General features: G+C 70.5%; 41 protein-coding genes and 1 pseudogene. 23 read left to right on the top strand and 19 right to left on the bottom strand.

Annotated elements, in window-relative coordinates; translation table 11 throughout:
- Window positions 1–283 (top strand): annotated as a pseudogene (locus IEZ00_RS36475) (hypothetical protein); the annotation flags it as partial.
- A 26-nt stretch (window positions 284–309) separates the two neighbouring features.
- On the opposite strand, the gene IEZ00_RS11650 reads toward IEZ00_RS36475, so the two are convergent.
- Window positions 310–1,602, bottom strand: coding sequence for a PI-PLC domain-containing protein (locus IEZ00_RS11650; protein ID WP_189223189.1), 1,293 nt, complete (start codon window positions 1,600–1,602; stop codon window positions 310–312).
- Window positions 1,603–1,707: 105 nt separating this feature from the next.
- Here IEZ00_RS11650 and IEZ00_RS11645 point away from each other — a divergent pair, with 105 nt between their 5' ends.
- Window positions 1,708–2,127 carry a CoA-binding protein gene (locus IEZ00_RS11645; protein WP_189223188.1) on the top strand — a complete coding sequence of 140 codons (420 nt, stop codon included), beginning with the start codon at window positions 1,708–1,710 and terminating at the stop codon, window positions 2,125–2,127.
- Window positions 2,128–2,172: 45 nt separating this feature from the next.
- On the opposite strand, the gene IEZ00_RS11640 is transcribed toward IEZ00_RS11645, so the two are convergent.
- On the bottom strand, window positions 2,173–2,571 hold the full coding sequence (locus IEZ00_RS11640; RefSeq protein ID WP_189223187.1) for a RidA family protein: 399 nt from the start codon (window positions 2,569–2,571) through the stop codon (window positions 2,173–2,175).
- A 33-nt stretch (window positions 2,572–2,604) separates the two neighbouring features.
- Window positions 2,605–3,432 carry a CPBP family intramembrane glutamic endopeptidase gene (locus tag IEZ00_RS11635; RefSeq protein ID WP_229795440.1) on the bottom strand — a complete coding sequence of 276 codons (828 nt, stop codon included), beginning with the start codon at window positions 3,430–3,432 and terminating at the stop codon, window positions 2,605–2,607.
- A gap of 46 nt (window positions 3,433–3,478) precedes the next feature.
- On the opposite strand from IEZ00_RS11635, the gene IEZ00_RS11630 reads away from it, so the two are divergent.
- Entirely contained in the window at window positions 3,479–4,096 is a 618-nt protein-coding gene (locus tag IEZ00_RS11630) for a TetR/AcrR family transcriptional regulator (protein WP_189223185.1), read from the top strand.
- Between the two features lie 44 nt (window positions 4,097–4,140).
- On the opposite strand, the gene IEZ00_RS11625 is transcribed toward IEZ00_RS11630, so the two are convergent.
- Window positions 4,141–5,463 carry an alpha/beta fold hydrolase gene (locus tag IEZ00_RS11625; protein ID WP_229795438.1) on the bottom strand — a complete coding sequence of 441 codons (1,323 nt, stop codon included), beginning with the start codon at window positions 5,461–5,463 and terminating at the stop codon, window positions 4,141–4,143.
- Between the two features lie 218 nt (window positions 5,464–5,681).
- On the opposite strand from IEZ00_RS11625, the gene IEZ00_RS11620 reads away from it, so the two are divergent.
- Window positions 5,682–6,485: an alpha/beta fold hydrolase gene (locus IEZ00_RS11620; RefSeq protein ID WP_189223184.1), complete on the top strand. Its 804-nt coding sequence runs from the start codon at window positions 5,682–5,684 to the stop codon at window positions 6,483–6,485.
- Window positions 6,486–6,603: 118 nt separating this feature from the next.
- Window positions 6,604–8,625 (top strand): NACHT domain-containing protein, encoded by a 2,022-nt coding sequence (locus IEZ00_RS36470; RefSeq protein ID WP_229795436.1) that lies wholly within the window; start codon window positions 6,604–6,606, stop codon window positions 8,623–8,625.
- Here the strand turns inward: IEZ00_RS36470 and IEZ00_RS11610 are convergent.
- The 3 genes from IEZ00_RS11610 to recQ are packed head-to-tail and all read right to left on the bottom strand — an operon-like array spanning window position 8,594 to window position 11,781.
- Complete coding sequence (locus IEZ00_RS11610; protein WP_189223183.1) at window positions 8,594–9,088, bottom strand: DUF2269 family protein; 495 nt, start codon at window positions 9,086–9,088, stop codon at window positions 8,594–8,596. The two genes, IEZ00_RS36470 and IEZ00_RS11610, sit on opposite strands and share 32 nt — an antisense overlap.
- Before the next feature lie 60 nt (window positions 9,089–9,148).
- Entirely contained in the window at window positions 9,149–9,970 is an 822-nt protein-coding gene (locus IEZ00_RS11605; RefSeq protein ID WP_189223182.1) for a pentapeptide repeat-containing protein, read from the bottom strand.
- Entirely contained in the window at window positions 9,967–11,781 is a 1,815-nt protein-coding gene (gene recQ / locus IEZ00_RS11600) for a DNA helicase RecQ (protein WP_189223181.1), read from the bottom strand. The genes IEZ00_RS11605 and recQ overlap by 4 nt, the downstream gene beginning before the upstream one ends.
- A 564-nt stretch (window positions 11,782–12,345) precedes the next feature.
- Between recQ and IEZ00_RS11595 the strand changes: the two genes are divergently transcribed.
- The 8 genes from IEZ00_RS11595 to IEZ00_RS11560 all read left to right on the top strand — a co-directional run bounded on the left by IEZ00_RS11595 (window position 12,346) and on the right by IEZ00_RS11560 (window position 22,406).
- Window positions 12,346–13,851, top strand: coding sequence for an ATP-binding protein (locus IEZ00_RS11595; protein ID WP_229795434.1), 1,506 nt, complete (start codon window positions 12,346–12,348; stop codon window positions 13,849–13,851).
- On the top strand, window positions 13,848–14,849 hold the full coding sequence (locus IEZ00_RS37725) for a PD-(D/E)XK motif protein (protein WP_189223179.1): 1,002 nt from the start codon (window positions 13,848–13,850) through the stop codon (window positions 14,847–14,849). Before IEZ00_RS11595 ends, IEZ00_RS37725 begins: the two co-directional genes overlap by 4 nt.
- Complete coding sequence (locus tag IEZ00_RS11585) at window positions 14,846–17,707, top strand: Z1 domain-containing protein (RefSeq protein ID WP_189223178.1); 2,862 nt, start codon at window positions 14,846–14,848, stop codon at window positions 17,705–17,707. Before IEZ00_RS37725 ends, IEZ00_RS11585 begins: the two co-directional genes overlap by 4 nt.
- 113 nt (window positions 17,708–17,820) lie before the next feature.
- The gene (locus IEZ00_RS11580; RefSeq protein ID WP_268248688.1) at window positions 17,821–19,101 is read left to right on the top strand and encodes a DNA cytosine methyltransferase; all 1,281 of its coding nucleotides are present in this window, start codon (window positions 17,821–17,823) and stop codon (window positions 19,099–19,101) included.
- Window positions 19,098–19,841: a very short patch repair endonuclease gene (locus tag IEZ00_RS37990; RefSeq protein WP_306344669.1), complete on the top strand. Its 744-nt coding sequence runs from the start codon at window positions 19,098–19,100 to the stop codon at window positions 19,839–19,841. Before IEZ00_RS11580 ends, IEZ00_RS37990 begins: the two co-directional genes overlap by 4 nt.
- A gap of 13 nt (window positions 19,842–19,854) precedes the next feature.
- Window positions 19,855–20,460, top strand: coding sequence for a hypothetical protein (locus tag IEZ00_RS11570; protein WP_189223176.1), 606 nt, complete (start codon window positions 19,855–19,857; stop codon window positions 20,458–20,460).
- 279 nt (window positions 20,461–20,739) lie between these two features.
- Complete coding sequence (locus IEZ00_RS11565; RefSeq protein WP_189223175.1) at window positions 20,740–21,840, top strand: NAD(P)/FAD-dependent oxidoreductase; 1,101 nt, start codon at window positions 20,740–20,742, stop codon at window positions 21,838–21,840.
- Between the two features lie 134 nt (window positions 21,841–21,974).
- A complete protein-coding gene (locus tag IEZ00_RS11560; protein ID WP_189223174.1) occupies window positions 21,975–22,406 on the top strand; it encodes a hypothetical protein in 432 nt (143 codons plus the stop codon).
- Here the strand turns inward: IEZ00_RS11560 and IEZ00_RS11555 are convergent, their stop codons facing one another.
- Window positions 22,407–23,189 carry an SDR family NAD(P)-dependent oxidoreductase gene (locus IEZ00_RS11555; RefSeq protein WP_189223173.1) on the bottom strand — a complete coding sequence of 261 codons (783 nt, stop codon included), beginning with the start codon at window positions 23,187–23,189 and terminating at the stop codon, window positions 22,407–22,409.
- An 86-nt stretch (window positions 23,190–23,275) separates the two neighbouring features.
- Between IEZ00_RS11555 and IEZ00_RS11550 the strand changes: the two genes are divergently transcribed.
- The gene (locus IEZ00_RS11550; protein ID WP_189223172.1) at window positions 23,276–24,127 is read left to right on the top strand and encodes a helix-turn-helix transcriptional regulator; all 852 of its coding nucleotides are present in this window, start codon (window positions 23,276–23,278) and stop codon (window positions 24,125–24,127) included.
- 94 nt (window positions 24,128–24,221) lie between these two features.
- Complete coding sequence (locus IEZ00_RS11545) at window positions 24,222–25,061, top strand: methyltransferase (RefSeq protein WP_189223171.1); 840 nt, start codon at window positions 24,222–24,224, stop codon at window positions 25,059–25,061.
- A 23-nt stretch (window positions 25,062–25,084) separates the two neighbouring features.
- On the opposite strand, the gene IEZ00_RS11540 is transcribed toward IEZ00_RS11545, so the two are convergent.
- The 3 genes from IEZ00_RS11540 to IEZ00_RS11530 are packed head-to-tail and all read right to left on the bottom strand — an operon-like array spanning window position 25,085 to window position 28,091.
- Complete coding sequence (locus IEZ00_RS11540; RefSeq protein WP_189223170.1) at window positions 25,085–25,987, bottom strand: serine hydrolase; 903 nt, start codon at window positions 25,985–25,987, stop codon at window positions 25,085–25,087.
- On the bottom strand, window positions 25,978–26,874 hold the full coding sequence (locus IEZ00_RS11535; protein ID WP_189223169.1) for a LysR family transcriptional regulator: 897 nt from the start codon (window positions 26,872–26,874) through the stop codon (window positions 25,978–25,980). The genes IEZ00_RS11540 and IEZ00_RS11535 overlap by 10 nt, the downstream gene beginning before the upstream one ends.
- Window positions 26,875–26,930: 56 nt before the next feature.
- Complete coding sequence (locus IEZ00_RS11530; protein WP_189223168.1) at window positions 26,931–28,091, bottom strand: MFS transporter; 1,161 nt, start codon at window positions 28,089–28,091, stop codon at window positions 26,931–26,933.
- A gap of 64 nt (window positions 28,092–28,155) precedes the next feature.
- Between IEZ00_RS11530 and IEZ00_RS11525 the strand changes: the two genes are divergently transcribed.
- Together IEZ00_RS11525 and bla are read left to right on the top strand one after the other, a co-directional pair.
- Window positions 28,156–28,752, top strand: coding sequence for a TetR/AcrR family transcriptional regulator (locus tag IEZ00_RS11525; RefSeq protein ID WP_189223167.1), 597 nt, complete (start codon window positions 28,156–28,158; stop codon window positions 28,750–28,752).
- Window positions 28,753–28,946: 194 nt separating this feature from the next.
- Window positions 28,947–29,861: a class A beta-lactamase gene (bla, locus tag IEZ00_RS11520; protein ID WP_189223166.1), complete on the top strand. Its 915-nt coding sequence runs from the start codon at window positions 28,947–28,949 to the stop codon at window positions 29,859–29,861.
- 8 nt (window positions 29,862–29,869) lie between these two features.
- Here the strand turns inward: bla and IEZ00_RS11515 are convergent, their stop codons facing one another.
- Window positions 29,870–31,990, bottom strand: a complete 2,121-nt coding sequence (locus IEZ00_RS11515; protein WP_189223165.1) for a putative bifunctional diguanylate cyclase/phosphodiesterase — start codon at window positions 31,988–31,990, stop codon at window positions 29,870–29,872.
- Window positions 31,991–32,009: 19 nt separating this feature from the next.
- Window positions 32,010–32,825, bottom strand: coding sequence for an SAM-dependent methyltransferase (locus IEZ00_RS11510; protein ID WP_268248686.1), 816 nt, complete (start codon window positions 32,823–32,825; stop codon window positions 32,010–32,012).
- A 159-nt stretch (window positions 32,826–32,984) separates the two neighbouring features.
- On the opposite strand from IEZ00_RS11510, the gene IEZ00_RS11505 reads away from it, so the two are divergent.
- Complete coding sequence (locus IEZ00_RS11505; RefSeq protein WP_189223164.1) at window positions 32,985–34,307, top strand: cytochrome P450; 1,323 nt, start codon at window positions 32,985–32,987, stop codon at window positions 34,305–34,307.
- 53 nt (window positions 34,308–34,360) lie between these two features.
- Window positions 34,361–35,368 carry an alpha/beta hydrolase gene (locus IEZ00_RS11500; RefSeq protein ID WP_229795430.1) on the top strand — a complete coding sequence of 336 codons (1,008 nt, stop codon included), beginning with the start codon at window positions 34,361–34,363 and terminating at the stop codon, window positions 35,366–35,368.
- Between the two features lie 9 nt (window positions 35,369–35,377).
- Here the strand turns inward: IEZ00_RS11500 and IEZ00_RS11495 are convergent, their stop codons facing one another.
- Both IEZ00_RS11495 and IEZ00_RS11490 read right to left on the bottom strand, forming a co-directional pair.
- Window positions 35,378–35,830 (bottom strand): iron chaperone, encoded by a 453-nt coding sequence (locus tag IEZ00_RS11495; RefSeq protein ID WP_189223163.1) that lies wholly within the window; start codon window positions 35,828–35,830, stop codon window positions 35,378–35,380.
- A 139-nt stretch (window positions 35,831–35,969) separates the two neighbouring features.
- Window positions 35,970–36,593, bottom strand: coding sequence for a VOC family protein (locus IEZ00_RS11490; protein WP_189223162.1), 624 nt, complete (start codon window positions 36,591–36,593; stop codon window positions 35,970–35,972).
- 252 nt (window positions 36,594–36,845) lie between these two features.
- Between IEZ00_RS11490 and IEZ00_RS11485 the strand changes: the two genes are divergently transcribed.
- From IEZ00_RS11485 to IEZ00_RS11475, 3 genes are all read left to right on the top strand, one after another.
- On the top strand, window positions 36,846–38,183 hold the full coding sequence (locus IEZ00_RS11485; protein ID WP_189223161.1) for an FAD-dependent oxidoreductase: 1,338 nt from the start codon (window positions 36,846–36,848) through the stop codon (window positions 38,181–38,183).
- Between the two features lie 106 nt (window positions 38,184–38,289).
- Window positions 38,290–39,333: an amidohydrolase family protein gene (locus IEZ00_RS11480; RefSeq protein WP_189223160.1), complete on the top strand. Its 1,044-nt coding sequence runs from the start codon at window positions 38,290–38,292 to the stop codon at window positions 39,331–39,333.
- An 84-nt stretch (window positions 39,334–39,417) separates the two neighbouring features.
- Window positions 39,418–39,816, top strand: coding sequence for a MerR family transcriptional regulator (locus IEZ00_RS11475; protein ID WP_189223159.1), 399 nt, complete (start codon window positions 39,418–39,420; stop codon window positions 39,814–39,816).
- A 145-nt stretch (window positions 39,817–39,961) separates the two neighbouring features.
- Here the strand turns inward: IEZ00_RS11475 and IEZ00_RS11470 are convergent, their stop codons facing one another.
- Together IEZ00_RS11470 and IEZ00_RS11465 are read right to left on the bottom strand one after the other, a co-directional pair.
- A complete protein-coding gene (locus tag IEZ00_RS11470; protein ID WP_189223158.1) occupies window positions 39,962–42,124 on the bottom strand; it encodes a LamG domain-containing protein in 2,163 nt (720 codons plus the stop codon).
- Between the two features lie 281 nt (window positions 42,125–42,405).
- Window positions 42,406–43,254, bottom strand: a complete 849-nt coding sequence (locus IEZ00_RS11465; protein WP_189223157.1) for a LysR family transcriptional regulator — start codon at window positions 43,252–43,254, stop codon at window positions 42,406–42,408.
- Between the two features lie 109 nt (window positions 43,255–43,363).
- Here IEZ00_RS11465 and IEZ00_RS11460 point away from each other — a divergent pair, with 109 nt between their 5' ends.
- Window positions 43,364–44,101, top strand: a complete 738-nt coding sequence (locus tag IEZ00_RS11460) for an NADPH-dependent F420 reductase (protein WP_229795428.1) — start codon at window positions 43,364–43,366, stop codon at window positions 44,099–44,101.
- 40 nt (window positions 44,102–44,141) lie between these two features.
- Here IEZ00_RS11460 and IEZ00_RS11455 read toward each other — a convergent pair whose 3' ends face one another.
- Both IEZ00_RS11455 and IEZ00_RS36460 read right to left on the bottom strand, forming a co-directional pair.
- Window positions 44,142–44,612, bottom strand: coding sequence for a YcxB family protein (locus IEZ00_RS11455; protein WP_189223155.1), 471 nt, complete (start codon window positions 44,610–44,612; stop codon window positions 44,142–44,144).
- A gap of 82 nt (window positions 44,613–44,694) precedes the next feature.
- The coding region (locus IEZ00_RS36460; RefSeq protein ID WP_229795427.1) for an amino acid permease at window positions 44,695–45,204 on the bottom strand (510 nt) is incomplete at its 5' end.

Genomic DNA, 45,204 nt, shown 5'->3' with positions numbered 1-45,204 from the left:
CACCGCCGCGTGTGACACCATCGGCGGCACCTCCGGCTCACCGGTGGTCCAGCTGTCCAGCGGCGAGGTCGTCGGGGTCAACAACACCGGCAACGAGAACGGCGAGCGCTGCACCCTGAACAACCCGTGCGAGGTCGACGAGGCGGGCGAGGTGACCGTGCGCCAGGGCATCTCCTACGGCCAGCAGACCTACCGGATCGTCCCGTGCATCGGGGCGGACGGCCGGGTGGACACGGGCTGCCCCGGGTCGCCGCACCGGTGGCGCGGCGACCCGGCCGCCTAGGCTCGGCCGCCTGGCGCGGTCCCCGGTCAGCCGGGGAAGCGCTCACCGGCCAGGGTGGCGACGGCGGCCATCGGGTTGCCCAGGTGGTAGTGGTCCACGGCCAGGTAGTTCGGCGTCTTGCGGGCGGCGGGCTCGCAGAAGCGCCGCGCCCGGTCGCCGAGCTTGCCGTTGTCGGTGGAGGCCGTGCCGGTGAGCGGCACGTCGCGGAAGTGGTTCATCACGAACAGCGGCCGGAAGCCCGGTTCGGTGCGGGTCAGCGGCGTGCCCCAGCGGCTGTAGCAGGACCAGTCGGAGGTGCCCGTGCCCGAGCCCATGGACCAGTAGTTCTCCACCGTCCAGTCCTGCTGGTACATCACGCCGTAGCCGTCCCTGGGCAGCGCCTGGTCGTCGGCCCGGTTGTGGTCGGTGAAGATGAGCAGGCGCTTGCCGCTGGAGCGCAGGGCGTCGAGGGTGGGCCAGCCGTTCTGCCGCACCCCCGCCTGGTCGGGGCGGAACAGCACGTCGGCCAGGCCGTTGACGCGGGCCAGCTCGGCGCGCAGCACCGAGGAGGAGACGTAGTCCTCCAGGAAGACGGTGACGAACTCGGTGGGGTTGCGGCGCAGGAAGTCCACGATGCGCTGCACGTCCACCCACAGCGCCACCGGCCTGCTGACCAGCGTGCAGCTGTTGTGGCACAGGATCGCGCCGTCGGAGGTCTGGTGGATGTCGAGCTGGAACCCGCGCACGCCGTCGGCGAGCTGCTGCTCGATGCCGCGCGCCTGGTTGGGAGCGAGGTTGATGAACGGCGGCGCGAACCCGCCGTCCACGCCGTTGGCGTAGGCGTTGTGCGCGGTGAGGAAGGTGACCTGGTCCAGCCGTCGCGCGCCGTCCGCCGGGACCGGCACCCGCTGGGGTGACACCGGGGTGAGGTACCACTGGTCCTGGGCGGTGCCGACGCGGACCTGGTCGCCGGGCGCGGTGAGGTAGCGGTCCGCGCCGGGGACCTTGAGCCGGTAGCGGTCGCCCGCGTCGGCCAGCACGTCCCACTGGGCGTCGGGGCTGTCGCAGGCCAGCACGACGGCCTGGTCACCGGATCGGCCAAGGCAGCGGCCGCCCTCCTGGAGGGTGCGGCCCGCGAGGGTCCACTGCTGGTGGTCCTCGTCGCCCTTGGGGCGGTGCTGGACCACGGTGGTGCCGGAGACGGCGGCGTTGAGGCCGGTGGCGGTGCTCTGCAGGTAGTAGGCACCGGGAGGCGGCGCGGCTTGGGCGGTGACGGGCGCGGCGGTGACGGGTGTGGCGGAGGCGAGCAGTGCGATCGCGACAGCAGGGATGACGCGCATCAAGGTTTCCTCTCGGGTGCTCCGCGGCGGCGGATGGCTCCAGGATCACCCGATCGAGAGTGGACGCGAAAGACCTTCATTAGTTCTCGTCCTACGCTGGACACCATGACCGAACCGTGGGGCGATTCCGAGAAGATCCGGCGCATCCTGGCGGAGTGCGACACGTGGGCCGTGGTCGGCCTGGCCAACAACCCGGGGCGGGCCGCGTTCGGCGTGGCGCGGTTCCTCCAGCAGCGCGGCAAGCGGATCGTGCCGGTGCACCCGGACGCGCCGACCGTCCTGGGCGAGCGGGGCTACGCGACGCTGTCGGAGATCCCCTTCCCGGTCGACTGCGTGGACGTGTTCCGCCGCTCCGAGGCCGCGGGCGCGTTCGCCGACGAGGCGGTGAAGATCGGCGCGAAGGCCGTGTGGTTCCAGCTCGACGTGGTCGACGAGGCCGCCTACCGCCGCACCACCGAAGCCGGTCTGGACATGGTCATGAACCGCTGCCCCGCCATCGAGTGGCCCGCCAACGGCCCCCGCTGACCACCTGCGAGCACCACCCGGCGCGCCCGCGCGGGCCGGTGACCGCTACCCGCCGTGGCCGGCGCGCGGGCGGCGACGGGCGGTGACCTCGATCTCGATGCGCATCCGGGGGTCCGCCAGACCGCACTCCAGCATGGTCGCGGCGGGCCGGTGCTCGGCGAAGGCCCGTCGCAGCACCGGCCAGCACGGTTCGAAGTCGGCGGCGTCGGGCAGGTAGTAGGTAACCCGCACCACGTCGGCCAGGGTGCAGTCCGCCTCGGCCAGCGCGGCGGTGATGTTGGCCAGGCACTGCTCGGCCTGCGCCACCACGCCGTCGGCGATGGTCATCGTCGAGTAGTCGAACCCGGTGGTGCCGGACACGTGCACCCAGTCGTCGTCGACCACCGCGCGGGCGTACCCGATCTGCTCCTCGAAGGTGGACCCGGACAAGATCGCTCGCCTCATGCGGCGAGTCTAGGAGCGCCGCGCGGCGGCGTCTCACAGGAACATCGGCAGTGCGTTGACCGCGCCGTGGACGACCAGGAGCGGCCACATCAGCCGGTACCGGCTCCACAGGTAGCCGAGGAAGAGGCCCTGGGCGCCCTGGTTCGCGAACGCCGAGGCCAAGTCCACCGGCAGGTCCCCGACGCCTTGGATGGCGGCGTGCCACCCGGCCCAGAGCAGTGACACGAGCACGATCGCGGGCCACCGGCCCAGGACGGCCTCCCACCGGGTCTGCGACCACCGCCGGTAGAACACCTCCTCCAGCAGGCTGTTCACCAGGAACACCACGACCACGGTGGCGATGAGCGTGACGGTGTCGACGGTGTCGGCGTAGTCGCTGGGCCGCAGGGCGAACGGGCCTGCGCAGCTCAGCAGCAGCCACACCGCGACGGGCACGACCGGAGCCACCCGCGGGCGGTCGCCGAGCGCGATCGCGGACGATCCGCGCCGAACCCGGAACAGCACGAGCGGCACCACCAGCAGGAGCAGCAGTTTCAACAGCACGTGCGCCGGTTCACCGCCACCCGTCAGGCGCAGCGCCACCGCGAACACCAGTGCGGCGGCCAGCAGGACCTCCGCCTCGACTCGGGTGCCCCTGGAGGCGAGCAGCGCGACGGGCGGCCTCGCGGGCACGAGCCGGATGGCCATGATGCCCGCCAGGGCGGGCGCCCACCTGGTCCACACCGGGACGGTGTCGCCGTGGTCCGCGGAGTACCGGACGGCGGTGTTCCCGGTCAGCACGAGCAGCGTCACGGAGCCCGCGAAGACCGCCACTCCGGCGACGAGCACGGCAACACCGGATTTGCCCGTCTTATTCAGCACACTTGTACGGTAAACGAAACCGCACAGGTGTGCTACAAAAACGGGCATGCCGAAGATCGTCGACCACGACCAGCGGCGCGCCGCGCTGGCGCGCGCGGTGTGGGCCGTGATCGACCAGGAGGGCATCGAGGGCGCCACGGTCCGCCGGGTGGCCGAGGAGGCGGGCGTGTCGGTCGGCGGGCTGCGCCACTACTTCGACAGCCAGCGCGGTCTCCTCCTGTTCGCCGCGCGGGAAGTGGCCTCCGCCGTGGGGGCCCGCGTCACCGCCCACCTGCGAGGCGACCTGCCCGGCCCTGAGCGGGCCCGGCGGCTGCTGGAGGAGCTGCTCCCCCTGGACGCCGAACGCCGCGTGGAGGTCGACGTCTGGTTGGCCTGCCTGATGCGCTCGCGCGTGGACCCGGCGCTGGCGGAGCTGCGCCGGGCCGGGTGGGAGGGCGAGCGCCACGTCTGCCGCCTGGCCGTCGCCCACCGCCGCGCCGCCGCTCCGCCCTCGGCCATCGGCGACGAACTCGGTGACCCGCTGCTGGAGCGGCTGGCGGAGCGGCTGCACGTCTTCATCGACGGCTTGACGTTGCAGGCGGCGGCTTACCAGGAGCGGCTCCCCCCGCGAGCCGTCCGCGCACTGCTCGCGGCCGAGCTGGACGCGATCGCGCGGCAGCGGTAGCGCCCACGCGGCACGACTACAGCGGATTCCCGGAGGCCGTCGCGTCAGGGCTGGGCGGGCGGGATCGGTTCGCCGGGGCAGGAGCCCTCGCTGGTCTTGCCCGTGTCGAAGAACTCCACCGCGATGGCGGCGCACGGCAGGTCGATCAGGGAACCGTGTTCGTCGTCCTCCACGGTGAGCAGGGCACCGCCGATCTGAGCGCGCATCTGGCGGGCCCAGGTGATCGGGGTGATCCTCTCGTAGAGGTGCCCGACCAGTTGCAGCGTGCTGGTGCCGCCGGTCAGCTGCCATGGCGTCGCGGGCAGCGGCCAGCCGACGCAGCGGTCGGCGTAAGCGCCGTAGCGGCCCGCGATCGGCAGCTCCTCGATCAGGTCGAGCCGGTGGCGCCAGATCTCGTCGAAGTCGCGGGTGCTGCCGGAGTCGTTGCACATCACCGCCGTCTGCTGGAACGGGCTGAACCCGAGGATCTCGCTGTCCCAGCCCAGCGCGCCCGGTTCGCTCACCGGGGCCGCGGACGCGCCGCGGTCGCGCACGTCGACCAGCCACCTGGCCGCTTCCGGCCAGTCGCGCCGCGAGTAGGTGATCATGCTGTCGAAGGCGCTGCGATCGCGCTCGCCGTTCTGCCTGGCGCGCAGGTCCAGCAGCGCGGTCGTCACCCCGGTCGTGGTGGCGCCGAAGCGGTAGACGTCGTCGTTGCGGGCCAGCCACGCGGCGAACTCGTGGAAAGCGTTCTCCCGCGCGGTCAGCTGCCCGCGGTCCATCTCCAGCATGCTCAACGTCGGCTGCATCACCGAGTCCAGCAGCATCTTGTCGACGTGCTGGTCGAACAGGGCCCGGTAGTGGGCTCCGAGCGCGGTGCCCCACGAGAAGCCGAGGTAGCTGATCTTCTGCTCGCCGAGCGCCTGGCGGATGCGGTCCATGTCGCGCGCGATCGTGGCCGTGGTCAGGTTGCGCGCGAACTCCGGGTCGGCGGCCACGCAGCGCTGGTGGTTGCGCCCGTCGCGTTCGGCGATGAAGCGCGCCCTCTCCTTCTCCGACAGCGAGGGGTCCGGCTGGGTCCGGTCGTCCTCGCACCACAGGCCGCCGCTGTAGGTGACTCCGCGGGGTGCGAAACCGATGAGGTCGTGGTGCACGCCGATCCCGGCGGCCTTCGAGTCCAGCACCTTCGTGGGCGTGCTCATGCCGGTGTAGCCGGGGCCGCCGGGGTTCAGCAGCACCACGCCGTCCTTGCGGCCGCTCGCCTTGATCCGGCTGATCGCGATGCCGATCGTGCGCCCGTCGGGCTTGGCGTAGTCGACGGGGACCTGCACCATGGCGCACTCGGTGCGCTCGTCGTTCTGCGACAGCGGTTGGCGACGTCCTTGCACAGCTGCCACCGCAGGGTGTCGGCCGCGGCGACTCCCGGCACGAGCGCCGTCGCCGTCAGCACGGCCATCAGCGGTCCGAGCACTTTTGCGATCTTCATCAGTTCATTATGTGAAGGACGCGGTGTGCCCTCTGGGCCGATCGCCTGCCGATATCACCCCCGAACGGCCTACGGCGGGCATGGATAGCGCCCGCGCGGGCGGGTGGTTAACCTGCGCCCATGCCGATCGCCTCGTTGAACGGGATCAACCTCAGCTACGACGTCCGGGGCGACGACGGAGATCTCGTGGTGCTGGTGATGGGCACCGGCAGTCCGGGCCGGGTGTGGCACGCCCACCAGGTGCCCGCGCTGCGCGCGGCGGGTTTCCGCGTGGCGACCGTGGACAACCGCGGCATCCCGCCCACCGACGAGTGCGCGGACGGCATGGTGATCGGGGACCTGGTCGGCGACGTGGCCGCGCTGATCGAGCACCTGGGTGGCCGCGCGGCGGTGGTCGGCACGTCGATGGGCGCGCGGGTGACCCAGGAACTGGCGCTGGCCCGCCCCGACCTGGTGACCCGCGCGGTGATGCTGGCGACCGCGGGCCGCAAGGACCCGGTCCAGTCGGCCCTGTCCAGGGGTGAGCGGGCGCTGCACGACAAGGGCATCACGCTGCCCGGCGAGTACCACGCGGCGGTCAGCGCGATCGTGAACCTCTCCCCCGCCACCCTGCGCGACCCGGTGGCGGTGCGGGACTGGCTCGACGTGTTCGAGTACACCGGGTCGGCGATCAGCGCGGGTGTGCGGGCGCAGATGGAGCTGAACGACTTCGACTCGCGGCTGGCCGCCTACGCGGCGATCACCGTGCCGTGCCTGGTGATCGGGTTCGCCGACGACCGCGTGCTGCCGCCGCACCTGGCCCGCGAGGTGGCCGAGGCGATCCCCGGCGCGCGCTACGAGGAGGTGGCCGACGCGGGCCACTACGGTTTCCTCGAACGCCCCGCCGAGGTCAACCGCCTGCTGGTGGACTTCCTGCGGGGGTGACGGCCGCGCGCCGCCGAACGGGGCAACGGCCGCCGTTCCGCGACGCGGGACGGGTCGGCTCCGCTACCACGGGCCCGCGATCGGCACTACCGTCGTCCGCGACCCGTGGAGGCGGCGCATGGACTCCGGACGGCTCGCCCGCAACGCCCGCATGGTCGCCCTGGCGGGCGTGGGCGGCGTGGTGTGCCTGGTCCTGCTGCCGATCGCGGTCAACATCGCGACCGGCGGGTCGGCCCCGAAGGTGCTCGGCCGCTACACCGCCTGGGTGTGGCCCGCGCTGATCGGGTGCTGCGCGGTCGGCGCGGCGCTGGCCGCCTGGGAGCCGTTGCGCGCGCGGCTGGTGCAGCACCTGCCTGCCCACCCGGCCAACCGGGTGGTCGCGCTGGACCGGGTCGAGCGGTTCGTGCGGGCGCGGGTCGCCGGGTCGCTGGCCGCCCAGGTGCGGCTCAAGCTGGGTGTCGCGCCGAGGGTCGGCCCACCGCTGCCCACCGACCCGCGGGTGCCGCTGGTGGTGGCGGGCGAGCCGGGTTCGGGCAAGACCACGCTGCTGCTGGAGCTGGCGGAGGCGCTGCTGGCCGCCGCGCGCGGCGACCCGGACCGCCCGCTGCCGGTGGTGGTCGACCTCGGCGCGTGGCGGCGCGAGGCGGACTTCGACCAGTGGCTGCTGCGGGAACTGGCCGCGCGCTACCGGATCGGCCCGCGACTGGGCCGGGCGTGGCTGCGGGAGCGGCGCTTGGCGCTGCTGCTCGACGGGCTGGACGAGGTGGCCGAGGCCGATCGCGTCGAGTGCCTGCGCCGGATCACCGCGCTGGAGCCGCCGCAGGTGGTGCTCTGCTGCGGCACCGACGACTGCGAACGCCTCCCCCGCTACGACGTGGTGCGCGTGCGACCGCTGCGCCGCGCCGAGGTCCTCGCGCTGATCAGCGCGTGCGGGCCGCGCCTGGACGGGTTGCGGGAGGAGCTGACCAAGAACCCCGAGCTGTGGCAGGAGGTGCGCACGCCGCTGGCGTTCGACCTGCTGGCGCTGGCCTACCGGGCCGGGCGGGCCGAGTACCGGGGCGTGCTGGACACCTACGTGGTGGAGTCGGTGGCACGCCAGCCGCGCGCGGAGCGGCTGCTGCGCGCACTGCGCTTCCTGGCCCGGATCGCGGCCTCCCCCGCCCGCCGGGACCTGGCCGCCCACCCCCGGCTGCCCCGGCGCGAGGTGTGGCTGGGGTTCGTGGCCCAGGAGGCGGTCTGGCGGCTGTTCCGCCGGGCCGCGCCGGGCGCGCTGGCCGGTGCGGCGGCGGCGTTGTGCTTCGTGGTGGGCCAGCGGGTGGGACTGGTGACAGCGGGCGTGGCGGTGCTGTGCACCGCCCTGCTGCACCGGGGCCGGTTCGCCGCGCCCGCGCGGGAACGGGCTCGCGGCGCGCGTTGGGCCGTCGTGGGGTTCCTCGGCGGCGCGGCGACCACCGCCGGACTGTCCACCGTGGGCGGTTGGCTGGGCGCGAACCTGGGCCGTTGGCCCGCCTACCTGTCGTTCGCGGTCGTCGTGCTGGTCGCGTTCCTGTTGGGGCTGGGCGGTTTCCGCGACGGCTACTGGGCCACCGCCTGCGCTGTGCTCCCCACCGCGGTCATGGTCCTGACGGGTCCGTCCGCCGAGTTGCTGGTGGCGCTGGGCACCGGGTTGTCCGCGGGTGCGGCCACCGGCGTGTTCCTCGGCGGGCTGACCGCGCTGTGGTCCGGGCTGCCCGGCGGGGCGCAGGCGGGTGGCGGCCTCCGCTGGCTCCCGGTCGCGGGCTTGGCGGGCGCCGGGCTCGCCGCGGTGCTGGGCGCTCCCGTCGGGCCGCAGGCCCTGGCCCCGGTCACCGGCCTGCTCATCGGGCTGGCGGTGATCCCGCCTGCCGCCGCCAGGCCGCTCGACGCGGTCACCGAGGCGCTGGCCCGCCCGCTCGCGCTGGACGAGTTCCCGCTGCGACGCCGGGCGGTCCTGCGGGACGCGCGCGACCGCGTGCTGCTGGTCGAGGTCGACGGCGAGCACCGCTTCCCGCACCCGCTGGTGCGCGACCACCTGGCCGGCCGCGACCCGGCCGAACTGGGCGCGGAGGTCGCGCGCCGCCGCGCCGGGATCAGGCCCAGCGGGTCCGCCCCCAGGGCTTGAACACCGACAGCGCCGTGTTGGCCACGTAGAACGCCAGCGACACGGAGCAGGCCGCCACCACGCTCACGCCGGTGTCGCCGACATCGGCGAGCACGCCGTCCCCGGTCGCCACCACGGCATCGCGCGCGGTGTGCAGGGTGGGGCGCAGGGAGAACAACGTCGCCACCACGGCGACGCTGGTCAGCAGCAGCTTGGCCAGCACCCAGCGGTAGCGCACCAGCCCCCACTGCGTGCCGACCGAGAGCAGCAGGCCGCTCACCAGCGCCGCCAGGGCGGCGGGCAGGACCACCGCGTCGCCCAGCAGCGCCATCACCCGGTACGCCGCGTGCTGGTCGCCGGGGGCGTCGGTGGCCAGCGCGGCGATCGCGAGCACGAGGTTGCCCACTGTCACCCCGAGCCAGCCGACGGAGGACACCACGTGCAGCAGCAGCACGGACTTCCGAACCCCAGGGGTCAGTTTCATGCACGCCATCGTCGTGCGCGCGAGCACGTCCGCGCGTCCGCTCCGGAGCGGCGAAGCCGCCTACGCCTCAGGACGTAGCCCGGAAGACGCGGCCCAGTGCGCGGGGTGCGCGAGCGAGCCGGGCAGCTTGGTGCCCCGGTCCCCCTTGGCCGCGTCCAGCTGCGCCTGGGTCAGGAACAGAGCGCCGCTCAGGTCGGCTCCGCGCAGGTCGGCCCCGCGCAGGTCGGCGCCGGTGAGATCGGCCTGCCGCAGGTCGGCCCGCCGCAGGTCGGCGCCCATGAGCAGCGCGCCGCGCAGGCTCGCGCCCCGCAGGTCCGCGCCCTTGAAGCTCCTGCCGATCAGGTCCGCGCCGCGGCGGTCGAGCTTCTTGCGCACCGACGACCGCGCGAAGTCGCTGGCGCGCAACAACAAAGCGTTCACCGCGCGCCGGTGCTCGCCGACGTCCAAGCCCGCCAGCGCTTCCGGGCTCCGCCCCGCCAGCAGCTCGGTCTCGTCACGCGCGCGGACCAGCTCGTCGCGCAGCGCACCCCCTGGCACCAGCGCCACCGCTTCGGTGAGGTACCACAGCAGCTCGTGCAGGTTGCGCACCACGGGGAAGACCTCGAACATCCGCCGCGCGACGCCCGGTTCCCGCCAGTCCACGCCGCCGAAGGTCTCCCGCGACACCCGCTGCCCCGCGCCGAAGCAGTCGTAGACCGTGCAGCCGACGAACCCCTTCTGCCGCAACCGGTCGTGGATGCCGCAGCGGAAGTCCTGCCCCAGGTTGGGGCACGGCGTGCCTGCGGGCTTGTCCAGCGCGAAGTCCGACGAGCGCGAGAAGGCGGGCACCACGCAGCACAACCCGAAGCAGCTCGCGCAGTCCGCGCGCAGTTCACGGCTCATGCGCTCAGCGCGTCCAGGATCTGCTGGCCGTACTTGGCCAGCTTGTTCTCGCCCACGCCGCTCACCCCGCCCAGTTCCGACAACGACGCGGGCCTGGTGGTGGCGATCTGCCGCAGCGTCGCGTCGTGGAAGATCACGTAGGCGGGCACGCCCTGCTCCTTGGCCGTCACCGCGCGCCACTCGCGCAGCCGCTCGAACACCGGCGCGGCCTCGGCGGGCAGCTCGGCCGAGGGCGTCGGCTTCTTGGCCCTGGCGGCGCGCGCGGCCTTCTCCGGCTCCCGCCGCATGAGCACCTCGCGCCCCTGGAACAGCACTTCCTCGCTGCCGGGGGTGAGCACCAGCGTCGAGTACTCGCCCTCCACCGCCAGCAGGCCCTGCGCCAGCAGCTGGCGGACCACCGCGCGCCAGCCGCTCTCGTTGAGCTCGGTGCCGATGCCGAACACCGACAGCTGGTCGTGGTCGTGCTGGATGACCTTGGCCGTCCTGCGGCCCAGCAGGATGTCGATGATCTGGCCCGCGCCGAACTTCTGCCGCCGCTCCTTGCGCAGCCGGACCACGGTGGAGAGCACCTTCTGCGCGGGGATGGTGGCGTCCCAGGTCTGCGGCGGCGTCAGGCAGGTGTCGCAGTTGCCGCACGGCTGCCCGCTCTGCCCGAAGTAGTCGAGCAGCCGCACCCGGCGGCACTCCACCGTCTCGCACAGCGCCAGCATCGCGTCCAGGTGCGCCGCGAGCTTGCGCCGGTGCGCCTGGTCGCCCTGCGACTCCTCGATCATCTTGCGCTGCTGCACCACGTCCTGCAGGCCGTAGGCCAGCCACGCGGTGGACGGCAACCCGTCGCGGCCCGCCCGGCCGGTCTCCTGGTAGTAGCCCTCGACGGACTTGGGCAGGTCCAGGTGCGCCACGAACCGCACGTCCGGCTTGTCGATGCCCATGCCGAACGCGATGGTGGCCACCATCACCAGCCCGTCCTCGCGCAGGAACCGCGCCTGGTTGCGCGCGCGGGTGCCCGCGTCCAGGCCCGCGTGGTAGGGCAGCGCCGGAATGCCGTTCTCCACCAGGAACTCCGCGATCTTCTCGGTGGAGTTGCGGGACAGGCAGTAGACGATGCCCGCGTCGCCCGCGTGCTCGGTGCGCAGCAGCTCCAGCAGCTGCCGCTTGGGGTCGTTCTTCGGCACGACGCGGTACTGGATGTTGGGCCGGTCGAAGCTGGCCACGAAGTGCCTGGCGTCTTCTAGCCGGAGCCGCTGCGCGATCTCGGCGTGGGTGGCCTTGGTCGCCGTGGCGGTCAGCGCGATGCGCGGCACGTCCGGCCACCGCTCGTGCAGGTGCGACAGCGCCAGGTAGTCGGGCCGGAAGTCGTGGCCCCACTGGGACACGCAGTGCGCCTCGTCGATGGCGAACAGCGCGATCCTGCCGCGCTCCAGCAGGCGCAGCGTGGAGTCGACCCGCAGCCGCTCGGGCGCGAGGTAGAGCACGTCCAGCTCGCCCGCCAGGAACTCCGCCTCGACCAGCGACCGCTCGTCCGGGTACTGGGTGGAGTTGAGGAACCCCGCCCGCACGCCCAGCGCGCGCAGCGCGTCGACCTGGTCCTGCATCAGCGCGATCAGCGGCGAGACCACCACGCCCACGCCGTCGCGGACCAGCGAGGGGATCTGGTAGCACAACGACTTGCCGCCACCGGTGGGCATGAGGACCAGCGCGTCCCCGCCGCCGATCACGTGCTCGACGATGTCCCGCTGCTCGCCGCGGAACGAGTCGTACCCGAAGACCCGCCGCAGCACCTCATCGGCGTCGCGATCGCTCGAAGCCATCGCGCGATCCTAACCGACCGCCTCGCGGAAGACGTTGGCGCGGTGCCAGGCGAAGTAGGCCTCCGGCTCACCACGGCCCTTGGCAGCGTAGCGAGCACCGTCCGATGAACGACCTCTGGCCACCCCACCTTCAGTGCCAGCCTCAGACGTTGTCCTACGTCATGAGTCGCTCGGCGTTGAGCATCCCGAGATGCGGTTCAACCGGCCGCACAGCCGACCAGCTTCCACGTCAATAAGTTTACGTTTACACCTGAAGTGCCTACGACCCGCACTCCATTCCATGCCATCACCAAGCTTTATGACTTCAATAAGAAAGGACCCGAACCACCCTCACTGCCACCACATTTACTAGCAATGGCGCATAAACCAGTAAAAATTCCTCCGAAACTCCACCTCGCAACGTGTTACGCAACGTATCGGCTCCACTCCCGCCTGGCACTCCTCCAGTACTGCCTCGTCTTGGTAACGTTCGGTAACGCACGGCCCGCCATCGGGTATATCGGATGCAGCGTGGCTCACATGCCCGGCGAGCCGTCGCGTCCGACAGGAGCAGAGGTGGAACCTGTGACCGAGTGGAGCCCGACCGTACCGACCGAAGGCAGCATCGACCTGCCGCCCGACCCGCGGGCGATGGACGCCATCGGCCGCAACCACTCGTTGTCGACCGCCCTCGCCGACCTGGTGGACAACTCGATCGACGCGGGCGCGACGCAGGTCCTCGTCCGCCTCATCAAGGTCGACGAGCGGTTGACCTCGCTCTACGTTGTCGACAACGGCCGCGGCATGTCTCCGGACGTGATCGACTCAGCGATGACCGTAGGCGGACGGCGCGAGTATGGCGATGGCGACCTCGGCCACTTCGGCCTGGGGCTCAAAGCCGCCTCCTTCAGTCAGGCCAGGAACTTGACCGTGATGTCGCGAGCCGCAGGCCACAAGGCCGTTGGTAGGCGCTGGCGCTTGGAGGCCGACGGTCGTCGCAACTTCGCCTGCGATGTGGTGGCCAGCGAGTTCGCCGAATCCGAATTGAAGCGGGACTGGGGAATCGACTTCAAAGATAGCGGCACCGTCGTTCGCTGGGATGATGTCGTCGCCTTTCCCGCGACCGATGACCCTCGCCGAGTAGATGAATTCATCCACCATACGATCAACAGCGCCTGCCAGCACATCGGCATGGTGTTCCATCGATTCCTCGAGAAGGATCTGCTGAGCGTCGACTTCGACGTCCAGGACATAAGCACTGGATTCACAGGACCACCCATTCCCGTCACCCCTCTAAATCCATTCGGGTATACACGCTCCGGCCGCCCGGATTTTCCTCAAACCTTGACGGCCAAAGAAGAGGGGTTTAAGCTTTCCTTTCGCTGTCACCTATGGCCGGGACAGTCGAGCAACCCTTCGTTCCAACTGACCGGAAATCCGGTCGGCCATCAGGGACTCTACTTCTACAGGCGCGACCGCCTCCTCCAAGCAGGTGGCTGGGAGGGCGTGCACGCACCTAACCCGAAACTTCGACTGGCACGTGTCGAAGTGGATATTGACAATGACGTCGTCGGCCTGTTCCGAATGAACCCCGAAAAATCACGGGTGAGCGTCGGGCCGGAGTTTGCTCGACTCGCGGCCTCTGCCCGGTCTGTCGATGGCCTCAGTCTCAACGCCTATTTCGACATCGCCGAAGCCGTGTACGCCGACTCGAGGAAGCGTTCGTCCAGGAGAACACCGATGGTTCACCCTGCTGCGGGCCTACCCCCTCGCGTCCGCGATACGATCAAGCGTGAAATCCCGCAGAAAGCTGGCGAAGAGCCTATCGACATCCGCTGGGATACGTTCACCGACGACCTACTGTTTCGCATCGACCGCGAACATCGCACGTTGTGGCTCAACAAGCGGTATCGCAAGATGTTGCTCGGCGGCAAGCATGGTGGCTTGAATGACCTCCCCCTGCTGAAGTCACTGCTGTACCTGCTGGTTTCCAATGTATTCGAAGGGAACCATCTCGGCCCCAAGGACAAGGACAACATCGCACTGTGGCAGACGATTCTCACAGCCGCAGTACGAGCGGAGCGTCAATGACCGGATTCTCTCCGATTGACAAGCGCCACGTCTCAAGCGAGAACTTCGGCCGGATACTCGACAGTAGAGTTCCTGTCGTGCTTCCCATAACAGGGACACCGACGACGTTCGTCTTCATCGAACCTCGCCTACCAGAACTAGGCCTGCGGATTGCAACCACAAGTGACGACGAAGCCCCCGATACAGGGCTGCGCAACATCTTCGCCAGAAGCACTTTTCGAGACGGAAAGCGATTCTTCGAGGTCGTGATAACGGCCCCGGAACTATTCCCTGACGGGTACCAGATACTCTGTGCTGTCGCAGATCGAGTCCAACTCGAACACTTGCCGCCTGCCCGTGCCCTGCGTGCGACTCTTGACCGGATGTCCGACTTGCTGCGCGCACCCGAAACGCTCCCACGCGAGCGCGAGGTCGGCCTGTTCGGAGAATTGCTGTTTCTTGGTGGACTGATCAACCAACTTGGTGCTGCTCAGGCGATCGAGGCATGGCGCGGCAATCAGTCAGAAGAACACGACTTCGGACTCCCAGAGTGTGACGTCGAGGTCAAGACGACGATTTCCGAATCGCGGACCCATTGGATCGAGTCGCTGACCCAACTTGTGCCTAAGGTAAATCGACCGCTTTGGCTGGTCTCGCACCAGCTCACCACTGCGGGCGTTGGTGCCGGTTCCAACCTGCCGGACCTCATCGATGCTATCTACGCGGCGGTTGACACGGGAAAGCATCGTGAAGAATTTGAGAATGCGCTCTCACATACTGGTTGGCGAGACGATTATCGGGACCGACTGACGACACGTTGGGCTCGGCGATCAGCAAGTCACGGATACTACGTACACGGAGCCTTCCCGCGCCTTACGCCGGACAACCTGCGAAGTCGAGGTGTCGTCTTAAACCGCATTCACGGTATCCGCTACAAAATTGATCTCGATGGCTTCGAAGATGGATACGAACTGCCGCAGATCATCCGAATCGCCTGCGCCTTTGAAGGATGGACATGATTCCCCCACTCGTCCAGGCATACACCAGTGCGCTGCGCACCATGGAGGACGCCGCTCCCCGAGGTCTCGTCCGGCGCGCCCAAGTCGAAGCGGATGACCTAGACCCCGCCCTCGATGTGTCCGAGGCACGCCTGCGGGACCATCTGGCAACTAGTGGTCCGGATGACAAACTGCGTCTCGACCTACACCTGAATCTAGCAAAGTGGGATAACGCTCCAGTTCATGGCAATCCGTGGACGACTGGCACCGAGCCAAACACGGAAGAGCGCCGAGCACGAGTGATCGAAGCACTCGGACTCAGCTCCGAGACCGCAGGCGAAATCGCCAAGCACTTTCCGTTGGCCAAGGGCGACGGCACGGTAGTAATCGCTGGCCCGTGGGATCCGTGGTATACCGATGAGATCAAGCGGACGCGCAACTTCTACTGGGGTCATTACATCGATTACCTACGCACGCAACGCGGCTGGAACGCTGACGCCGTGTCCAACCTCGACATAGCTACCACCCGCGTCGTGGAACGCTTGATTGCCCCCTCTCGAAAGAAAGCCGGACAAACCAAGGGTCTCGTCGTCGGATATGTACAAAGCGGTAAGACCGCCAACTTCACCGGCGTCATCGCGAAGGCCATTGATTCCGGATACCGACTGATCATAGTGATGACCGGAACCACTAATATTCTGCGCGAGCAGACCCAGCGTCGACTTGATATGGAGCTCGTCGGGCGCGAGAACATCCTCCGGGGCAGCGATGAAAACGATCCGGATGCCGCCCAGTTCATCGACTACCTGGACGACGAGGATTGGACCGCAGACCGCTTCGTCCGACACGGCGCTCGACCGTCGGAGATCGGCCGGCCGGACATTCACCGGATGACGAATCGACGCTTCGACTACCGACGCCTTCAACAAGGCAGATCAGCACTTGAGTTTGAACGGCGAGACCGCACCAAGGAGTTGTGGCACCCTGACAACCTCTTCACCAGCAACGCTCGTCTCATCGTTGTGAAGAAGAACGCCACAGTACTCAACAATCTCATCAAAGACCTGAAGAACACGGCAGACCGACTGGAGAACATTCCAGCGCTGATCATTGACGACGAGTCCGACCAAGCGTCCGTCAATACAACCGACCCGAAGAAGTGGCGCGAAGACGAGAAAAAACGTACTACCATCAATAAGCATCTGTCCACGCTGCTCGGTTTGCTTCCACGGGCACAGTACATCGGTTACACCGCTACTCCATTCGCGAACGTCTTTGTAGACCCTACCGATGCGGAGGATATCTTTCCCAAAGACTACTTGATCTCTCTGGACCGCCCTACCGGTTACATGGGTGCAGACGATTTCCATGACTTGGACTTCGACCCTGACGCCGATCGGAACTTCGGAAACTCAAAGGAGATGGCCCATCTCCGATTGCTCGACGATGACGCGGACGACGAGGACGACTCCGAACTTCAGAAAGCCCTAGATTCATTCGTACTCACTGCCGCAATCAAGCTTTATCGCAGAATTACGAGCAACGACCAGTTCAAGCATCACACCATGTTGGTACACGAGACGATGCGACGAGTCGGACAACGGTCCCGTGCTGAAGCGATCCAGGAACTATGGCGAACTTCGGGATACCTGAGCGGAAACGCTCATGACCGGCTTCAGATGCTTTTCGAGACTGATTTTGCACCGGTTTCGAAGGCGCTTGACCTTGGACACGCGACACCTCCTAGCTTCGATCATCTGGCGCGGTTCATCGGCGAAGCAGTTCGCAAGATAGCTCCTAACGGAAACCCCGTTATAGTCGTGAACAGCGACAGAGACATCGAACAAGAAGACTTGGACTTCGACAAGAGGTCCGTGTGGCGCATCCTCGTCGGCGGAAACAAACTCGCCCGCGGTTTTACCGTCGAAGGACTAACAATCACCTACTATTCCCGGAAGGTTGGACACGCCGAGGCCCTGATGCAGATGGGACGGTGGTTCGGCTTCAGAAAAGGATACCGGGATCTGGTTCGCCTGTTCATCACACCCGATATCCGGGATGCCTTCGAAGCAGCCTGCCGAGATGAGGAGCACTTCCGGAACGAACTGCGCCAGTACGCCACCATGGTGAACGGTCGCCCACTGCTAACTCCGCAAGACATCCCCCCGCTAGTCACTCGACATGGTCTGCGACCGACCGCCGCGAACAAGATGTATAACGCTCGATTGGTGGAACGACGAACCCCCACCAAGGAGCCGAGTTCGGGTTACCCGTTGCTCACCAACCAAGCAGCCCTTGACCGTAACATCGACGCTTGCCTTCCCTTGCTCAAGGCACTGCGTGGCCACACAGTTCCTCTTAGAGGGGGCGGCCGAACGTTTGATGCTCTCCTCGGCGAAGTTTCACATCAGCAACTGGTGTCCGTCCTACGTGAACTGGAGTGGGCTACGCCAGACACGTTCATCGCAGACTTGGCATGGATCGCAAGCTTGCCTGAAAATGTTGTCGACCGCTGGGACATCATGCTTCCGCAGCAGAAGCACGGCAAGCGAGTCAATATACGCGGAATTGGCGAATTCACCGTTCACGGCCGGACTGTCGGCAGGGAAAACAGTATCCGCGGCAACTCCGAAAGTGCACACCGGCAAGCGATTGAGAACATTCCGAACAGAACATCGACGTCAGGGTGCGCAATCCTCTACCCAGTCATGAAAAAGAATGAGCTCGAGGGTGATCTTGCGACGGACGGGTACCCCACTAGACTGGTGATGGCGATCATGCTTCAACTACCCAAGGGCGCAGTCCCGACCGATCAGCGCCCCTTGGTGTACCAGGTTGTCGTTCCTGAAGAACCTCTATACGCGATCGTCAACAGGTGAGCGAACTTCCGCTTCCGCAGGCAGACACCATGTCTGCCTGCGGGGTGGATGTTCCCCCGCAGGGTAGGCTTCCCCGCATGTCGGCTGGAGTGACCCCACCTGGACGCACGTCGGTGGAACTGTTCGCGGGTGGTGGGGGCTTGGCGATGGCTGTTCACCGCTCGGGTTTCCGACCGTTGCTGCTTAACGAAGTCGTTAAGTACGCCTGTGACACCTTGGAAGCCAACGGCGCCGCCCCCCGCGGCGAGGAGGAACGGATCCCCGAGCCAGGCGAACCGATCCCGCTGGTACGTGGTGATGTCCGCGACCTCAAGATGGGCTACTTGGAGGGTGCTGTCGATCTCCTCGCAGGTGGCCCGCCATGCCAGCCGTTCAGCCTGGGGGGCATAGCGAAGGGCGATGAGGACCAGCGGAACATGTTCCCACAGATGTTCCGTGCTATTCGTGAAATAAAGCCGAAGGCTTTCATCTGCGAGAACGTCCGCGGCCTTCTTCGTCCTTCCTTCAAGCCTTATTTTGACTACATCACCCGCGAATTGATGTTCCCGTTCGAGGAACGCGACCCGGAAGCCACTTGGCTTCAACACGATGCCATCCTAAAAAGCAAAGAGGAACGTGGTGACACCGTATCCGCTGAGCGCTACCAGGTTTTCGTATACCCAGTAAATGCCGCCGACTACGGGGTTCCACAGATCCGCAACCGTGTCATTATTATCGGGTTCCGCGGCGATCTCGACATCGATCCGGAAGTCCTAAAGGAGGCCACCAAGCCTACCCATTCCGAAGAAGCGCTCATCCGCTCGATGACATCAGGCGAGTACTGGGAACGGCACAACAATGTCAAACGGAGAGCTAAGGTCCCGCAGCATGTGATACAGCGCGTCATGAGTGGACTGCAGGCTGATTTGCCATTCGATCATGAATCCGCAAGCTTGAAGCCTTGGCGGACTCTGAGGGATGCACTGGCAGGTGATCAGGAAACCGAACCGCTGCCTGATGTTCCGTGGGAACAACTGGATCGGAAGCAGTACGCCAACATGCCGAAGGACCACATTGGCTGGCCTTCCGCACGAATTTACCCAGGACACACACCCAACGTCCTAGATCGTCCTGCCAAGACCGTCAAGGCAGGTGTTCACGGCGTACCGGGCGGCGAGTCCGTGATGTTGACCGACAGCCTCGCAGAAGAAGTCGGAAAATTCCCCGTGTACCGGCATCGGTACATGACGGTTCGCGAGACAGCTCGAGTGATGACCTTCCCTGACAACTGGGAACTGTGCGGTCCTCGCGGAGAGCAGATGCGACAACTCGGCAACGCTGTCCCGGTTTTGCTGGGAGAGGCATTCGCTAAAGCCGTGGCAACGGTCCTCGACGACGCCGAGAAACGATCATGAGCGGTCCTCCAGCGCGAGCTTGGAGATTGAGGTCGAACCGGTCGAAAACGTCGATCGATGCTGAGCAGAACAAGGCCGCAGGTGGTGCACACCGACGTACCGTGGAATTAGGCCCAGGAAAGACCGTCCAGGGAACAGTTACGCTGAAAATCTCAGAGACCACGGGAGTCATTCGTGCGTATCTGAGGTGGCGAGATCAGGGCCGTACAGTTTTGAAGTCACTCGGCCCAGTCGAGCACCGCACTCGATCGGCCAATCTCGCCGAGGGTTGGAAGCGTGCCCATGCACTGGGTCTTGTGCACGATGAAGCGCTCCCCAGCGAGTCATGGGCTTCCTCCCATGAGGTACGCGCGGCGATGAGGGGTAATCGTGGACGAGACACCAGTCCCGAACTCCGACTACGTGCTGAGCTACACGCCCGTGGTTTGCGGTATCGGGTTTCCGTGCGGCCGATACCAGAGTTGCGGCGGACCGCCGATATCGTGTTCCCCAAAGAGCGGTTGGCGATCTTCGTGGACGGCTGCTTCTGGCACGGCTGTCCCGAACACCATCGTCCGGCAAGAAAAAACGCCGGCTTCTGGAGTACGAAAATCGCCGCCAATAAACAACGCGACCTCGAGACCACCCAGGTGCTTGCCGAGCGAGGTTGGATGGTGATCCGCTGCTGGGAGCACGAGACTGCCGACTCCGTCGCCAACCGCGTGGTATCCATGCTGGCCAGTTCTCTATCCCAGGACTGAAGTGAGGTAACTCGTGCCGGAAATCGCGATGCCAAAAGAACTCAGAGAATCTGTGATCCGTGAACTCTACCGACAGGTCGGGTCACTGGACTGGGAGGGAATCTCCAGCCGCGAACGAACAGCCTATTACACCCGTTGGGTGGAGGATGAGGCGATCGGCGGAGTGCTAGCGGACTACTACACAGCGGAGGGTATGCGCGTCTGGATCAAAGATGGCCCGTTGAAGGAGTACGCTCGGGCGCTGGAAAACGTCGGCCCTTACGCTATGTACGCAACGAAGCGTCTTTCACCTCCAAATGAGTTCATCGTTGAAGTACTGGGTGACACATGGAGGATTAGACCAGATTCAATCCGAGAGAAGCCTATGCACTGCATAGCCACGGATGGGCAGCAGGACCGCTACGTGTGCTGGGGGCGTCCCCGTACTTTTCGGGACCTGCTATGGGCGGCCGTGAACTACGCGGTAACCACCCCCTCCAAGCCTCTGATCGTTGTGTACATAACCGACGACACAGTAATCGAAGAACGGCAGAAACTCCAGCACGTGCGAATTGCGAAACACTGCTCACTGGACCTCGCCTACGTACACCGTCGACTTGAACCCTTGCCTCAGGGGTGATCGTCGAGAAAGACGAGGGTTCACTTCGCAAGAGCGTAGAAAACTTGGCACTCAACAGGCGTGTCGCCATTCAGATTTTCGAAGTAACTCCAAGACGAAGTTGCGGCGGCCAATAGGGGCTTCATCGTGCGCCATTCGGTCTGCGCATTGCGGAATCGGAGGCGGCGGGCCGTTGCTCCTCCACTGTGGACGTGCCGCCACGCCGAGCGGCTTTTCCGGACCGGCTGCCACCGATGCGTGCTTGGGTGTCACCCCACCTCCGGCACGAAGGGGAGCAGCATGGTCGAGCACGTGGTCGTCATCGGTGCGGGTGTCTACGGCGCAGCCGTGACCGCCTCGCTGGCGCGGCGGGGAGCCCGCGTCACCGTCGTGGACGCGGGCGCGCCCGCGAGCGGCACGTCGGGTGCGACGTTCTCGTGGATCAACTCCTGCGGCAAGCAGCCGCGCTCGTACCACGACCTCAGCGTCGCGGGCATGGAGGCGCACCGCGCCCTGGCCGCCGAAGTGCCCGGCAGCGACTGGTACCACGAGGGCGGCAACCTGGAGTGGACCGACGAGTCCGGGCTCGGCGAGTTACGCGCCAAGGTCTCCGGGGTGCTGGACTACGGCTACGAGGCGCGCTGGCTCACCCGCGCCGAGGTGCTGCGGCTGGAACCGGACATCGACCCCGCCGAGCTGCCCTCGGACGGGATCGCCTTCTTCCCGCGCGAAGGCTGGGTCGAGCCGACCCGCCTGATCGGCCACCTCCTGTCCCGCGCGGGCGGCCGTGGCGCGTGGTTGGTCCGCGACGACGCGGTGACCGGGCTGGACGTGGCCGCCGGGGCGGTGCGCGCCGTCCACCTCGCCTCGGGACGGCGGCTCCCCGCCGACGCGGTCGTGAACTGCGCGGGTCCGCAGGCCGCTCGGATCGCCGAACTGGCGGGCCTGGACCTGCCGATGCGCAACACCCGAGGCGTGCTCGTCTGCACCTCGCCGGTCGCGGTCTCGCTGGCCAGGGTCGTGCACGCCCCGCACGTCCACCTGCGCCCCGACGGCGGCGGGCGTCTCCTGCTGCACACCGAGGAGCTCGACGGGGCCGCGTCCGAGAACGGCGGGATCGGCGTCGACCACTGGGCGGTGGAGCAGGTGCTGGCGGCGGGCCAGGCGCTCTACCCCGGCCTGCGGGACGTGTCCGCCGAGAGCGTCCGGGTCGGCGAGCGGCCCATCCCCGGTGACGGCCTGCCGGTGCTGGGGCGGGTGGCCGCGCTGCCCAACTTCCACTTCGCCGTCTCGCACAGCGGCGCGACGCTGTGCCTGCACGCCGGTGACCTGGTGGCGGCCGAAGTCCTCGGCGAGGACCGCGGTGACGCCCTGGCCGCGTTCCGCTACGAACGCTTCTGAGCCCTCCGGAAGCGCCCGCCGAAGCGCTGCGCGTTTTCCTCTTGTGCCGGGCCCGGCTCTGCGGCCTGCTGTGCGGGGAGTCCGGCACCCGCCGGACTCCCCGTCGCCGAACCACGTCCGGGAAGGCCCGAACCATGCGCGTCGCGAAACTGGTCATCGCCGCGGTCGCCCTGATCACCGCCGTCGGCGCGGTGCTGGCCGACGTGGTCATCCCGGCCTCGGCGGCCCAGCACGCCTTCAACGACAACTGGCCGCCGCACGCGAGGTTCCACGACGTGCAGTACGTGGCGATGTCGGTGCTGCTGGGCGCGATCGGTCTCGCGCTCGCCCTCGGCAGGGGCGCCACCCGCGCGCGGGTGCTCTGGGCCGCGGCGGTCGTCTCCACGCCCTGGTTGGGCATGTTCGTCGCGGCGCTGTTCCCCGGCACCGCCGTCAACGACCCGGAGTTCGCCGACCGGACGGCGTCCGTGCTCGGCCTGCACGCGCAGCTGTTCCTGGCGCTGGTGCTGGTCGCCCTGCTGGGCGTCGCGTGCGGGCTCGTCCTGCGCGACCGGAGTCCGCGCTGATCAGGCGCCGCTGCCGCCGTCGACCTGGAGGATCGCGCCGGTCACGTAGGAGGCGCGGTCGCTGAGCAGCCAGGCGGCGGCCTCGGCGATCTCGGCGGGCCGGGCCATGCGGCGCAGCGGGATGTGCGGGGTGAGCCGTTCCACCAGGCCGGGCGAGTGGGCGTCCCACTCGCGGATCATCTCGGTGTCCGTGCCGCCGGGGGCGACGGCGTTGACGCGGATGCCCTCGGGGCCGTAGGTGACCGCCGCGGACTCGGTGAGGCTGTTGACCGCGCGCTTCATCGCCCCGTAGGCGGGCAGTTCGGGGTTGGCCCGCAGGCTGCCGACGCTGGAGTTGTTGACGATGGCCCCGGTGCCCGCCGTGGCCCGGATGGCGGCGATCTCGGCGGTCATGGCCAGCCACACGCCCCTGAGGTTGACCTGGTAGACGTAGTCGAAGTCGGCTTCCTGCGCCTGGTCCAGCGGGCCGGGCGGAACAACGGTCGCGCCGTTGTTGAAGGCCACGTCGAGTCGGCCGTACAGCTCGACGGCGCGGTTCACGGCGGCCCGCACGCTCGCGGGGTCGGCCAGGTCGCACAGCACGTAGTCCGCGGTGCCGCCCTCGGCCCTGATCTCCTCGGTCACCGCCTTGAGCTGGTCCTGCGTGCGGGCCGCGAGCAGCACGCGAGCGCCTTCCCCGGCGAACAGCCGCGCCGAGGCGGCGCCGATGCCGCGCCCCGCGCCGGTGATGAGAGCGACCTTGCCCGCGAGCAGGCCCGAAGTGGTGGACGTCGTGTTGTTCATGACGACGAGCCTGCGCCGGTCCACGGGGCTCAGCCAGGTACCGGCGATGCCTGGCTGAGCCGGGCGGGCACGCGGACACTGGGCGCGTGGACAGACGCGAACTGGCCGACTTCCTGCGCAGCAGGCGCGAGCGGATCGCCCCCGCCGACGTGGGGCTGCCCGCCGGACCGCGCCGCCGCACCCCCGGCCTGCGGCGCGAGGAGGTGGCGCAGCTGGCGTTCATCTCCGCCGAGTACTACGCGCGGCTGGAGCAGGCACGCGGCCCGCGCCCGTCGCGCGAGGTGCTGGCCGGGCTGGCCAGGGCGCTGCGCCTGTCCGACGTCGAGCGCGCCCACCTGCACCACCTCGCGGGGGCGCCGCCCGCTCCCGCGCCGGGGCCTTCGCGCGAGGTGCGGCAGAGCATCCTGGACCTGCTGGACCGGCTGCCGCGGGCCGCCGCGTTCGTGACCTCCGCGACGCTGGAGGTCATCGCCTGGAACGACCTGGCGGCGGCGCTGATGGAGGACTTCTCCGCGCTGTCCCGGCGTGACCGCAACCTGGTGCGCCGGGCGTTCCTCGACCCGCGTCCCGGTGGCCGGCGCTTGTACGGGGCGTCGGACCCGGACGAGTTCGCCCGCCACGCGGCCCGGCGGCTGCGCGCCACCGCCGCCCGCTACCCCGACGACCCCGAGGTGGCCGGGCTGGTGGCCGAACTCCTCGCGGGCAGCGAGGAGTTCACCCGGCTGTGGCACTCGCACGACGTGTCCGCCGTGCCGACCCTGCGCAAGACCTTCCAGCACCCGCTGGTCGGCCCGATCACCCTCAACTGCGACGCGCTCGACATCGCCGACCGGGACCAGCAGGTGGTGATCTACACCGCCGTGCCCGGCTCGTCGTCGGAGGAGGCGCTGCGGCTGCTGTCGGTCATCGGCACGCAGCGCGTGGACGTGCCCGGCTGAGCCACCCCGGTGGGCCGCCCCGGTGGACTGCCCACCGGGTGATCCCGCGCCGACGGGCCCTCGGCCGGGCCGCCGCTGTGGTAGAGCTGACCGCGTGCCGTTCCCCCGCGATGTCCAGGCCAAGATCGACGCCAACCGGCGCAACTGGGACGCCCGGACCCCCATCCACGTGGCCAGCCGGTTCTACGGCATCGGCACCCGCGACCCGCTGGGCTGGTTCGCCCCGTTCGAGTGGGCCGACCTGGGTGAGCTGGCCGGTCGGGAGGTCGCGCACCTGCAGTGCCACCTGGGCGTGGAGACGATGGCCTTCGCCATCAAGGGGGCGCGCACCACCGGGCTGGACTTCTCCGCCAACGCCGTCGCCGAGGCGCGCCGCATCGCCGCCGAGGCGGGCTTGCCGGTCGAGTACGTGCACGCCGACGTCCACGACGCCGCGGCGGCGCTGGGCACCGGGCGCTTCGACGTCGTCTACACCGGCAAGGGCGCCCTGTGCTACCTGCCGGACCTGCGCCGCTGGGCCGACGTCGTCCTCGGGCTGCTCAAGCCGGGGGGCTTGCTCTACATCGCGGAGTTCCACCCCCTGCTCACCTCGCTGGGCCCCTCGCCCGCGCCGGGGGACACGCCGGACCTGCTGCTGCGCCACGACTACCTCGAAGGCCGGGGCGCGATCGAGCACGACGGCACCCACACCTACACCGACGGGCCGCCGCTGGCGTCGGACCCGGTGAACTACGAGTGGGCGCACGGCCTCGGGGAGGTGGTGACCTCCCTGGTCGCCGCGGGTTTCCGCGTCGACCGGCTGACCGAGAGCGAGCTGCTGCCCTGGCCGCGCTGGCCGCGGATGGTGCGCACCGACAGCGGTTGGTGGGCGCTGCCCGACGACGAGCCCCGCATCCCGCTGCTGTACGGGTTGAGGGCCATCAAGGAGGGCTGACCCCTGGGCGCGACGCGGTCCGCTCAGCCCATCCGGACCGCGTCGCGCAGCATCCGGGCGACGTGCGCCATCAGCGCCTCCGCGCCGGGCTGCACGGCGGCGGGCACGCGGGACTCGGTGAGCGCGGCGACGGCGAACGCCCGCCCGTCGTCGTGCTCGACCACGCCCACCTCGTGCCGCAGGTTGAGCAGCGTGCCGGTCTTGGACGACCAGCGCGCCGAGTCGGACGCGAAGTCCGGTGCCAGCCGGTGCCGCATGACGTTGTCGCCCATCAGCTCGCGCACCCTGGCGGCCACGGCGGGCCGCACGGTCGTAGGCCGCCACAGGCCGTGCAGCAGGTCCGCGAACGCGCGGGCGGAGCCGGTGTTGGCGCGGCTGACGTCGAGCTGGGGCACCGGGTGGCCGTGGCCCGCCGTCCCGGCGGTGATGGCCAGCGAGTGCGCCAGGTGGACCTCGGCGCGGGGGAACCGCTCGGCCGGGGTGTCCACCAGCTCCGCCATGAGGTGGCGCACGGTGATGCCGTCGTGGCCGAGCCGCCGCAGCTCGGCGGTGACCGCGGCGGGCGGGGTGAGGGCGAACAGGGCGTCGGCCGCGGCGTTGTCGCTCAGCGACGTGCTCAGGTGCAGCAGGTCCTCCAGCGCGATCACGGCGGGGTGGCGGAACTTGCTCAGGCCGACCGGGCCGGGCGTCGTGCCGCGACCGGGTGGCACGCGGACCGGCGTGGCCGGGTCGAGCTCGCCGCGCGCGATCCGCTCCAGGGTGGCGACCGCGAGCGGCACCTTCACCAGCGACGCGACCGGGTACTCGGCGTCGGCGTCGATGCCCAGCTCGTCGCCGGTGTCCAGGTCGCGGACCAGGAACGAGCCGCGCAGGCCCGCCTCGTCGAGCGCCTGCCCGGCTTCGCGCAGCACCCTGCTCACGCCCATCCCGGTTCCCCCTCCGGCACGCCGAGGCAGCGCCCGATCAGCGCGGGCGGCAGCGCCCGGACCCGCCTGCCGTCCTCGCGCGAGCGGGCGGTGACGTCGTAGCCGCGCGCCGCGTCCAGCTCGCCGACGGGCCGCCAGTGCAGGCCCAGCTCCTCGGCCTGGCCGCGCGCGCAGAGCAGCAGGTCGTCCGAGGCCAGCACCTCGGCCACCGCCGCGACCAGCGAACCGGCCACCACGACCTGGGCGGGTTGCAGCCCCACGGCGTGCCCGAGCCGCCGGACGCGGTCCCGCACGTGCGGCACGTCGTCCTCGGCCTGGATCAGCACCCGGCGTCGCCGGGCGGTCCGCTCGGCGCGGCCCGCGCGCAGCGACTCCAGGTAGATCGCGGGCGCGTCGCCGGGGTCGGTGTGGCCCGCCAGGCCCAGCGGCACCCGCCACGCGCCGTCGTCGGGCGGCACGGCGACCACGGCCGCGCGCACCTCCAGCGTGCGGGCGAGTTCGGCGCGCCGCCGCGGCGCGGCCGGGCGCGGGTCGAGGTTCAGGTCATGCGCCCTGGCCCCGGCGACCAGCGCGGCCAGCGGGCGCGGGCCGCAGACCTCCGGCACGGCCAGCCGGAAGGGGCGCAGCCTGGCCTGCGCGGCGTCGTGCTCCAGCGCCTCGGCCAGCTCGACCAGTCGCCGCGCCGAGGGCAGCACCTCCCGGCCGAACGGGGTCAGCGCGACGCTGCGCGAGGACCGGGTGAGCAGCTCGACCCCGAGGTGCTTCTCCAGGGCCGCGACGCGCCTGCTCGCGACGGACTGCGGGATGCGCGCCGCCGCCGCGCCGACGGTGAAGCTGCCGTGCCCGCTCACGGCGACGAATGCCTTGCAGGCCGCGATGACGTCCACCCGCCCAACCTATCCGCGAGGTCGGCGGCGATCCGCCGCTGTCCCGGACGGCGGCGTCACGCCGCCCTCGGGCTCCGCGGCACCAGGACGACCAGACCGCCGAGGGCGCACAGGCCCGCGGCCACGAGCGCCACGGCCACCGCGCTCAGCGTCCCCTGGATGAGCCCGAACCCGGCGGACCCGAGGGCCTGACCGGTGGCCAGTGCGATGAACAGCACCGAGGTGCCCGCTCCGGCGGCGTCGGGACGGACCCGCCGCGCCCAGAGCACGAGCACGCCGGACAGCCCCATGTAGCCCGCGCCGAAGACCGCCATGCAGGCGTAGGCCGCCCAGGCCGCGCCCGAGGCGGTGGACAGCGCCAGCGCGGCGCAGGCCAGGGCCAGCGCGGCGGCGCACACGCACCAGCCGGTCCGCCTGCCCCAGCGCTCGACCAGCACGCCCGTCAGCGTGCCGAGCACCCCTCCCGCCCCCAGCGCGATCCACAGCCAGCCCACCCGGTCGGGGCGCACCGCGCCCGCGCCGGTGACCAGCAGCGGCCCGAACGTCCAGACCAGGGCCGAGCCCGCCCCGGCGAGCACCGCGGCGGCCCCCGGCAGGACCAGCGACCGCCACGCGGACAGCGCGGCCGGGGACGCCGGAGAGGCCAGGTCGGCGCGCGCCCGCACCGGGTACCAGGTGGCCAGCGCGGTGACCGCGCACACCAGCGCCATGCACACCCACGCCGGGCCGACCGAAGCGGCGACCGGGGCGACCAGGCCCGCGCCGATCACGCCCACCGCCGTCCCCGAGTTGACCAGCGACTGCCCGGTGGCGGTCGCGCGGCGGGTCACCACCGCGTCGACGATCGGCACCAGGGCGGGCGAGGCGAACGCGCCGCCCATCCCGCCGACGAAGACCGCGAGCACGAACGCGGCCGGGGCCGAGGCCACCGCCACGCCCAGGCACCCGGCGGTCGCGGTGGCGCCCGCGAGGAGCACGGCGGCGCGGGGGCGCCGGTCGGCGAACCGGGCGGCCACCGCGGCGGCCAGGCAGTAGGAGGTGAACTGCGCGGCCGCGGCCCACCCCAGCACACCGGCCAGGTCCGGGCGCTGCGCGGCCAGCCGGGGCGCGAACAGGCCGACCCCGAAGCGGGCCATCCCGTAGGTGGCGGCGATCAGCGACATCCCCGCCACCGCGGTCCCCAGGCCGGAACCGCTTCGGCGTCGTGCGTCGGTCACCACCACGCTGGCACCCCATTCGGTATAACGATCGTTATGGCGTAACGAGCGTTATGCTAGGAGCGTGGCCACTCCCCCGCACCCCAGGGAGCGCATCCTCGACGCCGCCGAGGCGCTGTTCTTCCAGCGGGGCATCGCCGTCACCGGGGTCGACCAGGTCGCCGCCTCGGCGGGCGTGGCGATCGTGACGCTCTACAAGCACTTCGGCGGCAAGGACAACCTCCTGCGCGAGGTGCTGGCCCGCCGCCTCGACGAGTGGACCCGGCACTGGGACGCCGCCGTCGCCGCGGCCGACTCCCCGGTGCGACGCCTGCTGGCGGTCTTCGACGCCGTGGAGACCTTCCGCGCCGAGGCCGGGCCGACCCAGTGGTGCTGCTTCCTGGCCACGGCCTCCGAGCGCCCCGCCCCGCCGGACGGCCGCGCCGACCCGGTGCTCGACCTGGTCGAGCAGGACACGCGGCTGGTGACCGGGCGCTTGGCCGGGCTGGCGCGGGAAGCCGGGTGCGCCGATCCGGACGCCGTGGCCGCGATGCTGCTGCTGCTCTACAACGGGGTGCTGAGCAGCCTCCTGCGCGGGGTTCCCGCCGATCCCGTCGCCTCGGCCCGCGCCGCCGCGCGCCTGGTCGTCGACTCCGCCGTAGGCACGCGACCCCAGCGTTGAACTCAGGGGTTCCGGGGGTTCGACTCGCGGTTACCGGGTGAGCAACCGCCCCCCGAGGTGCTTCTCCAGTGCCGCGATGACGTCCACCCGACCACGTTGTATGCCGGATCGGCATCGATCCGGCCTCCTCTGTCTTGGACGGCATCCCAGGCCCGCTGCCAGCCTCGTCCCGCACTCGACCACCAGGGGGAACGATGACCACGCCACGACCGACCGACCGCCGCGCCCTGCTCAAGGCGCTCGCGCTGCTGCCGCTGGCGGGGTGCGCCACCACCGCGCGGCCCGCCGACCCCGCCTCCACCCCGACGACCTCCACCACCCCACCGCCCGAGCGGCACGAGCGCCTGTTCGACCTCGAACGGCGGTACGACGTGCGGCTGGGCGTCCACGCCGTCGCGACCGGCTCCGGTGCGACCATCGCCCACCGGGCGGACGAGCGGTTCGCGTTCTGCTCGACGTTCAAGGGCCTCGCCGCGGCGGCCGTCCTGCACCGCAACCCCATGTCGCACCTGGACACCGTGATCACCTACACCGAGGCCGACCTGATGGCCAGCTCCGCCATCACCCGGCGGCACGTGGCCACCGGCATGACCATCCGCGACCTGTGCGACGCCGCGGTCCGCTTCAGCGACGGCACGGCGGGCAACATGCTGCTGCGCGACCTCGGGGGGCCTGCCGAGCTGACGGCGTACCTGCGCGGCCTGGGCGACGAGGTCACCCGGATGGACCGGATCGAGCCCCACATCGTGGAGGCCGCGCCCGGCGACCCGCGCGACACCACCACGCCGCGGGCGATCGGCGCGGACTACCAGCGGATCGTGCTGGGCGACGCCCTGCCCGCCGACAAGCGCGACTTCCTGCGCGACCTGATGGAGCGCGGCGTCGCCGGGGCCAAGCGCGTCCGGGCGGGCGTCCCGCCGGGCTGGCGCGTGGCCAACAAGACCGGCACCGGGAACTACGGCACGCTCAACGACGTCGGCGTCGTGTGGCCCCCGGACTCCGCTCCACTGGTCGTGTCGATCATGTCCAGCAAGGCCACCGCCGACGCGCGCTACGACGAGGCCCTCCTCGCCGAGACCGCCGCCTACGTCGCGGAGACGCTGGTGTGAGGCGCGGGCTACCGGCGGGACGGGAAGCCGCCCGCCGGGTGGTCGGGCCCGAAGTGCGGGCCGGTGGCCCGGTCCGCGCCCGCGTCCCGCCACCAGGCCGCCTGCTCGGCCGTGGCGACGCCGTCGACGGCGACCTCGATCCCGGCCTCGCGCAGCGCGGGGACCAGGGCGACCGCGTGCTCGGCCAGCGCTCTGCCCGGCAGGTCGACCAGGCGGCCGGGCACGCGGACCGAGCCGACGCCGTGCTCCCGCGCGGCGGCCAGGTCGTCCGGGCCCAGCGCGAAGTCCTCCAGCGCCGTCCGCACGCCCGTCTCGGTCAGCACGTCGAGGTTGTCCGCCGCCTCGGGCACGGCCAGCGCGCCCACCGGCATCCCGATCACCAACCGGTCGGCGGGCAGGCCGGTGCGGTCCAGCGCCCGCACCACCCGCGACACCAGGTCCGCGTCGACCGCCTGGTGCGCGGTCAGCGCGAGGACCAGCGGCGGGGCGGACCCGTCGCGCTGCCGCCACCACTGGACCTGCCCGGCCGCGACGCCGAGCAGCCACTCGCCCAGCGGTAGGATGAAGCCGGTGCTCTCGGCCAGCGCCACGCACCGCTCGTGCGGGACGGCACCTTCCGGCCGCTCCCAGTGCAGCACCGCCTCCACGCCCGCGAGGCCCCCGTCCGCCAGCCGCACCACGGGCCGGTAGCGGACGGTGATCCGGCCCTGCTCCCACGCGCCCGCCATGCCGACGGCCAGCGCGTGCGCCGCCCGGTCCGCCGCGTCCCGGCTCGGGTCGACCAGCTCCCACTGGCCGCGCCGCCCGGTCTTGGCCCGCCGCAGCGCCTGGTCGGCGGCCCGCAGCAGCTCGGCCGGGTCCTGGTCGGGGGAGGTGCCGAGGGCCACGCCGATGGACGCGGACACCGCCAGGCCGTGCCCGTCGACCTGCACGGGTTCGGTCAGCCGCCGGTTGACCGCCGCCGCGATCGTGGCGGCGTCCGGGGTGGTCGCGGTGTTCTCCACCAGGATGGCGAACTCGTCGCCGTCGAGCCGGGCGATCATCGCCTTCTCCCGCGCCAGCAGGGACTTCAGCCGCTGCGCGACCTGCACCAGCAGCAGCTCGCCCGCGCGCCGCCCGAGGCTGCCGCACACCATGCCGAAGGCGTCCAGGTCCAGGTGCAGCAGCGTCACGCCGTGCGCGGGGTCGGCCCGCCGCACCGCGCTCTCCAGGTGGGTGCTGAAGAACTGGCGGTTGGGCAGGCCGGTGAGCACGTCGTGCAGCGCCTGCCGGTTCAGCTCGTTGCGCAGCAGCACCAGTTCCGTGCCGTCCTCGACGACCACCACGAAGTGGCTCGGCGCTCCGTCGGCGTCGCGCAGCAGCGACGCGGTCAGCGAGATCCGGGCGACGTCGCCGTTGTCCCGCAGCAGCCGCTGCGACTGCCGGAGGCGGTCCTGCCCGCCCTCGACCGCCGCCCGCATCGCCTGGCGCAGCATCCCCACCGTGTCGGGGTGGACCAGGTCGAACAGGGAGGTGCCGGTCAGCTCGGCGGCGGTGCGGCCGAGGATGTCGCCGATCGCGCCGTTGGTCCGCACCAGCCGCCCGTCCAGGTCGACCACCGCGATGCCGCTGGCCGAGGACGTGGCGACCTCCTCGAAGCGCGTCTCGCTCTCCTTGAGGTGCCACTTGGCGTCGCGCACCGCTTTGAGCAGGGACAGCTGCATCCGCTCCTGCTGCTCGAACACGGCCCGCCGGTTGGCGGTCAGGAAACCGGTGGCCAGCGCGCCGACCGCGAGGGCGATCCGGTCCGCGCCCACGTCGGCCCGCTGGAGCTCGGGCAGCGCCGGGAGCCCTTTGCCGAGCACTTCCGCGGTGCGGCGCAAACCGTCCTCGGCGACGTGGCCCAGCGCGACGACCTGTTCACCGATCCGCTCGACCGCGGCGGCGTCGAACGGGTCGCGGACCAGGACCGCGCACAGCTCGTCGAGCCGCTCGCGCAGTTCCCGGTCCAGTTCCTCCCGTGACAGCGGGATCATCGCGACGCCGCTCAACCGGTACGCCCACGTGCGCGCGAGCAGTTCGCGCGCACGCGCGCCGTCCGGGGAAACCTGCCCGTGAGCGGCATCGGATTCGGGGTGGGGCTGTGACATCGGTTCAATCCCGTTGTGATCAGGGTTTGCGGGCTACCCCGCCGTAGATGACCATGTTCATCTCCGGCGCGTCGGAGATGTCGCCCGGTCCGGTGGGCCGCCACTGCGCGCACCCGACCAGTCCCGGCTCGACCAGTTCGAAATCGCCGAACAGCGCCAGCACCCGGTCGTGCGGGCGCTCGGTGAGCTGGTCGACGCTGCGGCTGCGCTTGATCAGGTCGGTCACCTCGGCCAGCGGCCGCTCCTGGTGGTCGGCGGTGACGTGGGTGATCGCCAGGTGGCTGCCGGGGGGCAGCGCGTCGCGATAGCGGGCCATCAGCCGCCACGGGTCGGCCTCGTCGGGCAGCCAGTGCAGCATCATCAGCAGCAGCAGGCCGATGGGCTGGTCGAAGTCGAGCAGCGCGCGGGTCCGCGGGTCGTCCAGGATCGACTCCGGATCGCGCATGTCGGCGTGCACGACGGTCGCGTGGTCGTTGTCCGCCAGCATCAGCTCGCTGTGCGCGACCGCGACCGGGTCCTTGTCCACGTACACCACCCGGCACCGCGGATCCTCGCCCTGGGCGACCTCGTGCACGTTGGCGACGGTCGGGATGCCGGAGCCGATGTCGAGGAACTGGCGGACCCCGCGCCCGATCATGAACCGGACGACGCGGCCGAGGAACGCCCTGTTCACGCGGGCCGCGGAACGCGCGTCGGGCATGACGCGCTGGACGTGCGCGGCCAGTTCCCGGTCCACCGCGAAATTGTGCGCGCCGCCGAGCAGGAAATCGTAGGTGCGGGCCATGCTCGGAACCGAGATGTCGACGCTGCGCGGAATCCACTCGCGTTGCTCCACCGCGAAACACCCTTTCACCGAGAAGGCATCATCGTAGCCACCGCCCAAGTGGGTCTGCTGCGCCGTCCGAGTGGCTCAGCGCCACCCGAACGGGTACTGTCGCCTCACCCGAACGGTTTCTATCGTGGTGCTCCCCCGAAAACTCGGCGAGGAGCGGATATGCCCGTCCCGGTGGCGCCGGGCCGCCTGCCACTACTCGGCCACACCCTGCCGATGATGCGCGAGCGGCACAAGTTCACCGCATCTTTGCGGAATAACGGCGATGTCGTCCGGGTCGACCTCGGCACGATGCGAACCTATTTCGTGACGAATCCTCGCCTTGTCCACGAACTGCTCGTCACGAAGGGGTCCGCATTCCGCAAAGGCGCGCTGTTCGACAAGTTCCGGCCGTTCTTCGGCAACGGCCTGGCCACCTCCGACGGGGCGTTCCACCGCCGCCAGCGCCGGATGGTGCGGCCCGCGCTGCACCGCGACCGCGTCGCCCGCTACGCCGAGGCCATGGCCCGCGCGACGGCCGAGCTGACCGCGACGTGGCGCCCCGGCCAGGTGCGCGCGGTCGAGCGGGACACCCAGGCCCTCGCCGTCACCATCGCCTGCCAGGCGCTGTTCTCCACCGAGCTGGACCGGCGCGCGATCGACGAGGTGCGCCGCTCCATCTTCACCGTGATCAGGAACGGCATGGTCCGCGCGCTGACGCCGCCGCTGGTCGGGAAGCTGCCCCTGCCCGGCAACCGCGAGTTCGACCGGGCCATCGGCCGGATGCGCGGCATCGTGCTCGACCTGGTGCGCAGGCGACGGGAGGACGGGGTCGACCACGGCGACCTGCTGTCCACGCTGCTGGACGCCCAGGACGCGGACACCGGCGCGGGCATGTCCGACCAGCAGGTCCACGACGAGGTACTGACGCTGCTCGTCGGCGGCGTCGAGACCACCGCGCTGGCGCTGGCCTGGACCTTCCACGAACTCGCCCGGCACCCGGAGGTCGAGCGCCGCGTCCACGCCGAGGTGGACCGGGTGCTGGACGGGCGCGCCCCCGCCTTCGCCGACGTCGGGAAGCTGGTCTACCTCAACCAGGTCGTCAACGAAGTGCTGCGGATGTACCCGATCTGGTTCCTGATGCGACGCGCGCTGGTCCCGGTCGAACTGGGCGGCGTGACGCTGCCCGAGGGCGCCGAGGTGATCTTCAGCCCGCACGCCCTGCACCACGACCCGGCCTCGTTCGCCGACCCCCACCGCTTCGACCCCGACCGCTGGTCGCCCGAACGCGCCGCCGAGGTCCCCAAGGGCGCGTTCGTCCCGTTCGGCGCGGGCGCGCGCCAGTGCGTCGGGAACCTGTTCGCGCAGACCGAGATCGCCATCGCCGTGGCCACCGTCGCGGCGCGGTGGCGGCTGGTCCCCTTGCCGGACAAGCCCGTCCGCGTCAAGTTCACCTCCACCGCCTACCCCAGCGACATGCTGATGACGGTGGTCCCCCGACAGTGACACCGACAGTGACACCCACAGCGAGGCCCCCAGCGAGCCGGAGGTCGTTCCCCTTGAGCTGGTCGCGTTTCCGCCGTTGCGGCGCCGCCGTGCTGCTCACCGCCGGGCTGTGCCTGACCCCCGGCACGGCGGGCGCGGCGCAGACCACGTGCCAGGACGTGGCGGTGCCCGTGACGATCGGCCTGACCGCGCAGACGATGCACGGCAGGCTGTGCGTGCCGCAGGGCGCGCGGACGCTCCAGGTGCTGGTGCCTGGGGGCACCTACACCAGCGCCTACTGGGACATCGGCCACGCGCCGCAGACCCTCTCGTACCGGCGGGCCATGAACGAGGCCGGAATCGCCACCGTCGCCGTGGACCGGCTCGGCAGCGGGCGCAGCTCCACACCGCTCAGCGCCCTGCTCGGCGTGCCCGCCCAGGCCAAGGCGGTGCACGCGGTGGTCCAGTCGCTGCGGCCGAGGTTCGACCGGGTGGTGCTGGTCGGCCACTCGATCGGCTCGGCGGTGGCCACCACCGTGGCGGCCACCCACCGCGACGTGGACGGCGTGGTCATCACCGGGCTGACCCACCGGATCAACCTCCCCGGCGCGGTGCCCGTGTTCACCACCCTCGTCCCGGCCGTGCTCGACCCCCGGCTCCAGGAGCGCGGCCTCGACCCTGGCTACCTCACCACCATCGCGGGCTCGCGGTACTCCTCGTTCCACACCCCCGGCGCGACCGAAGCCGGGGCCATCGAGTTCGACGAGGCCACCAAGGACACCGTCACACCCGCGGAGACCGTGGACACCGTGCTGATCGGCAGCCTCATCCCGGTGTCGCGGCGGATCACCGTGCCGGTCATGCTCGTCATGGGCGGCGGCGACGCGAACTTCTGCGGCCCGCCACTGGGCGCGGACTGCTCGTCGGCCGACGCGCTGCGAGCCTCGGAAGCGCGCTTCTACGCGCCCGAGGCCCGGCTGCGCACCCACGTCGTCCCCGGCTACGGGCACTCGCTCAACTTCTCCCCCGACGCGCCGGACTACCACCGCGCGGTCGCCGAGTGGACCGCGGGCATCGGCTGAGCGACGAGCTCAGCCCACCGCTCGTCGCACCAGCTCGGCGATGCGCTCCTCCACCTCGGCCGTCACCTCGGCCAGGGCGAAGTGCGTCGGCCACATCGCGCCGTCGTCCAGCTTGGCCAGGTCGTTGAACCCGAGCGTGGAGTAGCGCGTCTTGAACTTGTCCGCGCTCTGGAAGAAGCAGACGACCTTGCCGTCCAGCGCGTAGGCGGGCATCCCGTACCAGAGCTTGGGCGCGAGCATCGGGGCGTTGGCCGTGACGATGGCGTGCACGCGCTCGGCGATCACCCGGTCCGCGTCGGGCATCTCGGCGATTTTCGCGAGCAGGTCCCGCTCCGCCTCCGCCGCCTTCTCCGCCCGCGACGTCCGGCGCGACGCCTTCTTCACCTCCTGGGCGTGCTCCTTCATCGCGGCCCGCTCCTCGGCCGTGAACCCCTCGTACGTGCTGGTCTTGGTGCGGCTCATCGCGGAATCTCCTCAAGGGTCGTGGTGGGCGCCGCCGTGCCGTCGGCATCGGGTCGGCGGTCAGCGGGTGGTCCGGTCGGGGAACTCGTGCTGTCCCGCAGCTGCTCGGCCAGCTCGGCGGGCAGGTGGTAGTGGCACATCAGGGCCGCGCCGCCACCGGGGCGGGCTCCCAGGCGAACCCGTCCGGGTCGGTGAAGGGCTCGGTGGCGCCGCCGATCGCGATCCGGTGCGAGCCGGTGCCCTCCGGGGCGACGCCGACGTTCTTGGCCAGCGCGCGGCGCCGGTACAGCGCCGGCTTGACCGGTCCCCGCCCGGCGGCGAACTCGACGTACATCCGGCCGAAGCTCTTCGCCGCGGTCAGCCCTCGGTCGAGGTAGAACCGCTTGCTCGCGGCCACGTCGGCGACCCCCAGCAGGAGCACCACGCCGTCGATCCGCCCGGTGGCCGGGCCGGTGTCCTTCTTCGCCGACGTCGCGACCGTCCAGATCGTGCCGTCCGGGGCCTGCACGGTGCCGCCGTAGCCCCACAGCGACTTCGCGGCGGGCTTGAGCGCCGTCGCCCCCGCGCCCAGAGCCGCGTCGACCAGCGCGTCGACGTCGGCGGGCTGGGACACCAGCAGCGACAGGGCGAATCCGCGGAAGCCGCTGGTCGGCTCCCGCGCGGCTCGCAGGCCGACCAGTGCCCCCAGCCCGAAGGCGGCGTAGAAGCGCTCGGCGGCCGCGAGGTCGTCCACTTCGAGGGTGATCGTGTCCGTGGAGGTCATGACGGGAACGCTAGGCGCGGCACCACGACCGGCGCTTCTCGATTCCTGATCAGTGCCCGCGCCGCGGGTGGGGCCATCATTTAGCACCTTCGGGCACTCGACCTGGACGCGCGTTCGACGGCTGCCTCAGGATGAAGATCAATACCGTGCCGATCCCCCCACCGAGGAGCACTCCGCCATGCGCGTTTTTCCCGTGGTACCGCCCGAACCGCCCGGATGCCGAGCGGGTGCCCGCCGCGCCGGGGAGGCGTGATGGGGAAGGTCGGCGACCACGCGGTCGTGCTGGGCGCGAGCATCGCCGGGCTGTTGTCCGCCAGGGTGCTCGCCGACGCCTACCGGCACGTGACCGTCGTCGAACGCGATCCGCTGCCCGTGGGCGTGCTGGACCGCAAGGGCGTTCCCCAGGGGCGGCACTCGCACGCCCTGCTCCCGCGCGGCGTGGCGATCCTCGACGAGCTGTTCCCCGGACTGCTGGCCAAGTTCGCCGCCGACGGGGTTCCCGCCGTGGAGAGCCCCGCGCAGATGTGGTTCGACGTCAACGGCCAGGTGCTCGGGTACGAGGGCCCCCCGGAGGACTACCCCCCGCAGGACCACCCCGGCTACCAGCCCAGCCGCCCCTATCTGGAGAGCCGCGTCCGGGACGAGGTGCGCGCGATGCCCGGTGTGGTGTTCCGCGACGGCTGCGCCGCGATCGACCTGGTCGCCTCCGGGAACCGGGTGGCCGGGGTCAGGGTGGCGGCGCAGGACGGCCGCGAGGAGGTCCTCCCGGCCGACCTGGTCGTGGACGCCACCGGCCGAGGTGGGCGCACCCCGGTCTGGCTGAAGCGGCTCGGGTACGACGCGCCGGACGAGGAGCAGGTGCCCGTCGACGTCACCTACACCAGCAGGCACCTGCGGCTGCCGCCGGGCGCGCTGGGGGATCTGCTCATGGTCATCGTGTCGGCCGTGCCCCAGCGCCCGACCGCCATGGGGCTCCTCGCCCAGGAGGAGGGCCGCTACGTGCTGACGCTGGGCGGGTACGCGGGTCAGCGCAGCCCCACCGACCTGGAGGGGTTCCTCGCCTTCGCCGAGCGCATGGCGCCGCCGCACGTCTTCGCCGCGCTCCGCCAGGCCGAGTGGCTCGACGACGCTCGCACGCACCGGGTTCCCATGAGCCGTCGGCGGTACTACGAGCGCCTGCGCCGGTTCCCCGGCGGGTTGCTCGTGGTCGGCGACGGCGTCTGCAGCTTCAACCCGCTGTTCGGGCAGGGCATGACCATGGCCGCGATCCAGGCGACCATCCTGCGCGACAGCCTGGCCGACGGCGGGCCCGATCTGGCCCGCCGCTTCTTCACCGCGACCGCCAAGTGGGTCGACCAGGCGTGGCGGACGGGCGTCGGCGCCGACCGCCAGATCCTCGGCCTGCCCCAGTCCAGGGTCGAGCGCGTCATCGGCGCCTACATCCAGCGGCTGCAAGCCGTCTCCAGGCACGACCCGGTCCTGGCCGGGCAGTTCCAGCGGGTGAACGGCCTGATCGATCCGGCGGCGACGCTGTTCAAGCCCGCCACCGTGCTGCGCGTGCTGACCGGGGGGCCGCGCAGGCGTTCGTGACGCGCACCGCGCCCACCACTGTTTATCGGCGATACTAATGCCGTTGCTACCACCGTTAGTATCGCTGATACAGTGCTTCCTGTCCCCCGAAGACAGGGAGTGCGGCATGAACGAGAAGTTGCGCATCGTCGGTCTTGAGGAGCACGTGCTCCTCCCCGTCGTGCTGGAAGCGTGGGAGAAGGCGGGCCTGAGCCCCAACGTCTACGGCCCCGACCACCCGGTCACCCGGCGGCTGCTCGACGTCGGCCAGCAGCGCCTCGCCGACATGGACGACCAGGGCATCGACGTCGCGGTGCTGTCGCTGTCCACGCCGGGCGTGCAGAACCTCGCGCCCGCCGAGGCCGTGAGCGTCGCGCGCGAGGCCAACGACGCCCTCGCCGAGATCGTCGAAGCCAACCCGCGGCGGTTCCAGGCGTTCGCGGCCATCCCGACCTCCGCGCCCGAAGCCGCCGCGGCCGAACTGGAGCGCGCGATCGGACTCGGCTTCCGGGGCGCGATGCTCTACGGCCGCACCGGCGACAAACTGGCCGACGCGCCGGAGTTCGACGACCTCTACGCCACCGCCGAGCGGCTGCGCGTCCCCCTGCACTTCCACCCCCAGACCCCGGTGCGCGCGGTCCAGGAGGCGTACTACTCCGGGCTGCCCAACGGCGTGGGCCCGGCGCTGGCCACCGCCGGACTGGGCTGGTACTACGACCTGGGCGTGCAATACCTGCGGATGATCTTCTCCGGGGTGTTCGACCGGCACCCCGAGCTCCAGGTGATCGCCGGGCACTGGGGCGAGGTCGTGCTGTTCTACCTCGACCACGTCGGCTTCCTGCGGGAGATGGCCGGGCTGCCGCGCCCGCTGGCCGACTACTTCCGGCAGAACTTCTGGATCGCGGGCAGCGGCACGGTCAGCGAGCGCTACCTGCGCTGGACCGCCGAGGTCGTCGGCACCGACCGGATGCTCTACTCCACCGACTACCCCTACACCTTCGGCACCCGCCCCGGCGGCTTCCCCCACCTGGACACCAGCGGCGGCGTCGCCCGGTCCTTCCTCGAACAGGCGCCGTTCACCGACGAGGAGAAGGCCGCCATCGGGTCCGGCAACTGGGAGCGGCTGACCGGCCACCTCGCCGCACCCCACCGGCAGCACCAGCCCTCGTGACCCGCCTGCCCACCGCCTCCTGACGCCTACCCTGGGTTCGACGTCCACCATCAGGTGTGGTCCGGGTAGTGGGAGGTCTGCGGCATGAGGATCGGCGAGCTGGCGGCGCGGGCGGGCGTGAGCGTGCGCTCGCTGAGGTACTACGAGCAGCAGGGGCTGCTCACCAGCGAGCGCAGCTCCGGCGGACAGCGCCTCTACCGCGAGTCCGATGTGGAGCGAGTCGTGCTGTTCCAGCGGCTCTACAGCGCCGGGCTGTCCAGCCGCACCATCGCCGAGATCATGCCCTGCGTCGACGCGGGCACCGCGGACGTCACCGACGCCGCGTGGGAGAGCATGGCGAGGGAGCGGGAGCGGCTGGACACCCACATCACCGAGCTGCAACGCGCGCGGGACACCCTGGACGAGGTGATGGCCGCCAACCGCAGGCACCGCGCCGCGCTGGCGGGGCACGCCGAACGGGACGAGGTCGCCTGCGGCCGCTGATGTATCGGGTTCGGGCTTCGACGCCCGTGCGTGATCGTGGTGCGGAGCTTCGGGTTGGGCTTCACGCCCAACCCCCTGAAGACCCTTTTCCCAGGACAGCGATCAAGCGCTCACGACAACGCTGCTTGAGGCCGACCTGATGCGATCAGAAGTGGAAGGTGGTGCTGTACACGACCGCGATCTCGTCCGCGGACAGGACGCCGGAGTAGAGCCGCACGTCGTCCACGTCGCCCCTCCACACGTCGTTCCTCTGCCCCTCCCAGATCCCGCGACCGATCCACAGCGGTCCGGTGGCGACCCTGCTCTGGACGCCCGTGCCGTCCGGGGTGCCGGAGAAGGAGCTCTGCTCGGTGCCGTTGACGTACAAGGCGATCTGGCCACTGGTGGCATCGTAGGTGGCCGCCAGGTGCACCCACTGCCCCGCCTCGGCCGGTGCGTCGGACAGCGCCAGCCAGCTGTCACCGGTGGCCGCCGACTTGGACACCAGGAAGCCCCACTTCCCCTCCGACGGCCGGTATCCGAGCAGGAAGGGGGAGTACCGCGCGTCGCCCGCGCCCACCGCGGCGCGGGCGAGGTGGTCGAACTCGTCCTGGCGCACCCAGGCCGACACGGTGTAGGAGCGGTCGGTCCGCAGCCCGGCGGGCGCGGGTGCGGTGACCTCGCCGGTCCCGGACGAGTCGAAGTTCAGCCACTTCTTCCTGCTGGCGGCCGAGTCCCGAGGGTCGCCCGCCCAGGACGTGCCACCGGACCGCGTGGCGGTTTGCTCGGAGATCTCGTCCAGCGTGGTGCTGCCGGAGCGCTCGTCGAGCTGGTAGCGAGCGCGCGGCACGGCCAGGTTGGCCGCTTCGGCGGCCTCGGCCGCGCTGAGTTCCCGGTCCCACAGCTGCACGTGGTCGACCGTGCCGGGGAAGTGGTCGGCCCGGTCGCCGTTCCACCGCGCCGCGCCGACGACCAGGCTGCCGCCCGCCTGCCAGAAGCTCATCGCCACCGAGCCCTGCGGTTCGCCGTCGACGTAGAGGGTGGCGTTGCGGCTGTTCGGCTCGTAGGTGGCCAGCAGGTGCGTCCACTCACCGACCTCGGGCGGGTTCAGGGAGTTCACCGAGACCGTCGACGGTGAGTCGGCGTCCCGATCCGTCGCGCTGATCCGCCACCGGTCCACCGCCGGGTCGTACTGCAGGTAGAACGGGCTCACCCGATCGCCGTCCTGGCTGAGCACCGTGAAGTAGCCGTCGGTCCGGGTCAGCTTGGCCCACGCCGAGACCGTGAACGCGCGGGAGGTGTCCACCGGGGGCGTGGCCGTCGTCGCGACGGCCGTGGTGCCGTTGAGCCGCATGCCGTTGGCCGCGTACGCCGGGCCGAAGGAAGCCCCGCCCGACAGCGACAGTGGTCGGTTGCCCTGCCCGGTGTCGGCCGCCGAGTCGCCCGACGACTCGTCCAGCTTCCACTCCGCCGACGCGGGCGTCGGCGCGGCGACCTCGAACCGGTAGACCGCCCTGGTCAGGGAGTGGTTGCCCGCGCGGTCGACGGCGTGCACGTAGAGCGTGTTGATGCCAGGGCGAGTGGGCGTGATCGGCACGGTGACGGTGCCGTCCTCCGATGCCACGGCAGCGTTGTGGGCGCCGTCGTCGTTGAGCGACCAGCTGTAGTGGACGACGTCCATGGTCCCGTCGCGGCCGGTGTTGCCGTTGACCTGGAACGTGAAGTTGCCCGTGCGGCCGACGCTGCCGTGCGCGCCCTCGGTCGGGTAGTCAGCGGAGGACACCAGGGGTGTGTTGGGCCGTGCGGTGTCCACCTCGAATTCGCAGTACTCCGACCAGGTGTGGGACTGGCGGTCCTCCGCCCGGACACGCCACGTGTAGATGTCGTCCGCGGTGATGTACCCCTCGGGCACCTGCGCCGAGCCGAACGAGCCGGACGGGATGCTCCTGACGTGGAACTCCGCGTACTCGTGGGAGAAAGCCCCCTGCGGTCCGCGGAACAGCTTGAACGCACCGTCGAGGCTGTCTCCGTCGGCGTCGGACAGCCGCGCGCTCAGCCCAGGTGTGCGGGTGAAGACGAACGCCCGGTCGGCTCCCACCCGGCACGGCAGCTTGCCGCCCTCCATGCTCATCTCGGACGGCGGGTCGGGCTCATTGTTGTGGATCACTTCCAGGTGCGGGTCGCGTTCGCGGTCCCCGTCGGCCGGCTTGGCCACCGGCTTGTCCCCCAGTGCGGCGTACCGCTTGGCGGTCGCCTCGTCGGCGGCCACGTCCGGAACCGGCTGCGGCGCGGCACCCGCGGCCACGGGCGCCAGCCCGACGCCCACCACCGCGAGAACGATTCCACAACCGAGTGTGCGCAGGGCAAAGCCCCGCGCACGGATGCGCGATCGCATGTGTGAAGCCCCCCCGCCCGCGGAGCACCCTCCGCGAGTTAGTGATCAATTCCCGACCCGAAGAGAGACTATGACGCCTCGGCGGGCACGGGGTCGACTGCTGAACGGAGCAATCCTCGCGTTGCGGGTTCACATGGTCACGGAGCGTGGTCCGACTCGTCTTCTCGCGCTGCCGACGCTGCGCGCCGTCCTCGTCCGGTTGGCGGGGATCGTCCTCAATCGGCGAACGCGGCCACGTAGGACGCCACGCACGACTTCGGCGTGGCGAGCGAGGTCACCACGTGGCCGTCGATGGTCACCGGCGGGTCCAGCGGCAGCGACAGCACCCGGTCCGAACGGGTCGGGGCGAGTTGCTCGGCGGGCATCAGCGTCCAGCCCGCCGGGTGGCGGCCCACCTCGAACAGCACGTTGAGCAGGTCCCCTGCGGGTGGGCGCGGCGGGGCCGATGGCAGCACGGCGAGGATCGCGTCGTGCAGCAGCGGGTCGTTGTCGCGGGCGGGGAGCCGCAGGCCCTGCGGGTCGAGGTCGTGCAGGCCGATCGCGGGCTTGCTCGCGGCGGGGTGGTCGTGTGACAGCACCGCGTGCAGTGGTTCGGACCATGCCCGCGCCACTGTCACCGCCGTGGTCGTGACGGCGCCGCGAACCAGCGCCAGGTCCAGTTCGCCGTCGCGGACGGCGTCGAGGCGCGCGGCCACCGGCAGGTCGACCAGCGTCGGCTCGGCGGGGCGCTCGGCGTCGCGCAGGCGGGCCAGGGCGCGGTCGACCCGCGTGGTGACGCAGGACGCGAGCCCGATCCGCAGGGCGGCTGCCGGTTCGCCCGCGACCACCCGCACGCGGGCGGCCGCCGCCAGCGCCTCGCGGGCCGCGTCGAGCACCCGTTCACCGGCCGGGGTGAGCCGCACCCGCCGCGAGGTGCGGTCCAGCAGCCGCACGCCGAGTTCGCGCTCCAGCCGGGTGATCTGCTGGCTCACCGCGGGCTGCACGATGCGCAGCCGTTGCGCCGCGCGGCCGAAGTGCAGCTCCTCGGCGACGGTCACGAAGTACTGCAGCGCCCTCAGCTCCACCCCTTCTGATCTATCACACGATGTGATCGCTGCCGATCGTTTCCGGTCATTGTTGGCGAGGGTCACTCGGGCTGTGATGGGTGCCAGCCCATTCGAACGGAGAACACCAGTGAGCACATCGGTCCTCGGCATCATCGGCACCGGGATGGTCGGCGCGGGGGTGGCCCGCCGCGCCGTCGACGCCGGCCTCGACGTGGTGCTGAGCAACTCGCGAGGCCCGGAGGCACTGGCCGACCTCGTCGCCGAGCTCGGCAGGCGGGCCAGCGCCGCCACCCCGACCGAGACGGCGCGCACCGCGGACCTGGTCGTCGCGGCCGTGCCGCTGGCCGCCCACGAGCGGCTGCCCCGCGCGGAGCTGGCGGGCAAGACCGTGATCGACCCGATGAACTACGCGCCGAAGGCGGGGTGGCGGATTCCGGAGCTCGACCGCGACGAGCTGACCTCCAGCGGGCTGGTGCAGCGCCACCTCGCCGAGTCCCGCGTGGTGAAGGCGCTGCACAACATCGGCCCCAAGCAACTGCTGGAGCTGTTCCGCCCGGCGGGAGCGCCCGACCGCACCGCGCTGCCGCTGTCCGGCGACGACCCGGCCGCCAAGCGGGAAGTGGCGGACCTGCTGGACGTGCTGGGCTTCGACGCGGTGGACCTGGGCACGCTGGCGGAGAGCTGGCGCAGTGAGCCCAACACCCCGCTGTACGCCCTCCCCTACGTGGGGCAGCCGCCGTCCGGTCTCACCGTGCTCGAATTCGTGGCCTGGGTGCAGTCAGCCCCCGGTGTGCCGGTGTCCGCCGCCAGGGTCGAAGAACTGGCCGCCGCCGCGGTGCGCGGGCCCGCCGGTTTCCAGATGTAGCGGGCGCACCACCGGCGGTCCGCCCGCCGGGCCGGTCGGCTCAGGCGGGCTGCCGCTGGGCGAGGATGGCGGCGAACTGGCTCCGCTGCTCCTCGGTCATGAGGTCCTTGTAGATCGCCATCGCCTGCATCTTGCTCAGCACCAGGAACCATGCGTCGGGCTTTTCCTTGACCCGCTGGATCGTCGACCACGCCAACCGCGACTCGTAGGACTCCGCCTTCATCGTGACACCGGCATCGTCCACGACCAGGTGGTAGCCCTGTCGGATGGCGGCGTTCTGCGCGCGCAGGCTGTACCAGACCATGAGCGGCTCGAAACCGAAGACGCAGAACACGCCCAGGACGATCAGCGGGATGGACGGAGAGATGGAGCTCACGAGCAGAGCGAGGACGACGTACGCGGCTATGACCGCACCTAGTACGCGCATCCACGTCACCGTGGGGCGCAGCATGAACTTGATCAGGCGACGCGCTCGCCACTCGTCGTAGGGAACCCAGAGCGATATCTGCACGCGGGCGAGGCTAATGCAGCCCTCCGGCACGAGTGGGGCGAATATCCAATCCCACCAAGGAAATCACCGCAGGCGGCAGGCGTCATGCCTCGCGGTGCGGGCGGCGGATCACCCACACCGCGGCACCCAGCGCCAGCACCGCGGCCCCGGACAGCACGGAGGCGGTGGGCAGGGTGGCCGCCAGGAGCAGGCAGCCGAGCAGGCCCACCACCGGCACGGCACGTGGCGGGCGGCCTTCGTCGACGCGCAGGGTCCACGCGGAGGCGTTGGCGACGGCGTAGTAGACGAGCACGGCGAAGGAGGAGAAGCCGATGGCACCGCGCAGGTCCACGGCGGAGGCGAGCAGCGCGACGGTGACGCCGACGGCGATCTCGGCGTGGTGCGGGACGCGGTGGCGGGGGTGGATCGCGGCCAGGGTGCGGGGCAGGTGGCCGTCGCGGGCCATGGCCAGGGTGGTGCGGGAGACGCCGAGTACCAGGGCCAGCAGGGAACCCAGCGCGGCGAGCGCGGCGCCCGCGCGGACCACCGGGACCAACCAGGGCCACCCGGCGGCGGCGGTGGCGATGGGGTCGGGTGCGGCGGCCAGCGCGGC

It is taken from the genome of Saccharothrix coeruleofusca, assembly GCF_014648515.1.
Lineage (GTDB): Bacteria > Actinomycetota > Actinomycetes > Mycobacteriales > Pseudonocardiaceae > Actinosynnema > Actinosynnema coeruleofuscum.
Note: the sequence above shows the minus strand (reverse complement) of the source record. Positions and strands in the feature narration are given on the sequence as shown.

What these genes read in the sequence shown, in the direction of transcription:
- IEZ00_RS11650 (WP_189223189.1), bottom strand. Translation starts at nt 1,602, where the DNA reads ATGCGCGTCATCCCTGCTGTCGCGATCGCACTGCTCGCCTCCGCCACA.
- IEZ00_RS11645 (WP_189223188.1), top strand. Translation starts at nt 1,708, where the DNA reads ATGACCGAACCGTGGGGCGATTCCGAGAAGATCCGGCGCATCCTGGCG.
- IEZ00_RS11640 (WP_189223187.1), bottom strand. Translation starts at nt 2,571, where the DNA reads ATGAGGCGAGCGATCTTGTCCGGGTCCACCTTCGAGGAGCAGATCGGG.
- IEZ00_RS11630 (WP_189223185.1), top strand. Translation starts at nt 3,479, where the DNA reads ATGCCGAAGATCGTCGACCACGACCAGCGGCGCGCCGCGCTGGCGCGC.
- IEZ00_RS11620 (WP_189223184.1), top strand. Translation starts at nt 5,682, where the DNA reads ATGCCGATCGCCTCGTTGAACGGGATCAACCTCAGCTACGACGTCCGG.
- IEZ00_RS36470 (WP_229795436.1), top strand. Translation starts at nt 6,604, where the DNA reads ATGGACTCCGGACGGCTCGCCCGCAACGCCCGCATGGTCGCCCTGGCG.
- IEZ00_RS11610 (WP_189223183.1), bottom strand. Translation starts at nt 9,088, where the DNA reads ATGAAACTGACCCCTGGGGTTCGGAAGTCCGTGCTGCTGCTGCACGTG.
- IEZ00_RS11605 (WP_189223182.1), bottom strand. Translation starts at nt 9,970, where the DNA reads ATGAGCCGTGAACTGCGCGCGGACTGCGCGAGCTGCTTCGGGTTGTGC.
- recQ (WP_189223181.1), bottom strand. Translation starts at nt 11,781, where the DNA reads ATGGCTTCGAGCGATCGCGACGCCGATGAGGTGCTGCGGCGGGTCTTC.
- IEZ00_RS37725 (WP_189223179.1), top strand. Translation starts at nt 13,848, where the DNA reads ATGACCGGATTCTCTCCGATTGACAAGCGCCACGTCTCAAGCGAGAAC.
- IEZ00_RS11585 (WP_189223178.1), top strand. Translation starts at nt 14,846, where the DNA reads ATGATTCCCCCACTCGTCCAGGCATACACCAGTGCGCTGCGCACCATG.
- IEZ00_RS37990 (WP_306344669.1), top strand. Translation starts at nt 19,098, where the DNA reads ATGAGCGGTCCTCCAGCGCGAGCTTGGAGATTGAGGTCGAACCGGTCG.
- IEZ00_RS11565 (WP_189223175.1), top strand. Translation starts at nt 20,740, where the DNA reads ATGGTCGAGCACGTGGTCGTCATCGGTGCGGGTGTCTACGGCGCAGCC.
- IEZ00_RS11560 (WP_189223174.1), top strand. Translation starts at nt 21,975, where the DNA reads ATGCGCGTCGCGAAACTGGTCATCGCCGCGGTCGCCCTGATCACCGCC.
- IEZ00_RS11555 (WP_189223173.1), bottom strand. Translation starts at nt 23,189, where the DNA reads ATGAACAACACGACGTCCACCACTTCGGGCCTGCTCGCGGGCAAGGTC.
- IEZ00_RS11540 (WP_189223170.1), bottom strand. Translation starts at nt 25,987, where the DNA reads ATGGGCGTGAGCAGGGTGCTGCGCGAAGCCGGGCAGGCGCTCGACGAG.
- bla (WP_189223166.1), top strand. Translation starts at nt 28,947, where the DNA reads ATGACCACGCCACGACCGACCGACCGCCGCGCCCTGCTCAAGGCGCTC.
- IEZ00_RS11515 (WP_189223165.1), bottom strand. Translation starts at nt 31,990, where the DNA reads ATGTCACAGCCCCACCCCGAATCCGATGCCGCTCACGGGCAGGTTTCC.
- IEZ00_RS11505 (WP_189223164.1), top strand. Translation starts at nt 32,985, where the DNA reads ATGCCCGTCCCGGTGGCGCCGGGCCGCCTGCCACTACTCGGCCACACC.
- IEZ00_RS11495 (WP_189223163.1), bottom strand. Translation starts at nt 35,830, where the DNA reads ATGAGCCGCACCAAGACCAGCACGTACGAGGGGTTCACGGCCGAGGAG.
- IEZ00_RS11490 (WP_189223162.1), bottom strand. Translation starts at nt 36,593, where the DNA reads ATGACCTCCACGGACACGATCACCCTCGAAGTGGACGACCTCGCGGCC.
- IEZ00_RS11485 (WP_189223161.1), top strand. Translation starts at nt 36,846, where the DNA reads ATGGGGAAGGTCGGCGACCACGCGGTCGTGCTGGGCGCGAGCATCGCC.
- IEZ00_RS11480 (WP_189223160.1), top strand. Translation starts at nt 38,290, where the DNA reads ATGAACGAGAAGTTGCGCATCGTCGGTCTTGAGGAGCACGTGCTCCTC.
- IEZ00_RS11475 (WP_189223159.1), top strand. Translation starts at nt 39,418, where the DNA reads ATGAGGATCGGCGAGCTGGCGGCGCGGGCGGGCGTGAGCGTGCGCTCG.